This is a genomic window from Halorubrum sp. Eb13 (assembly GCF_002252895.1).
Taxonomy (GTDB): domain Archaea; phylum Halobacteriota; class Halobacteria; order Halobacteriales; family Haloferacaceae; genus Halorubrum.
On record NZ_NHPE01000085.1, the window covers coordinates 1 to 50495 of the forward strand.

The 50495-nt window shown below is 70.1% G+C and carries 55 protein-coding genes; 29 read left to right on the plus strand and 26 right to left on the minus strand.

Annotated features, from left to right (window positions below):
* Positions 1-129: 129 nt before the first annotated feature.
* Positions 130-474, minus strand: coding sequence for a hypothetical protein (locus tag DJ75_RS09485; protein ID WP_094524247.1), 345 nt, complete (start codon positions 472-474; stop codon positions 130-132).
* A gap of 128 nt (positions 475-602) precedes the next feature.
* Between DJ75_RS09485 and DJ75_RS09490 the strand changes: the two genes are divergently transcribed.
* Together DJ75_RS09490 and DJ75_RS09495 are read left to right on the plus strand one after the other, a co-directional pair.
* Positions 603-1082, plus strand: a complete 480-nt coding sequence (locus DJ75_RS09490; RefSeq protein WP_094524248.1) for a cation:proton antiporter regulatory subunit — start codon at positions 603-605, stop codon at positions 1080-1082.
* Between the two features lie 61 nt (positions 1083-1143).
* Complete coding sequence (locus DJ75_RS09495; protein WP_094524249.1) at positions 1144-2379, plus strand: cation:proton antiporter; 1236 nt, start codon at positions 1144-1146, stop codon at positions 2377-2379.
* A 388-nt stretch (positions 2380-2767) separates the two neighbouring features.
* On the opposite strand, the gene DJ75_RS09500 is transcribed toward DJ75_RS09495, so the two are convergent.
* From DJ75_RS09500 to DJ75_RS09510, 3 genes are all read right to left on the minus strand, one after another.
* A complete protein-coding gene (locus tag DJ75_RS09500; RefSeq protein ID WP_094524250.1) occupies positions 2768-3223 on the minus strand; it encodes a DUF302 domain-containing protein in 456 nt (151 codons plus the stop codon).
* Positions 3224-3282: 59 nt separating this feature from the next.
* Positions 3283-3570 (minus strand): DUF5789 family protein, encoded by a 288-nt coding sequence (locus DJ75_RS09505; protein ID WP_094524251.1) that lies wholly within the window; start codon positions 3568-3570, stop codon positions 3283-3285.
* Between the two features lie 411 nt (positions 3571-3981).
* Positions 3982-5142: a M24 family metallopeptidase gene (locus tag DJ75_RS09510; RefSeq protein ID WP_094524252.1), complete on the minus strand. Its 1161-nt coding sequence runs from the start codon at positions 5140-5142 to the stop codon at positions 3982-3984.
* A gap of 96 nt (positions 5143-5238) precedes the next feature.
* Here DJ75_RS09510 and DJ75_RS18630 point away from each other — a divergent pair, with 96 nt between their 5' ends.
* Together DJ75_RS18630 and DJ75_RS09515 are read left to right on the plus strand one after the other, a co-directional pair.
* Complete coding sequence (locus tag DJ75_RS18630) at positions 5239-5379, plus strand: hypothetical protein (RefSeq protein WP_170938333.1); 141 nt, start codon at positions 5239-5241, stop codon at positions 5377-5379.
* Between the two features lie 163 nt (positions 5380-5542).
* Positions 5543-5773, plus strand: coding sequence for a hypothetical protein (locus DJ75_RS09515; protein ID WP_094524253.1), 231 nt, complete (start codon positions 5543-5545; stop codon positions 5771-5773).
* 44 nt (positions 5774-5817) lie between these two features.
* Here DJ75_RS09515 and DJ75_RS09520 read toward each other — a convergent pair whose 3' ends face one another.
* Both DJ75_RS09520 and DJ75_RS09525 read right to left on the minus strand, forming a co-directional pair.
* Positions 5818-6204, minus strand: coding sequence for a glyoxalase (locus tag DJ75_RS09520; protein ID WP_094524254.1), 387 nt, complete (start codon positions 6202-6204; stop codon positions 5818-5820).
* 26 nt (positions 6205-6230) lie between these two features.
* Positions 6231-7661, minus strand: a complete 1431-nt coding sequence (locus DJ75_RS09525) for a tRNA(Ile)(2)-agmatinylcytidine synthase (protein ID WP_094524255.1) — start codon at positions 7659-7661, stop codon at positions 6231-6233.
* Positions 7662-7859: 198 nt separating this feature from the next.
* Between DJ75_RS09525 and DJ75_RS09530 the strand changes: the two genes are divergently transcribed.
* On the plus strand, positions 7860-8831 hold the full coding sequence (locus DJ75_RS09530) for a transcriptional regulator (protein WP_094524256.1): 972 nt from the start codon (positions 7860-7862) through the stop codon (positions 8829-8831).
* A gap of 24 nt (positions 8832-8855) precedes the next feature.
* Here the strand turns inward: DJ75_RS09530 and DJ75_RS09535 are convergent, their stop codons facing one another.
* Complete coding sequence (locus DJ75_RS09535; RefSeq protein WP_094524257.1) at positions 8856-10574, minus strand: P-loop NTPase; 1719 nt, start codon at positions 10572-10574, stop codon at positions 8856-8858.
* A gap of 156 nt (positions 10575-10730) precedes the next feature.
* Between DJ75_RS09535 and ahaH the strand changes: the two genes are divergently transcribed.
* The 10 genes from ahaH to DJ75_RS09585 all read left to right on the plus strand — a co-directional run bounded on the left by ahaH (position 10731) and on the right by DJ75_RS09585 (position 20268).
* The gene (gene ahaH / locus DJ75_RS09540; RefSeq protein ID WP_094524258.1) at positions 10731-11087 is read left to right on the plus strand and encodes an ATP synthase archaeal subunit H; all 357 of its coding nucleotides are present in this window, start codon (positions 10731-10733) and stop codon (positions 11085-11087) included.
* Positions 11088-11091: 4 nt separating this feature from the next.
* On the plus strand, positions 11092-13314 hold the full coding sequence (locus DJ75_RS09545; RefSeq protein ID WP_094524259.1) for a V-type ATP synthase subunit I: 2223 nt from the start codon (positions 11092-11094) through the stop codon (positions 13312-13314).
* Between the two features lie 234 nt (positions 13315-13548).
* Complete coding sequence (locus DJ75_RS09550) at positions 13549-13803, plus strand: hypothetical protein (protein WP_094524260.1); 255 nt, start codon at positions 13549-13551, stop codon at positions 13801-13803.
* A gap of 14 nt (positions 13804-13817) precedes the next feature.
* A complete protein-coding gene (locus tag DJ75_RS09555) occupies positions 13818-14396 on the plus strand; it encodes a V-type ATP synthase subunit E (protein ID WP_094524261.1) in 579 nt (192 codons plus the stop codon).
* Positions 14393-15439 (plus strand): V-type ATP synthase subunit C, encoded by a 1047-nt coding sequence (locus DJ75_RS09560; protein ID WP_094524262.1) that lies wholly within the window; start codon positions 14393-14395, stop codon positions 15437-15439. The genes DJ75_RS09555 and DJ75_RS09560 overlap by 4 nt, the downstream gene beginning before the upstream one ends.
* Entirely contained in the window at positions 15436-15765 is a 330-nt protein-coding gene (locus tag DJ75_RS09565; RefSeq protein WP_094524263.1) for a V-type ATP synthase subunit F, read from the plus strand. Before DJ75_RS09560 ends, DJ75_RS09565 begins: the two co-directional genes overlap by 4 nt.
* Before the next feature lies 1 nt (position 15766).
* Positions 15767-17545, plus strand: a complete 1779-nt coding sequence (locus DJ75_RS09570) for an ATP synthase subunit A (RefSeq protein WP_094524264.1) — start codon at positions 15767-15769, stop codon at positions 17543-17545.
* 2 nt (positions 17546-17547) lie between these two features.
* Positions 17548-18966: a V-type ATP synthase subunit B gene (locus DJ75_RS09575; protein ID WP_094524265.1), complete on the plus strand. Its 1419-nt coding sequence runs from the start codon at positions 17548-17550 to the stop codon at positions 18964-18966.
* Positions 18967-19086: 120 nt separating this feature from the next.
* A complete protein-coding gene (locus DJ75_RS09580; RefSeq protein ID WP_094524266.1) occupies positions 19087-19788 on the plus strand; it encodes a V-type ATP synthase subunit D in 702 nt (233 codons plus the stop codon).
* Between the two features lie 69 nt (positions 19789-19857).
* On the plus strand, positions 19858-20268 hold the full coding sequence (locus tag DJ75_RS09585; RefSeq protein WP_094524267.1) for a DUF6276 family protein: 411 nt from the start codon (positions 19858-19860) through the stop codon (positions 20266-20268).
* A 49-nt stretch (positions 20269-20317) separates the two neighbouring features.
* Here the strand turns inward: DJ75_RS09585 and DJ75_RS09590 are convergent, their stop codons facing one another.
* Complete coding sequence (locus DJ75_RS09590; protein WP_094524268.1) at positions 20318-20680, minus strand: hypothetical protein; 363 nt, start codon at positions 20678-20680, stop codon at positions 20318-20320.
* Positions 20681-20803: 123 nt separating this feature from the next.
* Between DJ75_RS09590 and DJ75_RS09595 the strand changes: the two genes are divergently transcribed.
* From DJ75_RS09595 to cysS, 3 genes are all read left to right on the plus strand, one after another.
* Positions 20804-22189, plus strand: a complete 1386-nt coding sequence (locus DJ75_RS09595; protein WP_094524269.1) for a deoxyribodipyrimidine photo-lyase — start codon at positions 20804-20806, stop codon at positions 22187-22189.
* Between the two features lie 118 nt (positions 22190-22307).
* Complete coding sequence (locus DJ75_RS18860; RefSeq protein ID WP_217900382.1) at positions 22308-22478, plus strand: hypothetical protein; 171 nt, start codon at positions 22308-22310, stop codon at positions 22476-22478.
* A gap of 86 nt (positions 22479-22564) precedes the next feature.
* Positions 22565-24073, plus strand: coding sequence for a cysteine--tRNA ligase (gene cysS, locus DJ75_RS09600; protein ID WP_094524270.1), 1509 nt, complete (start codon positions 22565-22567; stop codon positions 24071-24073).
* Positions 24074-24110: 37 nt separating this feature from the next.
* Here cysS and DJ75_RS09605 read toward each other — a convergent pair whose 3' ends face one another.
* From DJ75_RS09605 to DJ75_RS09630, 6 genes are all read right to left on the minus strand, one after another.
* Positions 24111-24392: a hypothetical protein gene (locus tag DJ75_RS09605; RefSeq protein ID WP_094524271.1), complete on the minus strand. Its 282-nt coding sequence runs from the start codon at positions 24390-24392 to the stop codon at positions 24111-24113.
* A gap of 55 nt (positions 24393-24447) precedes the next feature.
* The gene (locus tag DJ75_RS09610) at positions 24448-24723 is read right to left on the minus strand and encodes a winged helix-turn-helix domain-containing protein (RefSeq protein WP_094524272.1); all 276 of its coding nucleotides are present in this window, start codon (positions 24721-24723) and stop codon (positions 24448-24450) included.
* 104 nt (positions 24724-24827) lie between these two features.
* A complete protein-coding gene (locus DJ75_RS09615; protein WP_094524273.1) occupies positions 24828-25328 on the minus strand; it encodes a fasciclin domain-containing protein in 501 nt (166 codons plus the stop codon).
* Between the two features lie 170 nt (positions 25329-25498).
* Positions 25499-26305, minus strand: a complete 807-nt coding sequence (gene pheA / locus DJ75_RS09620) for a prephenate dehydratase (protein WP_094524274.1) — start codon at positions 26303-26305, stop codon at positions 25499-25501.
* A gap of 76 nt (positions 26306-26381) precedes the next feature.
* Entirely contained in the window at positions 26382-26726 is a 345-nt protein-coding gene (locus DJ75_RS09625; RefSeq protein WP_241881439.1) for a hypothetical protein, read from the minus strand.
* Between the two features lie 16 nt (positions 26727-26742).
* Positions 26743-27270: a hypothetical protein gene (locus tag DJ75_RS09630; protein WP_094524275.1), complete on the minus strand. Its 528-nt coding sequence runs from the start codon at positions 27268-27270 to the stop codon at positions 26743-26745.
* A gap of 139 nt (positions 27271-27409) precedes the next feature.
* On the opposite strand from DJ75_RS09630, the gene DJ75_RS09635 reads away from it, so the two are divergent.
* The 4 genes from DJ75_RS09635 (at position 27410) to DJ75_RS09650 (ending at position 33734) form a co-directional block, all read left to right on the plus strand.
* Positions 27410-28279, plus strand: coding sequence for a CbiX/SirB N-terminal domain-containing protein (locus DJ75_RS09635; protein WP_094524276.1), 870 nt, complete (start codon positions 27410-27412; stop codon positions 28277-28279).
* A gap of 2 nt (positions 28280-28281) precedes the next feature.
* Positions 28282-29475: a DR2241 family protein gene (locus DJ75_RS09640; protein WP_094524277.1), complete on the plus strand. Its 1194-nt coding sequence runs from the start codon at positions 28282-28284 to the stop codon at positions 29473-29475.
* A gap of 93 nt (positions 29476-29568) precedes the next feature.
* Positions 29569-32163 carry a DNA topoisomerase gene (locus DJ75_RS09645; RefSeq protein ID WP_094524278.1) on the plus strand — a complete coding sequence of 865 codons (2595 nt, stop codon included), beginning with the start codon at positions 29569-29571 and terminating at the stop codon, positions 32161-32163.
* A gap of 68 nt (positions 32164-32231) precedes the next feature.
* A complete protein-coding gene (locus tag DJ75_RS09650) occupies positions 32232-33734 on the plus strand; it encodes an ATP-binding protein (protein ID WP_094524279.1) in 1503 nt (500 codons plus the stop codon).
* A gap of 28 nt (positions 33735-33762) precedes the next feature.
* Here DJ75_RS09650 and DJ75_RS09655 read toward each other — a convergent pair whose 3' ends face one another.
* The 5 genes from DJ75_RS09655 to DJ75_RS09675 form a co-directional block, all read right to left on the minus strand.
* A complete protein-coding gene (locus DJ75_RS09655; RefSeq protein ID WP_094524280.1) occupies positions 33763-34164 on the minus strand; it encodes a DUF192 domain-containing protein in 402 nt (133 codons plus the stop codon).
* A 107-nt stretch (positions 34165-34271) separates the two neighbouring features.
* Positions 34272-34526 carry a glutathione S-transferase N-terminal domain-containing protein gene (locus DJ75_RS09660; RefSeq protein WP_094524281.1) on the minus strand — a complete coding sequence of 85 codons (255 nt, stop codon included), beginning with the start codon at positions 34524-34526 and terminating at the stop codon, positions 34272-34274.
* Between the two features lie 74 nt (positions 34527-34600).
* Positions 34601-35980 carry an NCS2 family permease gene (locus DJ75_RS09665; protein ID WP_094524282.1) on the minus strand — a complete coding sequence of 460 codons (1380 nt, stop codon included), beginning with the start codon at positions 35978-35980 and terminating at the stop codon, positions 34601-34603.
* Between the two features lie 225 nt (positions 35981-36205).
* Entirely contained in the window at positions 36206-36919 is a 714-nt protein-coding gene (locus tag DJ75_RS09670; protein WP_094524283.1) for a phosphoribosyltransferase family protein, read from the minus strand.
* Positions 36920-37069: 150 nt separating this feature from the next.
* A complete protein-coding gene (locus DJ75_RS09675; protein ID WP_094524284.1) occupies positions 37070-37528 on the minus strand; it encodes a hypothetical protein in 459 nt (152 codons plus the stop codon).
* A gap of 126 nt (positions 37529-37654) precedes the next feature.
* On the opposite strand from DJ75_RS09675, the gene DJ75_RS09680 reads away from it, so the two are divergent.
* Genes DJ75_RS09680 through DJ75_RS09700 form a run of 5 tightly spaced genes read left to right on the plus strand, consistent with a single transcriptional unit; the run spans position 37655 to position 43609 of the window.
* A complete protein-coding gene (locus DJ75_RS09680; RefSeq protein WP_094524285.1) occupies positions 37655-39289 on the plus strand; it encodes an ABC transporter substrate-binding protein in 1635 nt (544 codons plus the stop codon).
* A gap of 27 nt (positions 39290-39316) precedes the next feature.
* Positions 39317-40309, plus strand: a complete 993-nt coding sequence (locus tag DJ75_RS09685) for an ABC transporter permease (protein WP_094524286.1) — start codon at positions 39317-39319, stop codon at positions 40307-40309.
* On the plus strand, positions 40309-41328 hold the full coding sequence (locus tag DJ75_RS09690; protein ID WP_094524287.1) for an ABC transporter permease: 1020 nt from the start codon (positions 40309-40311) through the stop codon (positions 41326-41328). The genes DJ75_RS09685 and DJ75_RS09690 overlap by 1 nt, the downstream gene beginning before the upstream one ends.
* Positions 41325-42536, plus strand: a complete 1212-nt coding sequence (locus DJ75_RS09695) for an ABC transporter ATP-binding protein (protein ID WP_094524288.1) — start codon at positions 41325-41327, stop codon at positions 42534-42536. Before DJ75_RS09690 ends, DJ75_RS09695 begins: the two co-directional genes overlap by 4 nt.
* Positions 42533-43609 (plus strand): ABC transporter ATP-binding protein, encoded by a 1077-nt coding sequence (locus DJ75_RS09700; RefSeq protein WP_094524289.1) that lies wholly within the window; start codon positions 42533-42535, stop codon positions 43607-43609. Before DJ75_RS09695 ends, DJ75_RS09700 begins: the two co-directional genes overlap by 4 nt.
* A 140-nt stretch (positions 43610-43749) precedes the next feature.
* Here DJ75_RS09700 and DJ75_RS09705 read toward each other — a convergent pair whose 3' ends face one another.
* From DJ75_RS09705 to npdG, 3 genes are all read right to left on the minus strand, one after another.
* A complete protein-coding gene (locus DJ75_RS09705) occupies positions 43750-44106 on the minus strand; it encodes a YbjQ family protein (RefSeq protein WP_094524290.1) in 357 nt (118 codons plus the stop codon).
* Between the two features lie 72 nt (positions 44107-44178).
* On the minus strand, positions 44179-45021 hold the full coding sequence (locus DJ75_RS09710; protein ID WP_094524291.1) for a polyprenyl synthetase family protein: 843 nt from the start codon (positions 45019-45021) through the stop codon (positions 44179-44181).
* A gap of 57 nt (positions 45022-45078) precedes the next feature.
* A complete protein-coding gene (gene npdG, locus DJ75_RS09715; protein ID WP_094524292.1) occupies positions 45079-45747 on the minus strand; it encodes an NADPH-dependent F420 reductase in 669 nt (222 codons plus the stop codon).
* Between the two features lie 121 nt (positions 45748-45868).
* On the opposite strand from npdG, the gene DJ75_RS09720 reads away from it, so the two are divergent.
* Complete coding sequence (locus DJ75_RS09720) at positions 45869-46174, plus strand: MazG nucleotide pyrophosphohydrolase domain-containing protein (protein WP_094524293.1); 306 nt, start codon at positions 45869-45871, stop codon at positions 46172-46174.
* Between the two features lie 48 nt (positions 46175-46222).
* On the plus strand, positions 46223-46393 hold the full coding sequence (locus tag DJ75_RS18635) for a hypothetical protein (protein ID WP_158217282.1): 171 nt from the start codon (positions 46223-46225) through the stop codon (positions 46391-46393).
* A gap of 30 nt (positions 46394-46423) precedes the next feature.
* Here DJ75_RS18635 and DJ75_RS09725 read toward each other — a convergent pair whose 3' ends face one another.
* The 4 genes from DJ75_RS09725 to DJ75_RS09740 form a co-directional block, all read right to left on the minus strand.
* Positions 46424-48184, minus strand: coding sequence for a globin-coupled sensor protein (locus DJ75_RS09725; RefSeq protein ID WP_254921934.1), 1761 nt, complete (start codon positions 48182-48184; stop codon positions 46424-46426).
* Between the two features lie 188 nt (positions 48185-48372).
* Positions 48373-49170, minus strand: a complete 798-nt coding sequence (locus DJ75_RS09730; protein WP_094524294.1) for a DUF3179 domain-containing (seleno)protein — start codon at positions 49168-49170, stop codon at positions 48373-48375.
* Positions 49171-49239: 69 nt separating this feature from the next.
* Positions 49240-49944: a cytochrome c biogenesis CcdA family protein gene (locus tag DJ75_RS09735; RefSeq protein WP_094524295.1), complete on the minus strand. Its 705-nt coding sequence runs from the start codon at positions 49942-49944 to the stop codon at positions 49240-49242.
* Positions 49941-50429 (minus strand): TlpA disulfide reductase family protein, encoded by a 489-nt coding sequence (locus DJ75_RS09740; protein WP_094524296.1) that lies wholly within the window; start codon positions 50427-50429, stop codon positions 49941-49943. Before DJ75_RS09740 ends, DJ75_RS09735 begins: the two co-directional genes overlap by 4 nt.
* Positions 50430-50495 lie beyond the last annotated feature (66 nt).

Consider the following 50495-nt stretch of genomic DNA (forward strand, 5'->3'; position numbering starts at 1 on the left):
CTCGGGGCCTGGATCGGAATCGGGGGGACGGCGGGCGTCAGGTGGAGGGACATGCGTGCGTCCGGTTTCGAACGGCCCGAGGAAGGCGTGTCGGTCGGCGAGGCGAAGAGCGGTCCGGACCGAAGCGCGCTACCGGTCGCGGTCCGACGGTTCCCGGTCGCGATCGGATCGGCCGCGAGACTCGGCCGAGTCGGTGCCCTCGTCGGGCGCGACCGCGTCCGCGTACCGATCGAGGAACTCCTCGCGCGAGAGCCCGTCGGCCTCGATCGAACAGACGAGCGACTCCAGCCCGTCCCGGGGCTGGTGGCAGAGGTCGTCGTCGCAGTCTGTACAGAGGTACTCGAACTCCTTGTCGCGCCGGTTCCAGCGGTCCCCCTCCTTGTCGTACTCGCGCGCGTCCTCGCGCAGCAGCGAGTCGCCGCACGCGATGCAGGTCACCGTCCGCCGGTCCCGGCTCTTCCGGGATCCCCACATGTGCGCTACCTCGGTCCCACCCTACTTAGCGTTTGGTGCGGAGCGGTCAGACCCGCGTCGCACGGGCGTCGTTCGAGGCGGACGCCGGCGACGTGCACACCTATAACGCTGGCACCGCTCCCCCCGGTATGACGATCCGCGAATCCGACCTCCCCGGCGTCGGGAAGAAGTTCGAGATCGAACTCGACGACGGCGAGATGATCGTCGTCATCCACAACACGGGTAAACGCGAGCTGTTCCGCCGCCCCGACCCGGACGCCGACTCGGAGAAGGTGTTCGAGTTCGGCGACGACCTCGCCCGGACGATCGGGTCGATCGTCGAGGGCGCGTACTTCCAGCCGGTCGAGCCCGACACGCAGGAGACGACCCTGCCCGGCGGCATCCTCCTGGAGTGGTACGAGATCCAGCCGGGGTCGCCGCTGATCGGCGAGACGCTGGAGAGCGCGGACATCGGCGACCGAACCGGGCTCGCCGTCGTCGCGCTCCAGCGCGGCGACGGGGTCGTCGACAGCCCGAGCGCGGACACCACGCTCCGCGAAGGCGACACGGTCATCGGGGTCGGAACGCCCGAGGACTGCGCGGCGTTCGAGGAGCTCCTCACCGGATGAGCGGCCGCGACGACGCGGTCGGGGCGGCCCCTCGGGTCGCCCGTCTCGGGGGTAGCCGGTAGTGGCGCTGCTCGACGTCGGCGTCATGTTCGCCGCGGTCGCGGTCGCCGGGTGGGTCGCGAACCGCGCCGGTCAGTCCGTGATCCCCTTCTATATCGTCGCCGGGATGCTACTCGGGGAGTTCGTCCTCGGCCGGCTCTCCCTGCCGGCGGTCGGGACCGTCTACGTCCCCGAGACGGAGTTCATCGCGCTCGGCGCGGAGCTCGGGATCGTCTTCCTCCTGTTTTTCCTCGGGCTGGAGTTCAACCTCGACCGCCTGCTCGCGCGACGGCGCCAGATCGGGACCGCGGGGACGATCGACCTCGCGAACTTCGGGGCCGGGCTCGTCCTCGGGTGGCTCGTCTTCGGCGCGTTCCTCCCGGCGTTTCTGACCGCCGGGATCGTCTACATCTCCTCGTCGGCGGTGATCACGAAGTCGCTCATCGACCTCGGCTGGATCGCCAACGACGAGGCGGAGCCGCTGCTCGGGACCCTCGTCTACGAGGACCTGTTCATCGCCGTCTACCTCGCCGTGGCCTCGGCGCTCGTGCTCGGCGGCGGCGACGTGGGCGCGGCCGCGACGGACGTCGGGATCGCGATCGCGTTTATCCTCGTGCTGCTGGGGGCGGTCCAGTTCGGCACGCCCGCGTTCGACCGGCTGCTGGCGACCGACAACCCGGAGTTCGTCGCGCTCAGGTCGATCGCGACCGTGGTGCTCGTCGCCGGCGCGGCGCTCGCGCTCGGCGTCAGCGAGGCGGTCGCCGCCTTCTTCGTCGGGATGGCGTTCGCGTCGACGGAGTACGCCCACGGGGTCGAGACGCTGCTCGAACCCGTCCGCGACACGTTCGCGGCGGTGTTCTTCTTCTGGATCGGGCTCGTCACCGACCCGCTCCTCTTCGGCGGCGTGGCGGCGCTGATCGCGCTCGCGGTGCTCGTGACGACGCCGACGAAGCTCGTCACCGGCTTCTTCGCCGGGCGCGCCTTCGACCTCGACGCCAAGCGGTCGACCCGCGTCGCGCTCGGGATGACGACCCGCGGGGAGTTCTCGCTGATCATCGCGACGGTCGCCGTGACCGGGGCCGAGGCGGGGACGTTCGACCCGGCGGTCGCGCAGACGATCAACGCGTTCGCGGTCGGCTACGTCCTCGTGATGGCGATACTCGGCACGACGCTGATGCAGTACTCCGGGCCGTTCGAGTCGATCGCGGTCTCGTGGCTGGATCGCGGTGCCGGTGATGCGGATGGCGATCGTTTATAAATAGCCGACGATGGATCGACGGTAAACACCTCCAAAGCCCCAGCCGGGAGGCGGGCGCACGCTCGCTGCGGTCCTCGGTCGCTCACTCCGTTCGCTCCCTGTGGTCCTTACGTCGTCATCAGAACGCTCCGCGTTCTGATTGGCTCACGAGAGCGGAGCTCTCGTGAACGCCTGCGCCCGCCTCCCGGCTGCCCCTTTGAGTCCCACCCCGCACGGCACCGCAACCGCACCTCACGCCTCCCCAGCCTCGTCGCTGGCACCCTCCGCTTCGCTTCGGGAGCCAGCGACTCCCTCGCGCGGCGCTCTTCGCGGCCGCCATCGGCGGCCGCTCGGAGGCGCGCGCCACCGCACTATCGTTTATTTATAAATAGTCGCCGTCGGCGGTCGCTTAGGCCTCTTCGCTCGCCAGTTCTTCGAACACGGCATCGACCATCTCGCCGGTGTCCTCGACGATCGCGTCCATCTCGTCGTCGTCGACGGGCATGCCGAGGAGGCGCGCGATCTTCATGATCGAGACGTGGTAGACGACCTGCTCGCCGGGGGACTCCTCCCAGACGATCATGTTACACGGGAACAGCCCGCCGATGCGCTTGTCGGTCGCGTCGAGCGCGCGGTCCGCCATCGCGGGGTTGCAGGCGCCGAGCACGTAGTACGGGTCCCGGTCGGCGTCGACCTTCTCGTTCAGCATGTCGGACGGGGAGAACTCGACCGGGATGCCGAAGCCGGCGTCGAGGCACACCTCGCGGACGCGCTCGACCGCCGACTCGTGGTCGGTCGACAGCGTCGCTCGCTTCTCGCCGTACTCCTCGGGGTCGATTTCGTGCGGATCGAAGGGAATCGCCATGCGTCGACTCCGCCTCGCCGAGTTAAAAAGGGCGCGGCGGCCGGGAACGGCGGCGCGGGCTACTCGGTCGCGACCGGGCCGCGCCCGACGAGCTTCTCGACCTCGGCGACGAACTCGCTGCGGCTCTCGAACAGCGGTACCTCGGAGTCCGCGAGGACGTCGTCGAGGTCGCGGGGGCCGTCCGGGCTCCGGACCGCGGCGTCGCCCTCCTGCGCCGCGATGTCGCTGCGCGTCGCGGGCCACGTGAGCCGTGACGCGACGCGGGCGATCGGCTCGCCCGCCACGTCCGGTCCCTCGCCGAGCTCGACGGCCGGCTCGCTCTCCTCGGCCTCGTCGTTGTCGCTCATACCCCGCGGTTCCGCTCCGGCGACACTAATGGTTTCGATGCGAATCGGATCGTGCCCTCACGCGCCGCGCGGCCTCGGATTCGCCCGTTCGATCGATTTCCGTGACTCTCAACCGAGATCGGCCCACGATCTGGTCGGACATCGCCCGTCTGACGACCGACAAACAAACCCGAAATAATTCGGTATCACAACTATATCATTCGGCAATAAGTTCCGATTGCGGAGTAAGCACACGACTCCCGTATCTCGCGTCGGGTCCCTGCGCGCCGATCTTTCGGGTCTCACTGTCACACTCCCCCTTCGCGTCCCTTTCCTCGCCCGCTTCGTCTCTCCCACGCCCGCTTCGTCTCTCCCTCGCGCGCTCTTTCGCTTCGCGGACACGGACCTTTCCCCCGCGGCCGGACGGACCGGTCACCGCCAGCCGCGGTCGGTGTCGTTCAGTCGCTCGCAGCCGTCCGCCGTGACGACGACGAGGTCCTCGATCCGGCAGCCGAACCGTCCGTCGAGGTAGACCCCCGGCTCGACGGAGAACACCATCCCCGGCTCGAGCTCCCGGTCGTTGCCCGCGACGATGTACGGCTCCTCGTGGACGTCGAGCCCCACCCCGTGTCCGGTCCGGTGGACGAACGCGTCGCCGTACCCCGCCGACTCGATCACCTCCCGCGCCGCCCGGTCGACCGACGCGGCCGCGACGCCCGGCGCGACGGCGTCGACAGCGGCCGCCTGCGCCTCCCGAACCGCCTCGTGGACGCGCTCGTACTCCGCCGGGGGGTCGCCGTCGAAGGCGAGCGTGCGCGTCTGGTCGGAGGGGTAGCCGCCGACGCGCGTCCCGAAGTCGAGCACGACGGGCTCGCCGGCCCGGATCTCTCGGTCGCCGTGGCCGTGGTGCGGCTTCGCCCCGTTCGGGCCCGACCCTACGACCGTCTCGAACGAGACGCCGGTGCCGCCGTGCGCGGCCAGCCGGTCGGCGATCCACGCGGCGAGGTCGCGCTCGGTCATTCCGACCGCGTCGGCGCCCAGCTCGCGGAGGTCGCGCACGGTCGCGTCCGCGGCGGCGGCCGCCTCGCGCAGCGCCGCCACCTCGGCGTCGTCCTTACGGACCCGGAGGTCGGCGAGCGCCTCGCTCGCGAGCCCCCATGTCGCGTCCGGCGCCGCCGCGCGGAGGTCCTGCGTGAACGTCGCCCACATCGTGTCGTCGACGAGGAGGCGCCCCTCGCGGAGGCCGCGGTCGGCGAGCAGGTCGCGCGCGGCCGCCACCGGATCGTCGCCGTCGGCCCACGTCCGGACGTCGACGACGCTCGTCTCCTCGCGCACCTGCGTCTCGTACAGGTCCGGGACGAGGAGAGCGGGCGCGGTCCCGTCGCTCCGCGCGGCTCCGTCCCCGCTGTCGTGCCCGCCGCCGTCGCCCGCGGTCGGCACGGCGAGCAGGAAGTGCCGCTCGCTCGGCTCCTCCTCGAACCCGGTGAGGTACAGGAGGTTCCGGCTCGGGAAACAGACCAGTCCGTCGGCGTCGACCGCTCGCAGCCGCGCCGCGGCGCGTTCGCGGCGGTCCGCGTGGGTGTCGTCGGTCATAGACGACCTCGGCCCGGCGGTCGCATATAAGTAGGGTGTCGTTGACGCCGAGGCAAGCGGCTCGTAACCATGTGCCTGCCCGTGCAATATGTGAGCATGAGCATCGAGAACGCGTCGACGTTCGACTGCCCGGAGTGCGACGTGACCGCACCCTCCGCGTCCGTCCCGTACGACACCCTCGGATACGCGGTCTGTCCGGTCTGCTCGTACGCGACCGGCCCGGTCGACCGAGACTGACGGTCGACCGAGACTGACGGCCGCTCGACGGCCCCGCCGCGACGACTGCGCCTCGACGGCCCCGCCGCGACGACCGCGCCTCGACGACCGCGCCTCGACGGCCCCGCCGCGACGACCGCGCCCGAACCGGGCCGTTTTAGCCGCCGCGCCGGCCTTCTGGGGTATGAGCTGGTCTCTGGGACGCGAGGACGAGGCGATCACCGAGTGGGAGCGCTCCGACGGCTACGCGACGGTCCGCGTCCGCGAGCGCGCCGACGGCGGGTTCGTCGTCCGCCTCGACGTGATGGAGCAGGCCGTCGACGAGTCGGCCTACGAGCGCGAGCGCTTCGACGACCGCGAGGCCGCGCTCGACCGCGCCGCCGAGTGGCGCGAGGAGCGGACCATCGAGGACTGACCCGGTCGGTTCGGCCCCGCTCCCCCCGCCCGACCCTCACCGCCTCAGATCGGCCCCACGTCGTCGGCGAGGAACGCCTGACACTCGACGGTCCGCCCGTCGGGGTCCTCGGCGAAGAACTGGTAGATGTCGTACCGCTCGTTCTCCCTCGGTTCCTCGACCGCGCCGGGCGCGCTCGCGTCGTCCCGGCGGTCGCTCGCCTCTGCGAGGCGCTCCCGCACGTCGTCGACCGTTTCGCGGTCGGGGTAGACGAACGTGAACGTCCCGCACGTCTCGGTCTCGTCGCGGTCGCAGAAGCCGAACAGGAGGTTGTCGTGGCGGAGGATCGTGCAGTCGGGCTGTTCGAGCCACGTCTCGGCGCCCAGTTCCTCGCGGTAGAAGTCGACGACGCCGCCTCGGTTCTCCGTTCCGTGGAAGACGATCCCGGACATGCCCGAGGCGTCGCGTCCCGATCACTTCACCGCTCCGGGTGCACCGGCGCGTCGAACCCGCCCCTCACGAGCGGCTTCGCGACGTGCCGTCGGGCGCTCGGGGGGACCTCGTACCAGCCGGGCTCCAGCTCGCGGTCGATCTCGTGAGCGACCTTTCCGGGCGCGTCGGTGCCGCAGTCCCGGCAGCGGTACCCCTGTCCCCGGCCCGCCGAGGACATGGATCGACCGCAGTCCGGGCAGGTCGGCACCGCCGGCTCGGTCCGCACGAGGTCCCGGACGGCGAACTTCTCCAGCTTGAGCGTCGCGGTCGGTCCCTCCGCCTCACCCGCCGACCGTTCCCGTCGCTCGTGTTCGCCGCACAGGGTCACCCGGTCGCCGGGTCGGAGGGCGCGCACCCGGTCGCGGAAGCGGCCGGTCGGCGCGAAGGCGACGCAGCGGAGCCGGCCGCCGCCTCCCGCGGAGCGTTCCCCGGGCGCCGCGACGTCGACGTGGACGTGACCCCCCCGTTTCGTCTCCGGTTCGCCCGCGACCGCGCCGGCGACTCGGTAGCCCGCGCCGTCGCGGAGGTCGCCGATCCGCCCGGGCGCGAGGTGGGCGTCGGTCCCCTGATTGGTGAGGAAGGTCGCGGCGCGCTCGACCGGCTCGCTCTCGACGGCCTCGGCGACCTCCCGGCACGCCGCCGGGTCGTCGCCGCGGATGCCGTGGAGGATCGGACCGGGGGCGTTGGGGACGCAGACCGCCGCGCCCGTCTCGCGGTCGACGGTGTCCCAGACGGTCGGGTACCCCGCGTCGGCCGCGGCGAAGACGCTCTCGACGTCGACCTCGCGGGGCGTCCCGCAGCGGTCCAGCTCGCGGTACGAGATCCGCTCCGCCGTCCAGTCGTCGAACGCGGCCGGGGCGCCGACCGCCGCGAGCGCGCCGATCCGGCCGCGGCCGGCGACCGCCTCGTCCCCCGTCTCACCGCCGGTCCCGAACGCGGCGTGTCGGTAGCCGCGCGCGTCGGCGATCGACAGCGCCTCGTCGAGCGAGAGCCGGCGCCGGAGCGCGCGGCGGGCGAAGTCGGCGACGTCGTCCGGGATCCGCGACGTCGACGAGGCGGCGCCGGCGTCCTCCGGGGCCCCGGCGGCGGGGGCGACCGGCGCGAACGGGTCCCCCGCGACGTCGACGTCGGCGGCGACGACGCCCGGCGAGGTCCGGGGGTCGTCGGCCGCGGCGAACTCCCGGACCGCCTCCGCGGCGAGGTCGAACGCCGCCGCCGCGTCGATTCTCGAAACGTGGACCGCGACGGCGGCGTTCCCCCGCGTCTTGTGTTTCACGGCGGGGTTCAGCCGGACGAGGAGCCGGCGGCGGACCCGCCCGCCGGCCGCTTCGAGCCGCTCGGCGAGCCGCGCGCCGACGTACGTCGTGCACATCCCGCGCTCGCGGGAGTCGGTGTCGTCGACGGCGACGATGGGCATACGCGCCCTTCTCCGCTCCCGGACAAACCGGTTTCGGCCGGTCGCTCGGGCCCCTCCCGAGCGATTAGCCGCCGATCGGCGCCGACGCGGTATTTAACGGCTCCGGTGGGTGAGACGGAGAAAACGCAAGCGGGCGGCGGTTTCGAGCGGCCGCAAGTGACACAACGCATATATACGGCGAGCCGCCTATTTCAGGGTATGTCCCGGACTGCGCTGATAGAAAACGTCACCGCGATGCTGGAGGACGCGGGCTTCCTCGTCAGCGATCGGTGTGCGGTCCGGCCCAAGAGCTTCGACGTGGCGGCCCGGCGCGGCGACGACCTGCTCCTCCTGAAGATCCTCGGCAACGTCGACGCCCTGGACGCGGAGACCGGCGCTGAGATGCGCCGGCTCGGCGAGTACCTGCGGGCGACGCCGATGGTGATCGGGGTCCGGACCCGCGACGAGGAGCTGAAGCCCGGCGTCGTTTACTTCCGGCACGGCGTCCCGGTGATCAACCCCGACACGGGGTACGACCTATTCGTCGAGGGGATGCCGCCGCTCATCTACGCGGCCCCCGGCGGGCTCTACGTCAGCCTCGACGGCGACCTCCTCGCCGACGAGCGCGAGGAGCGCGGCTGGTCGCTCGGCCAGCTCGCGACCGAACTCGGCGTCTCCCGGCGCACCGTCTCGAAGTACGAGGACGGGATGAACGCCTCCATCGAGGTCGCGATCCAGTTAGAAGAGCTGTTCGACGAGCCGTTCTCCAGCCCGGTCGACGTGCTGGACGGCGCCGACGAGGTGCGCGACGCCGACCCGACCCCCTCGGCGCCCGAGACCGACCCCGACGACGAGCACGTCCTCCACGTGCTCACCAACGCCGGCTTCACGGTCCACCCGACCGCCCGGGCGCCGTTCAAGGCCGTCTCGGAGGACGATCAGCGCGCCGAGACCCGCGTCCTCACCGGTCACTCGGCGTTCACCCCCGCGGCGGAGAAGCGCGCGCGGATCATGTCTTCGATCGGCGAAGTCGCCCGCACGCGCTCGGTGTACTTCACCGAGGAGGACGAGAAGCGCGAGTCGATCGAGGGCACCGCGCTGGTCTCCTGCGACGAGCTCGCCGGTATCACCGACCCCGAGGAGATCCGCGAGCTCATCCGCGACCGGGCGGAAGCGCCCTCCGAGGCCTGAGACCGCGAGCGCGTTCCGGCCCACTTATCGCCCGAACAAGCGACTGAAGAAGCCGCCGCTCTCCTCCTCGTCGTCCGCCTCGGCTCCGTCCGACGCCGTCTTCCCGCTCTGTTCCCCCGCGTCTCCGTCGCCGTCGGTGCCCCCCGAGAGCACGGTGTTCCTGCCGCCGGTGTCGTCGTCGCGGAACGGGACGCTCCCCGCGAGCTCGTCTTCCGGACCGGTCGCTTCCGCCTCGCCGATCTCCGGCTCGTCGACCTCCGCCTCGTCGTCCGGACCGGCCCCTTCCGCCTCGTCGATCTCTGGCTCGTCGATCTCTGGCTCGTCGATCTCTGGCTCGTCGATCTCTGGCTCGTCGATCTCTGGCTCGTCGATCTCTGGCTCGTCGACTTCCCTATCGTCGCTCCCCGTATCGTCGGTCGCTTCTCCGTCGTCTGCGGCCCCTTCTCCGTCGTCTGCGGCCCCTTCTCCGTCGTCTGCGGCCGCTTCCTCGGTGTCCTCCGGCGTCGCTTCGTCGCCGTCGTCCGCTGCGACCTCGTCTTCGTCCGCCGCGGTCTCGTCCTCGAACGCTTCGGCCTCCGCCGCGTCCTCCTCGATCATCGCCTCGAGGTCGTCGCCGTCGACGTGCTCCTCGCCGACGGTCTCCGTCTCGCCGGTCGCGGCCCGATCCGCGGCCGCGGCGTCAGCGGTCGCTTCGGCGTCGACCTCGTCGTCGTCGGCCGGCGCTTCCGTGCCTTCCCCCGGAACGGGGTCCTCGTCGGCGACGATGATCTCCTCCTCGTCGCCCGGGTCGCTCAGTCCCCCCGGCTCGGCGTCGGCGACGATGATCTCGTCGTCGTCCGCGTCGGTGCCGTCCGCGTCGGTATCGTCCGCGTCGGTATCGTCCGCGTCGGTGTCGTCGGCCTCCCCTTTGACCTCCTCGGCCTCCGCGGACTCGTCCGCGTGGTCGGCTTCCTCCGCGTGGTCGGCTTCCTCCGGCTCCGAGTCGTCGGTCGCGTCGGACTCGCCGATCCCGGCTCCCTCGACGGCCGCGCCCGTCAGGGCCCGAGCGAGGTCCCGGTAGGCCCGAGTGGCGGGCGCCTCCGGCGCGAACGTCGGGAGCGGTCGGTTCGCGGTCGCCGCCCGGACCACCGCGTCGTCCTCCGGGATCCGACCGAGGACCGGCGCGTCGAGCACGTCGCCGACGTCGTCGAGCCTCTCGGCGCCGGCGACGCCCGGGTCGGCGTCGGGGTCGACGCGGGTGATCGCGGCGCCGGCGACCGCGCCGCCGAGCCGCTCGGCGAGCTGTCGCGTCTTCTCGGTGTCGCCGAGGGCGCTCCGCTCGGCGGTCGAGACGAGGAGCGTCTCGTCGGCGATCGCGAGCGGGAGGCTCGAATCGTGCGAGAGCCCCGCGCCGGCGTCGACGAACACGTAGTCGGCGCCCTCGAAGGCGGCGACCGCGTCGCTGAGCCCGGCGGGGTCGGCCGACGCGTAGGCGTCGAGGTCGTCCGCGCCGGGGACGACCCGGAGCCCCTCGGGCCCCTCGTGGACCGCGTCGAGCGGGTCGGCCCGCCCCGCGAGCACGTCGTGGAGCGTCGTCTCGCCGGGCGTCACGCCCAGCGCGCCCGCGAGGTTCGCCATGCCGATGTCGGCGTCGACCGCGACGACGTCGGCGCCGGAGCCGGCCAGGATCGTCGCGATCGCCGCGGTCGTGGTGGTCTTCCCGACCCCACCTTTCGCCGACGCGACCGCATACACCGTTGCCATACGGTGACGGTCCGGCGACTGGTACTTAAATGTAGGCGGCGGCCGCCGGCCGGAGACGTGCGGGCGCCGCGGATTCCCGCCGATATCGGGGGCAACGCCCGCGTACTTTCGCAAACACCTTATACGTCGCTTGTAGAGTTTCAGGCGATTAGTAGCATGGCGAGACCAGAGGTGCTCGACCGGATCAAGGAGGCTGAACGGGAGGCGGACGAGATCATCGCGGAGGCGGAATCGGACGCCGACGAGCGCCTCGCCGAGGCTCGAGAGCGCGCGGAGGCGATCCGCGCCGAGGCCGAGGAGGAGGCGGAGTCCGAGGCCGCGGAACGGCTCGAGGCCGCCCGCGAGGAGATCGAGGAACGCCGCGAGGAGATCCTCGAGTCGGGCCGGTCCGACCGCGACGAGCTCGAACGCGAGGCCCGCGAGCGCGTGGACTCGGCCGTCGACTACGCAGTCGAACGGTTCGAGGAAGCGGTGAACCAACAGGCCGAGGAGGCGGTGGATGCTCAGGCCTGAGCGGATGAGCAAGGTGTCGGTGACGGGCTCGAAGCGCGTCATCGACGACGTCATCGAGGCGGCGTACGCCCACCACTCGCTGCACGTCACGGACTACGACGAGCGCTACGAGGGGTTCGCGCCCGGCGAGTCGCTCGAGGGCGCCCAGACGGTGAACGAGCGGCTCGTCACCGTCCGCTCGCTGGAGAGCGTCCTCGACGTCGAGGGCGACGAGGTCGACGCGGCCCGCGCCATCGACGACGAGGAGCTCGAACGCGAGCTCGCCGACGTCCGCGAGCGCGTCAACGCCCTCAACGACCGGCGTGACGAGCTCCAGACCGAGATCCGCGACCGGGAGGAGGAGATCGACCGCATGGAGCCGTTCGCCGACCTCGGCATCGAGCTCGACCTGCTCCGCGGCTACGACTCGCTGGAGGTCGTCGTCGGCGAGGCCAAGCCCGACGCCGTCGAGGCGACGCTCGCCGACGCCGACGGGATCGACGCCTACGAGGTGTTCGCCGGGAGCGACGTCGTGGCGATCTTCGCGAAGCCCGCCGACGGGGCCGAGGAGGGGGTCCTGCAGGACTCGCTCGTCGGCGTCGACATCGCGCTGCTGGAGGTCCCCGAGGCCGAGGCCGGCCCCGCGGAGTACGTCGCGGAGCTGGAGCGCGAGCGCGAGGATCTGCGGACCGACCTCGAGGCGATCGAGGCCGACCTCGCAGCCATGAAGGAGGAGGCGGCCGCCTTCCTGCTCCGCGCCGAGGAGCAGCTCACCATCGAGGCCGAGAAGAAGGAGGCGCCGCTCTCCTTCGCGACCACCGAGAACGCGTTCGTCGCGGAGGGGTGGATCCCCACGGACACCTACCCCGAATTCGAGGCGACCGTCGCCGACGCCGTCGGCGACCACGCCGAGGTCGAGGAGCTCGAACGCGCTTCGTTCACGCCCGACGGTGACCACCACACCGAGGCGGTGGACGGCGACGAGGGCGATTCCGCGAGCGCGGTCGACGCCGACGCCGGCGCCGCGGACGCGACGGCCGAGAAGGCGGCCGCCACCGACGGCGGCCACGCGATGCACGGCGACGACGACCCGCCGGTCGTCCAAGACAACGGGAACGCGGCGGGGCCGTTCGAGCTGCTCGTGCAGGGCTTCGGCCGACCGAAGTACTCTGAGTTCGACCCGACGCTCCTCGTCTTCCTCACGTTCCCGCTCATGTTCGGGTTCATGATCGGCGACGTCGGGTACGGCGTCCTCTACGCCGCGATCGGCTACTTCCTGTACAGCCGATTCGACGGGACGTTCCGGGAGCTCGGCGCCGTCGCGATGTGGGCCGGCGGCTTCACGATCCTGTTCGGGATCTACTTCGGGATCGACCTGTTCGGCTACCACGCGTACCAGCTGCTGCCGGGTGACATCCACTGGCCCGTCGACGGGAAGGGGCTCTCGCCGGCGGACCTCGACTGGGCGCTGTCGTTCCTCGTCGCCAGCGTGCTGTTCGGTCTCGTCCACCTGAACGCGGGGCACATCCTCTCGTTCGTGAGCAACTACCAGCAGCACGACCTCAAACACGCACTGTACGAGGGCGGGTCGTGGCTGCTGATCCTCAACGGCGCGTGGGTCTGGATCTTCAGCCAGCACGTGCTCGGTCCGAAGCCGGCGTTCCTCTTCGACTCGTTCTCGATACTCACCTTCGGGGCGGTGTCGTTCGCCGGCTTCCCGGTCGCGGTCGGGTACGTCGCCATCGCGGCCATCGCTCTCGGCGTCGTCCTGCTCGCGATCGGCGAGCCGCCGGAGCTCGCCGAGGTGCTCTCGCCGATCGTCAACGTCATCTCGTACGCCCGGATCATGGCGGTGCTGCTCGCGAAGGGCGGGATGGCGCTAGCGGTGAACCTGCTCGCGTTCGGCGCGTACATCGACGAGGGCGGCGCGGGGAGCTTCCACTTCATTTTCTCCGCCGACTACCTCGAGTACGTGCGGAGCCACCCGGAGGACTACGAGCTCGTCTTCGCGGGGATCACGACCGCCTTCGACCCCGCCTCGATCGGCCTCGTCGGGGTCGTCGCGCTCGTCGGCGGGGTCGTCGTGGCCGTCGTCGGCCACGTCGTCGTCCTCCTGCTCGGCGTCACCTCCGCCGGCATTCAGGCGGTGCGTCTCGAGTACGTGGAGTTCTTCGGGAACTTCTACGAAGGCGGCGGCGACAGCTACCTGCCGTTCGGCTACGACCGAGAGTACACCACCGAGGAGTAGGGCGTCCGGCGGCCGCGTCCCGCCCTGTCGCCTCCGCCCCTCGCAGTCACTCACTGCCGCTCTCGCCGGCTCGGACACGCCCGTCACGCGTCGCGGCGAGTCGCGTTCGAGTCGCGTTTAGCCCCGCCTCCATCCCCGACTGCGGCCGGTCTATTCGGTCGTTTTGGGAAGCTTTATGACTACTGTGGCGGCAACTAGCAACTGTTCGGAGACGAGCAACCGGAACTACTACCAATGCTTGAAGCTACCAACGCACTCGGGAACGCCGTACTGTCCACCGGAGGAACACTTACTGACCCCAACGCCGCGGCAGCGCTCGCCGTCGGCCTCGCGGCGCTCGGTGCGGGCTACGCGGAGCGCGGTATCGGCTCGGCCGCCGTCGGCGCGATGGCCGAGGACGAGGACCTCTTCGTCAACGGGCTCATCCTGACGGTGCTTCCCGAGACGATCGTCATCCTCGCGCTCGTCGTCGTGTTCATCGTCGGGTAACCCTTTTTCAACCAATGAGTTTGGACACTGTCGTTGAGGACGTTCGAGACGAAGCCCGCGCGCGTGCAGAGGAGATCCGCGAAGCGGCGGAGTCCGAGGCGGACGAGATCGTCGCCGAGGCGGAGGCCGACGCCGAGCGCATCCGCGAGGAGCGGCTCGCAGAGGTCGACCGACAGATCGACCAAGAGCGCGAGCAGACGCTCTCGTCGGCCAAACTCGAGGCGAAGCAGGAGCGGCTCGGAGCCCGCCGCGACGTCCTCGAAGACGTCCACGACGACGTCGAGGCGGCGATCGCCGGTCTCGACGACGACCGCCGTCGCGAGCTGACCGAGACGCTGCTCGACGCGAGCCTCGCGGAGTTCGACGGCGACGCCGACGTCGCCGTCTACACTCGCGCCGAGGACGTCGAGCTCCTCGAGGAGCTCGTCGCCGACCGCAACGCGGAAGTCGACGGCGAAGTCGACTGTCTCGGCGGCGTGGTCGCCGAGAGCGACACCTCTCGCGTTCGCGTGAACAACACGTTCGACTCGGTCCTGGAGTCCGTCTGGGACGACGAGTTGAAGAACATCTCGGAGCGGCTGTTCGACCAATGAGCGCCGTCGGGAGCTCGAACCCGGAGTACGTCGTCGCGCGGGTTCGCGCCCGCCGCGGCAGCCTCTACGGGGACGAGGAGTACCGCAAGCTGACCCGGATGGGCCCGGCGGAGATCGCCCGGTTCATGGAGGAATCGAGCTACGGGCGGGAGATCAACGCCCTCGGGAGCCGCCACGGCGGCGTGGACCTCATCGAGTACGCGCTGAACCGGAACCTCGCCCAGCAGTTCGAGGGGATCTTAGAGTGGAGCGAGGGAAGGCTGTACGACCAGATCGCCCGCTACCTCCGCAAGTTCGACGCGTGGAACGTGAAGACGGTCATCCGCGGCGTCTACACCGACGCGGACCAGTCCGACGTCGAAGTCGACCTGATCCGCGCCGGCGAGTTCGACGACCGTTTGATCCGACGCCTGCTGGAGGCCGACTCGATCGACGGCGTCGTCGAGGTGCTGGAAGACACGATCTACGGCCCGCCGCTCCGCGAGGCGTACGCCGAGTACGAGGAGACGGACGTGCTGGTTCCCCTCGAGAACGCCGTCGACCGCGCGTTCTACGAGCGGCTCCTCTCCGGGCTCGGTAACGACGAACCGACCCGGCAGTACGAGGCGTTCCTCAAGGCGGAGGTCGACTTCCGGAACGCGACGAACGCCCTCCGGCTCGCCCGGTCGGGCGCGGACATCGACCCCGCCGCGTACTTCATCGAGGGCGGCGAGCTGTTCACCCGCGGGTCGCTCGCGCGGCTCGCGCGGAACCTCGACGAGCTCGTGGAATACATCGCGGACAGCCAGTACGCCGAGCAGCTCGGCCCGGCGCTGCGCGAACTCGAGGAGGCGGACAGCCTCATCGCGTTCGAGCACGCGACCGACGCCGCGCTGCTCGCGTACGGCGACCGGCTCGGCACGATCCACCCGGTGTCGGTCACCCCGGTCATCTCCTACATCCTCGCGAAGGAGCGAGAGGTGGAGAACATCCGGGCGATCGCCCGCGGCAAGGAGGCCGGCCTGTCGGCCGACGAGATCGAATCGGAGCTGGTGATAACATGAGCCAGGAGATCGCCGTCGTCGGCAGCCCCGAGTTCACTACGGGGTTCCGGCTCGCCGGCGTGCGGAAGTTCGAGAACGTACCAGACGACGAGAAGGACGAGCGGCTCGACGACGCCGTCGAACGGACCCTCGACGACGAGGGCACCGGCATCATCGTGATGCACAACGACGACCTCGACCACCTCTCGCGGGGGACCCGCGAGTCGGTGGAGGGGAGCATCGAGCCCGTGCTCGTCACGCTCGGCGGCGCCGGCGCCGGCAGCGGCGGGCTGCGCGACCAGATCAAACGAGCCATCGGGATCGACCTGATGGAGGAGGACGATTAACATGAGCAAAGCAGAATCCACGGAGACCACCCCTACCGAAGACGGTGTTATCCAAAGCGTGAGCGGTCCGGTCGTGAGCGCCCGCGACCTCGACGCCCGCATGAACGACGTCGTCTACGTCGGCGACGAAGGCCTCATGGGGGAAGTGATCGAGATCGAAGGCGACATCACGACCATTCAGGTGTACGAGGAGACCTCCGGGGTCGCCCCCGGCGAACCCGTCGAGAACACGGGCGAGCCGCTGTCGGTCGACCTTGGTCCGGGCATGCTGGACGCCATCTACGACGGCGTCCAGCGACCCCTGGACGTGCTGGAGGGCAAGATGGGCAGTCCCTACCTCGACCGCGGGGTCGACGCGCCCGGCATCGACCTCGAGGAGGAGTGGGAGTTCGAGCCGATCGTCGAGGTCGGCGACGAGGTCGGCCGCGGCGACGTGGTCGGCGTCGTCGAGGAGACGGTCACCATCGACCACAAGGTGATGGTGCCGCCGGACGCCCTCGAGGAGGGCGAGACCACCGAGGTCACCGCGATCGAGTCGGGCTCGTTCGACGTCACCGAGACGGTGGCCGAGCTCGCGAACGGGACCGACGTCTCGATGCACCAGGAGTGGCCCGTCCGCGAGGCGCGCCCCTCCGAGAACAAGAAGACGCCCCGGACGCCGCTGGTGTCCGGACAGCGCATCCTCGACGGCCTGTTCCCCATCGCGAAGGGCGGGACGGCCGCGATCCCGGGCCCGTTCGGCTCCGGGAAGACCGTCACGCAGCACCAGCTCGCGAAGTACGCCGACGCCGACATTATCGTCTACGTCGGCTGCGGCGAGCGCGGAAACGAGATGACCGAGGTCATCGAGGACTTCCCCGAGCTGGAGGACCCGGCCAACGGCAACCCGCTGATGGCCCGCACCTCGCTCATCGCGAACACCTCGAACATGCCCGTCGCGGCGCGTGAGTCCTGTATCTACACGGGGATCACGATCGCCGAGTACTACCGCGACATGGGGTACGACGTCGCGCTGATGGCCGACTCCACCTCGCGGTGGGCGGAGGCGATGCGCGAGATCTCCTCCCGGCTGGAGGAGATGCCCGGCGAGGAGGGGTACCCCGCGTACCTCGCCGCCCGGCTCGCGCAGTTCTACGAGCGCGCCGGCTACTTCGAGAACGTCAACGGGACGGAGGGGTCCGTCTCGGCGATCGGCGCGGTGTCGCCGCCCGGCGGTGACTTCTCCGAGCCGGTCACCCAGAACACGCTGCGCATCGTGAAGACGTTCTGGGCGCTCGACGCGGACCTGGCGGAGCGCCGCCACTTCCCGTCGATCAACTGGAACGAGTCGTACTCGCTGTACAAAGACCAGCTCGACCCGTGGTTCGAGAACGAGGTCGCCGACGACTGGGCGGAGAAGCGCCAGTGGGCGGTCGACGTGCTCGACGAGGAGACCGAGCTGCAGGAGATCGTCCAGCTCGTCGGGAAGGACGCCCTGCCCGACGACCAGCAGCTCACCCTGGAGGTCGCCCGCTACCTGCGCGAGGCGTACCTCCAGCAGAACGCGTTCCACCCGGTGGACACGTACTGTCCGCCCGAGAAGACGTACCTCATGCTGACGACGATCGAGGCGTTCAACGACGAGGCGTTCAGGGCGCTCGAAGCGGGCGTCCCCGTCGAGGAGATCGTCGACACCGAGGCCGCCCCCCGAATTAACCGGATCGGCGTCCAAGAGGACTACGAGGAGTACGTCGAGGAGCTCAAAGCGGAGATCGCCGACGAGCTCCGGAGCCTCTACTGACCATGAAAGAGTATCAGACCATCACCGAGATCAGCGGCCCCCTCGTGTACGCCGAGGTCGACGAGGCGATCGGCTACGACGAGATCGTCGAGATCGAGACGGCACAGGGAGAGACGCTGCGCGGACAGGTGCTCGAATCCTCGGAGGGCGTCGTCGCCATCCAGGTGTTCGAGGGCACCTCCGGTATCGACCAGAACGCGTCCGTCCGCTTCCTGGGCGAGACGATGAAGATGCCCGTCACCGAGGACCTCCTCGGACGGGTCCTCGACGGCTCCGGCCGCCCGATCGACGACGGTCCGGAGATCGTCCCCGAGGAGCGGCAGGACATCGTCGGCGCGGCGATCAACCCCTACTCCCGGGAGTACCCCGAGGAGTTCATCGAGACGGGCGTCTCAGCGATCGACGGGATGAACACCCTCGTTCGCGGCCAGAAGCTCCCGATCTTCTCCAGCTCCGGGCAGCCGCACAGCGAGCTGGCGATGCAGATCGCCCGGCAGGCGAGCGTGCCGGAAGAGGAGGAGGCCGGGGAGGAGAGCTCCGAGTTCGCCGTCATCTTCGGCGCGATGGGGATCACCCAGGAGGAGGCGAACGAGTTCATGCAGGACTTCGAGCGCACCGGTGCGCTGGAGCGCTCCGTCGTCTTCATGAACCTCGCGGACGACCCCGCCGTCGAGCGGACGGTCACCCCGCGCATGGTGCTCACCACGGCCGAGTACCTCGCCTTCGAGAAGGACTACCACGTCCTCGTCATCCTGACGGACATGACCAACTACTGCGAGGCGCTCCGCGAGATCGGGGCGGCCCGCGAGGAGGTCCCGGGCCGACGTGGCTACCCCGGGTACATGTACACCGACCTGGCGCAGCTGTACGAGCGCGCCGGGCGCATCCAGGGCCGTGACGGGTCGGTGACGCAGATCCCGATCCTCACGATGCCGGGCGACGACGACACCCACCCGATCCCGGATCTGACCGGGTACATCACGGAGGGGCAGATCTACGTCGACCCCGACCTGAACAGTCAGGGGCTGCAGCCCCCGATCAACGTCCTCCCCAGCCTGTCGCGGCTGATGGACGACGGGATCGGCGAGGGGCTCACCCGCGAGGACCACGCCGACGTGAAAGACCAGATGTTCGCGGCGTACGCGGAGGGCGAGGACCTGCGCGACCTCGTGAACATCGTCGGGCGCGAGGCGCTCTCGGAGCTCGACAACAAGTACCTCGACTTCGCGGACGCGTTCGAGTCGGAGTTCGTCGACCAGGGCTTCGACACGAACCGCGACATCGAGGAGACGCTGGAGATCGGCTGGGACCTGCTCTCGATGCTTCCGAAGGACGCCCTCAACCGGATCGACGAGGAGTTTATCGAGGAGTACTACCGCGAGGAGGACTCCGAGCGCGAAGTCGTCGAAGCGGCCGACTGACGCGGCTTTCTTCCACTTTTCGCCCTCAGTTAGCGGCGGCGCCGGCCGGGGCCGATCGCGCGCGACACGTCACGACTGAAAAGAATTATCCGCCTCGGAGCGGAAGACTCCACCAATAAGATGGCCAAGGACGTCAAACCGACGCGGAAGAACCTGATGGCGATCGAGGACCGCATCGAGCTCTCGGAGCGCGGTCACGACACGCTCGAACAGAAGCGTGACGGCCTCATCATGGAGTTCATGGACATCCTCGATCAGGCGCAGGACGTCCGCTCGGACGTCTCCGAGAGGTACGAGACGGCCCAGCGCAAGATCGACATGGCCCGGGCGATGGAGGGCGACGTCGCCGTCCGCGGCGCGGCCGCCGCGCTGAAAGAGCACCCGGAGATCACCACCCAGTCGAAGAACATCATGGGCGTGGTCGTCCCGCAGATCGAGTCCTCGAAGGTGAAGAAGAGCCTCGACGAGCGCGGCTACGGGCTGCTCGGCTCCTCCGCCCGCATCGACGAGGCGGCCGACGCCTACGAGGAACTGTTAGAGAAGATCATCCTCGCGGCCGAGGTAGAGACGGCCATGAAGAAGATGCTCACGGAGATCGAGACCACCAAGCGCCGCGTGAACGCCTTGGAGTTCACGCTCCTCCCGACCCTCTACGAGAACCAGGAGTACATCGAGCAGAAGCTGGAGGAACAGGAGCGCGAGGAGATCTTCCGCATGAAGAAGATCAAGGCCAAAAAGGAGGAAGAAGAGAAGGAGGAGGCCGAAGAGGCCGCCGCCGAGGCCGCGGCGGCCCGGGCCGAGGAGCCGGAGCCCGCGGACTGACCGGTTCCGTCGACTCGCGCCGTCCCGCGTCTACCGACCGAACCCGCCGTCTCATCCATCTCGTTTCTCATGTCCTGTCCCCGTTGTGACGCCGACCTCGTCGCGTTCGTCGTCCCGCCCGCGATCCGCGAGCACGCGCCGGCCGCGACGACGGCGATCTGCACCCGCTGTCTGCGGACGTTCGCCGCCGACGGGAGCGACGGGGGCGTCGAGGTCGACGGGTCCGACTCCGCGTCCCCCGCCGACCCCGATTTCTCCGCGGTCGACTCCGCGTTCCCCGACGGCGAGGCGGGCGCGGCGCTCGCGCTCGTCTGCGGCAAGCTGGAGTCGTTCGCGCTCAACCGCGCCTCGATCGAGGCGCTCGTCGACCACGCGGAGCGGTCCGGCGCCGACGTCTTCGCCTTCTTGCAGCGCCTCGACGCCGCGGACGCCGCCTTCGACCTCGACCGGCGGCGGGCGGCGCTGCTGGACGTGCTGTGAGGGCTCGCCGGCGCGTGGCGATCGCCGAGCCGATACCGACGCTCGGGAGTCAGTCCTCGTCGAGGTCGACGCCCGGGGGGTCGTCCCACTCGTCCTCGTCGTCCGACTCGTCGTCGGCCTCGGTCCCCGCCGGGCCGAGCGCCTTCTCGCCGCGCCGCCGCTCGTGGACCGCGAGGCCGGCCTTGCGCGCGTCGCTCCCGCCCGCGTACGGGTCTTCGGACGGGTCGTACGACTGTTCGTCCCGCTCGAAGAGGTACGCGAAGAGGCCGAACAGCGGGACGACGAAGGCGATGAGCGCCCACTTCCTCCGGTCCATCCCGTGTTTCGGGGCGTCGACGTAGGCGAACGCCGCGAAGCCGACGAGCCAGGCGAGCGGGACGCCGACGAGGATGGCGACGACGAACGGCTCCATACCCACGCTTCGGGCTCGTCGGCTTAAGCACACGGGTGGATTTCGGGTGGAGAGAAGTCGCGTCCGTCCCGGTACGCCGGTCCCGGCCGAAGGACACTATCCGGTGGAGCCCGTACCGATCTCATGCAGCTGTTCTGGCACCGACGCGACCCGCGGACCAGGGACAACGCCGGGCTCGCGGCGGCCGCGCGGGCGGGGACCGTCGTCCCCGTCTTCGTCTACGACGCCGACCTGTTCGAGACGGTGGGAGCGCGCCAGCGCGCCTTCCTCCTCCGCCACGTGAAGCGGTTGGAGGCTCGTTACCGCGAGCTCGGGAGCGACCTCGTCGTCCGGGCGGGCGACCCCGAAGAGGTCCTCGTCGAGCTCGCCGACGAGCACGGCGCCGAGGCGGTGTTCTACAACGAGTACTACCGCCCCGCTCGGCGCAACCGGCAGCGCGCGGTCGAGGACGCCCTCGCGGGCGCCGGAGTCGAGACCGACGCGCGGACCGACGCCGTCCTGGTCGACCCCGCCCGGCTCGAGGAGCGCTACGCGAACCACGGCCGGTTCCACGACGACTGGGCGGCGGTGCCCAAGCCCGGACCGTATCCGGAGCCAGAGTCGGAGTCGTTGGCGGCCGTGCGCGACGGGAAGACGGTCCCCGAACCGGACGCCGACATCGACCTCCCCGAGGCGGGGTACGAGGCCGCCCGCGAGCGGTTCGACGACTTCCTCGACTACGGGATCACGTCGTACAACGACACCCGCGACGACCTCCGGCGCGCCGCGGAGGAGCCCACGCACGCGGTCTCGCGGCTGTCGCCGTACCTCGCGACCGGCGCGATCGGGATCCGCGAGGTGTGGGCGGGCGCGAGCGACGTCTACGAGGCAGTCACCGGCGGCGAGCGCCGCAACGTGGACAAGTACCGCTACGAGCTGTCGTGGCGCGAGCAGATGTACCACCTGCTCTACTACAACCCCGACCTGGCGGTGTCGAACTACAAGTCGTTCCCGAACGAGATCGCGTGGCGCGACGACGACGCCGACTTCGAGGCGTGGGCGCGCGGCGAGACCGGCTACCCGCTCGTCGACGCCGGGATGCGACAGCTGAACGCGGAGGGGTACATCCACAATCGCCCGCGGCAGGTGGTCGCGAGCTTCCTGACGAAACACCTCCTGATCGACTGGCGGCGCGGAGCGCGCTACTTCACCAAACAGCTGATCGACCACGACTACGCCTCGAACCACGGGGCGTGGCAGTGGACCGCGTCGACGGGCACCGACTCCGTCGACGTCCGCATCTTCGACCCGGTGAGTCAGATGAGCAAGTACGACGACGGCGCCCACTTCGTGAAGGCGTACGTCCCCGAGCTCCGCGACGTGCCCGCCGGGAAGGTCGTCGACTGGCCGACGCTCTCGCACGGCGAACGCGAGGAGTTCGCGCCCGACTACCCGCACCCGATCGTCGACCGGAACGAGGGGTACGAGCGCGCCCAGCGCGTCTTCGAGGAGGCGCTTGGAAAGCGGTGAGCGGCGGTCGGTCATAAATGGCCGCGGCGGCGCACATCTGCGAGCGACCGCCCCCGACCGCGGTCGACGACCGCTCCGGGCCGACGATCTTATGGCGTCTCCGCCGCGACCGAGGGACGTGCATCGGTTCGTTCGGGGCCTCCCGTCCCTCCTACTTGGACTGTTCGTCGGGAGCTCCGTCGCGTTCGTCGGTAGCCCGGACCCGACCGGCGTTTTCACGCTCGTCGCCGGCCTCGCTCTGACCGTCGCGTCAGCGGCGGGGATCTACGTCGGTATCGGCCGTTTATAAGTGAACAGGCGGGGTGCGGAGCGCTTCCGTCCCCGCTCCCGTCCGATCCGACGATTTAAAACGATCTCCGCGGGAACGACGCGGTAATGAGTCTCGTCGTTACCGACACCCTGGCAGACGAGCGCGTCGAGTTCACGGCCGACGGCGACGTCACGCTCTACGTCTGCGGGCTGACGGTGTCGGACGACCCCCACCTTGGACACGCCCGCCTGTGGTTCCACGCCGACGTTCTCCACCGGTGGCTCGATTACCTCGGCTACGACGTGCGTCACGTCGAGAACGTCACCGACGTCAACGAGAAGATCACGGCCCGCGTCGGCGAGCGCGACGAGTGGGCCGCCGAGCGCGACGTGGCCGAGGCGTTCACCGCGACCACCTTCGACGCGATGCGCGGGCTGAACCTCCTGCGCGCGGAGGTGTACCCCCGCGTCACCGAGCACGTCCCGGAGATCCGCGGGCTGGTGGAGACCCTCGTCGGGAAGGGGTACGCCTACGAGTCGAACGGCTCCGTCTACTTCGACGTCACGACGTTCGAGGAGTACGGGAAGCTGTCGAACCAGGACGTCGAGGAACTGGAGGCGCAGGGCGAGCCGGACGAGCGGTCGGAGAAGCGCAACCCCTCGGACTTCGCGCTGTGGAAGGCCGGCGGCGTGAGCGAGACCGCCGCGCGCGAGCACGCGAAACACGCCCACGGCGACGTCGTCCCCGAGGGCGAGACGTGGGACTCCCCGTGGGGCGAGGGGCGGCCGGGATGGCACGTCGAGTGCTCGGCGATGTCGACGACGCACCTCGGCGACACCCTCGACGTCCACATGGGCGGGCGCGACCTCGTCTTCCCCCATCACGAGAACGAGATCGCGCAGTCCGAGGCGGCGACCGGCGAGACGTTCGCCCGCCACTGGCTCCACGTCGGTCTCCTCGAGATGGAGGGCGAGAAGATGTCCTCCTCGATCGGTAACTTCTGGACCGTCCCGGACGCCTTAGACGAGCTCGGCGTCAACGTGATCCGGACCTTCTACGCCGGCGCCGCCTACCGCTCCGAGCAGGCGCTCACCGAGGAGACGATCGCGGAGGCCGAGGAGCGCTGGGAGCGCCTTTCCCGGACGTACGACCGCGCCGTCGACGCGCTCGACTCGACCGAGGCCCGCGCGACGGCCGAAGACGGCGACCTCCGCGAGGCGGTCGACACGGCCCGCGACGAGTTCGCCGCGGCGATGAACGACGACCTGAACCTCCGCGAGGCGACCGCCGCCCTCCTAGAGCTGACGGACGCCGTGAACCGCCACGTGGACGGAGCGGGCGACAGCGGGACCGACGGAGGCGGCTCGGGAGCGGCCTACGACTACCGCGGGCTCCGCGGGGCGGTCGAGGCGTTCGAGGACCTCGCCGGCGACGTGTTGGGGCTTCAGTTCGAGGCGGAGAGCGACGGCGACGTGGAGCTGGCCGGCGAGCTCGTCGAACTGGTGCTGGACGTGCGCGAGGCCGAGCGGGCGGCCGGCAACTACGAGCGCGCGGACGAGCTCCGGGACGCGCTGCGCGACGTGGGAATCGAGATCGAGGACGGGCCGGACGGGGCGACGTACCGGTTCGAGTAGGGCGGCGGGAACGAGGGCGGAGCGGCCGCCGCCGACGTCAGTCCCAAGTCACGTAGACGAGGAACGCGATCCCGACGAACTCGAGGATCTGGAGGTACATCATCGCCCGGACCGCCGGCGCCGACATCTGCGGCGGGTTGAGGTAGTAGAACAGCGCCAGCACGTTCTCGGCCAGGAGGAAGAGCGCGAACACCGCCGACCCGAGCGTGTGCTTCGAGCGGATCTCGAGGTAGTTGCGTCCCCAGATGCCGATGAGGACGAGCAACAGCAGTACGTTGACCGCGGCGGCGACTCGCGCCACGTCGAGCACCAGGGTCATTCCGCGTCCCCTCCGATTCCTCCGTCGATCGCTTCGTTCCAGATTCGAGTCATACTCACTCCACCTGATCGATGATGTCCTCGACGGTCTCCCAGTGGTTCCGAGTGCGTTCCGTCGGCAGATACACGGCGCCGTAGTCCTGTTCGGTGCTCTCGACCACGTCGTTCTCCTCCAACACTCCGAGGTGGTGCCTGACGGTCTTGTATGCGAGGTCGAGGTCCTCGGCGAGCTGGTTGGCGTTCCGCGGTCGTTCGTCGAGCGCCCGGAGCAATCGCGCGCGGTTGGGCCCCCCCCGCGTTCCTGCCAGCACCTGCCAGAGCACCGGCTCCATCGAACATACTCATCGGAAGTCGGATATATAAACACACGGATAGCCGTACGAGGTGACGGAAGGGCACGTGACGCCGGCGGGGACCATCGAGCCTCGCGGCCGCGCTACGGCAGCAGCACTCCGTCGATCACGTGGACGAAGCCGTTCGACGCCTCGATGTCCGTGATGACGATGTCGGCCTGATCGCCGTTGAGGTCGGTGCCGTCGACGTCGACTTTCGCGCCGTTCAGGGTCGGCACTTCGTCCGCGTTGACGATCGAGTTCGCCTTCCGACGGCCGGGCACGACGTGGTAGGTGAGGATGTTGGCTAGCGTCTCGTCGTCGACCTCAGCAAGACTGTCGGCGCCAAGGCTCTCGAGGGCGTCATCGAACGCCGCGTCGGTCGGAGCGAACACGGTCAACTGGCGGTTTCCTCTCAGCGCGCCGGCGAGACCCGCCTTCTTGACCGCGGCGACGAGGACGTCGAAGCCGTCGGCGTCGTCGGCCACGTCGACGATCGTCTTGCCCTCGCTCGGCGGCTTGGCCGCGGCGGTGCCGACGCCGCCGAGCAGTGCCGCTGTTCCCGCGCCGACGCCCCTGAGTACCGTCCGTCTGTTAGCGTTCATGGGATATACCCGTCAGAGAGATCGTTTTAGTGTGCAATCAACTATTTGGTGAAAGTAACCGCAATCCCACATCAAAGAGACCCAAATCTCCGTCAGTGTTGCCGGTTTCGGTCGGACGCCGGCCGAGAGCTACGGGCGCGGAACGGGCTTCGCGATCGGACGCTGAGCCGCTACTCCAGCACGTGTTCGGTGTCGTACGATCCCAGCACGCGCACCCACCCGTTGTCGGCGATGGCCTCGACGTCCTCGACGGCGGCCGCCATGTGGTCCTCGTAGAGCCCGGCGTCGACGTCGAAGTGGAACAGGTAGTCGCCGAGGCGCTCACCGCTCGGGCGCGACTCGATCCGAGAGAGGTTGAGGTTGCGGTCGGCGAACGCCTCCAAAAGCTCCAGCAGGAGCCCCGGGTAGTTCGCGTTCGGATAGACGATCAGGGTCGTCTTTCCGCCCGCGTCGGAGCGGGCGGACGCGGGCGCGACGACGAGGAACCGGGTCGCGTTGGAGGTGCGGTCTTGGATGTCCTCCGCGAGGATTTCGAGGTCGTCGCCGGCGTTGTCCGGGTGGCCGATCCCGGCGATGCGGGCGTCCTCGCGGGCGCGCTCGACCCCGCGGGCGGTGGAGGCGACCGCTTCGAGCCCGGCGTCCGGATAGTGCTCTTCCAGCCAGTTGCGGCACTGCGCGAGCGCCTGGGAGTGGCTGGCGACGACCCCGAACTCGGGCTCCTGCGCGAGGAGCGCGTGTCGGATCGGGGTGACGACCTCGCGGGTGACCGCGACGTCGTAGTCGGCCAGCGCGTCGAGGCTCTCCGTGACGGACCCCTCGATGCTGTTCTCGATGGGGACGACTCCGCGCTCGAACTCGCCGGAGGCGACGGCGTCGACGATGGCGGTGACCGACTCGCGGAACGACACCTCGGCGGCGACGGCCCGCGCCGCACGGTGTGAGTACGTGCCGGCGGGACCGAGCGTGACGGCGTTCATCGCCCGTACCTATCAGAGCGCGTTAGAAAAGCGTGCGGGTCGCGCGAACGCCGTCGCACGGCGGTCGGCGGTCCCCCTACGGCAGTCGGAGCCGCCCGGCGTACCGGTGCCAGCCGTCGACCGTCCCGACGTACTCGTACGCGTCGGGGGGCTCGATCCCCCAGGCGCGGAGCCGGTCGTCGACGCCGTCCGCGTACGTCGCGAGGAACGACCCCCGGTCCCGGAGCGTCGGCGGCGTCCGCGTGTGCTCGGTCTCGAACCGGCAGCGCGCCGTCCGCCCGTCGTCGAGCGTCGTGATCCGGAGCCGGAGGTCCGAGCGGAGCCGCTCGCTGACCGGCGCGGGGTCGCCGCGGAGGTGTCCCTCGCCGAACGCGTCGAGGGCCGCGAGCGCCTCGTCCGGGACGTGGTTCACGGTCGACATCGCGGCCGCAGGCACCTCACTCGTTCGGCACCGCCGAGAGCGCCGCCTCGACCACCCGGACCGCGGTCGCGCCGTCGCGCCGTCCCACGACGACGGCGAGCGCGCCCCCGGCGACCCCCGCGGCCGCGACGTCGACGTCGACGGCGTCGAGGCGGCGGACGGCGGTCGCGAGCGCTCGGGCGTCGACGTCCCCGGTCGCGAGGATGGCCGTGTCGCGCCCCTCGGGGACGACCGCCGCACCGCCGACACTGAGGAGGGGATCGGTGCCGGCGTCGGCGTCTCGCTCCCCCTCGACCACTCCGACCCCGCTCCGCATCGACACGCTCGCCGAGCGCTCGGCGGTCGCGTACGCCGGGAGGTCCTCCCGGAATCGGCGGAGCGCGGTCGCGATCGCGTCGGTGTCGGCGTCGCCGTCGCCGCCGAGGTCGGCCTCGTCGGCGAGCCACGCGGCGGCGGCGCTGTGGTTCAACACGCCGGCGCGGAGCGCGTCGAGGACGAACGGGCGGGCCCGGGCCGCTTCGCGGGTGTCGGCTGCCAGCGACATGGTCGGGAGTGCGGCGCGGGCCGGCATGGCGATTTCGGTCGGGCTCGGGGAGCGCCCCTCGGCTGAACGCGGCGCCGTCGCGTTCCCGTTGCGCCGCACGTGCCGAAGTCCCTAAGAGCGGCGCGCCCTCAGCGTGTGTATGCAGTCGCTCGTCATCGTCGCACACGGCTCGCACCTCAATCCGGAGTCGAGCGCGCCGACGTACGACCACGCGGACACCATCCGCGCCACCGGCGCGTTCGACGAGGTGAAGACCGGCTTCTGGAAGGAGGAACCGCACTTCCGGGAGGTGCTCCGCACCGTCGAAGGCGACGAGATCTACGTCGTCCCGCTGTTCGTCTCGGAGGGGTACTTCACCGAGCAGGTGATCCCGCGCGAGCTCCGGCTCGACGGCTGGGACGTCGCCGAGTGGGACTCGGACGGCCTCTCGGCCGATCAGGCCACGCTCGTCGCCGAGGACATCGACCGGGAGGTCCACTACTGCGGCCCGGTGGGGACGCACCGCGCGATGACCGACGTGATCGTCCGGCGCGCGGAGTCGGTCACCGGCGATCCCGACGTGGGCGACGACTTCGGGCTCGCCGTCGTCGGCCACGGCACCGAGCGCAACGAGAACTCGGCGAAGGCGATCGAGTACCACGCCGACCGGATCGCCGAGCGCGACCGCTTCGACGAGGTGCGCGCGCTGTACATGGACGAGGACCCCGAGGTCGACGACCTCCCCGAGTTCTTCGAGAGCGACGACGTCGTCCTCGTCCCGCTGTTCATCGCCGACGGCTACCACACCCAGGAGGACATCCCGGAGGATGTCGGGCTCTGCGAGGACTACACGGAGGGGTACGACGTGCCGACCGAGGTGGACGGCACCCGGATCTGGTACGCCGGCGCCGTCGGCACCGAGCCCCTGATGGCCGACGTCGTCTTGGAGCGCGCGGCCGACGCGGGCGCCGACCTCGGTGCCGCGCTCGACGACGTGCGCGAGACCACCCGCGTCGCCACGGGGGACTGACGATGTCCGAACCCGCCGAGGAGTCGGCGGACTCCGGGGCCGCTCCCGAGCCCCCCGACATCGACCTCCCGAGCGACGCCTTCGACGCGGTGCTCGACGCGCTCAGCGACCACACCCCGGGCGACCCGCTCCGGTTCGAGGGGTTCAGCGTCGCGCCCGACCTGCGCGGCGACATCGACGAGGACCGGTACGTCCTCGCCGACGGCGACCGCCGCACCGGGCTGACGGAGGGCGAACTCCACGAGGCGCTCGCCGAGCGCGCCCCGGCGGTCACGGACTGGTACGCCTTCGAGCGCGTCGTCGGCGAGTTCGGCCCCCGTCGGGCGTTCCTGCGCTGGCTGGAGGACGCCGACGGCGCGACGGTGGCGACCCGGTACGCCGCGCTCGCGGAGGGGATCGAGCGCGCGTGGGGGGAGCTGCGGATTACGGCCACTCTCACCGACCGCGGCGAGCGCCGGTACGACGTGCGCCACGCCGACGACGCCGGCGTCTCGGTCGACGAGCTCGACGCCCACGAGGACCCGCTCGACGCCCGCGACCTCGTCAGGTACGACGAGAAGGGGCGCTACCGTCCCCTCAAGACCGCGCCGTCGCTCGCGGGCGGGTGGGTCTTCCCCGAGCTCGGTCCGCGGGACGCCTACGAGGCGGTCGAGACGATCTACCCCGCGACGGTCGCCAACTGGCACCGCGAGCGCGAGGGCGAGCTCGACGTGAACCACTGGCGCGAGACGATGGCGCGGCAGTCCGGCATCTACGGCGTCGTGAAGACGTGGGACCGCGGCGAGGGGTACGAGCACGTCAACTGGGTCGCGGAGGCGTGCTGCGACGACTCGCAGTGCCTGAAGCGCCGGGAGTGGGAGTACGACGACGAGACCGACCTCGACGTCGACGGCGGCGACGGTGCCTTCCCCTGCCGCGAGCCCTGCTCGGTCGTCGTCTCGGCCGCGCGTAAGTGGACGCGGCTGGAGAGCGAGCAGCCCCGGACCTACGAGTTCGAGCTGACGCCGAGCGAGAAGGAGCAGGTGGAGGAGATCATCGACGCTGTCGCCGACGGCCGGATCGACGAGATCCGGGAGGCCGATACGAAGGAGGGCGCGAACCGCTACCGGACGCGCTTCCTCCGCGCCAAGCTGTTCGACGGGGACGGGAACCTCGCCGGCGTGCCGACCGAGCCGGACGAGAACGACGAGGAGTAGAACGCCCGGTCGCCGCGCGCGCAGTCGCGCGTGCGGGCGGTCTTAGGCTGTATCACGAAACCTTTAGACGGGAGAGCGGCGTATCCCGGTGCAATGAGTCGCGGCCCCGAGCTGATAATTACGGAGAAGGACAACGCGGCGCGCCGCATCGCCGACATCCTGAGCGGCGAGTCCGCGACGACGGAGCGGAAGAACGACGTCAACGTGTACAAGTGGGGCGGCAAGCGCTGTATCGGCCTCTCGGGCCACGTCGTCGGGGTCGACTTCCCGGCCGAGTACAACGACTGGCGCGACGTCGAGCCGGTCGAGCTCATCGACGCGCCGGTCACCAAGGAGCCGACCCAAGAGGGGATCGTCGCCGCGCTCCGTACGCTGGCGCGGAACGCCTCTCGTGTCGTCATCGCGACCGACTACGACCGAGAGGGCGAGCTGATAGGAAAGGAGGCGTACGAGCTGGTGCGCGAGGTCAACGAGGACGCCCCTATCGATCGGGTCCGATTCTCCTCGATCACCGACAACGAGGTCACCGAGGCGTTCGCGAACCCCGACGAGCTCGACTTCGACCTCGCCGCCGCCGGCGAGGCCCGCCAGGTGATCGACCTCACGTGGGGCGCGGCGCTCACCCGCTTCCTCTCGCTGTCCGCCCGCCAGCTCGGCGACGACTTCATCTCGGTCGGCCGGGTGCAGGGGCCGACCCTCAAGCTCATCGTCGACCGCGAGCGCGAGATCCAGGCGTTCGATCCCGAGTCGTACTGGGAGCTGTACGGGAAGCTCACGAAGTCGGGCGGCGACCCCTTCGAGGCGCGCTACTTCTACCTGAACGACGAGGGCAACGAGGCCCAGCGCGTCTGGGACGGCGACGTCGCGGAGGTGCTCACCGAGGCCCTGGCGGCGGCCGACGAGGCCGTCGTCGACGACGTGCGCCGCCGGACTCGGACCGACGAGCCGCCAACCCCGTTCAACACCACGGCGTTCATTCGGGCGGCGGGCTCGCTCGGCCACTCCGCCCAGCGCGCCATGTCGCTCGCGGAGGACCTGTACACCGCCGGCTACGTCACCTACCCGCGGACGGACAACACGGTGTACCCCGAGGACCTGGAGCCCCGCGAGCTGATCGAGGAGCTCTCGGCCGCCTCGACGTTCGGGAAAGACGCGAAGTCCCTCCTCGACCAGGAGGAGATCGAGCCCACCGAGGGAGACGAGGAGACGACCGACCACCCGCCGATCCACCCGACCGGCGAGCTCCCGTCGGCGTCGGACCTCTCGGAGGACGAGTGGGAGGTGTACGAGCTTATCGTCCGCCGCTTCCTCGCGACCTGCGCCGAGCCCGCGACGTGGGAGCGGCTCCGCGTCGTCGCGCTCGCGAACGGCGAGGCGACCGCGGTCGCCGAGGGCGCTGACGGGCGGGCCGCCCTCCGGAACCCGGCGGACGCCGACGGTCCCGCCGACCTCGCCGCCGACGGCGGGCTCCGGCTCAAGGCGAACGGGAAGCGCCTGCTGGAAGCGGGGTACCACGAGGTCTACCCGTACCGCTCCAGCGACGAGCGAATCGTCCCCGACGTCGAGGTCGGCGAGAGGCTCGCGCTCGACGGCCGCCGCACGGACGCGAAGGAGACCCAGCCGCCCCGCCGGTACGGCCAGTCGCGGCTCATCGAGGAGATGGAGAAGCGCGGCGTCGGCACGAAGGCGACCCGCCACCGCACCCTCGAGAAGCTGTACGACCGCAACTACATCGAGAGCGACCCGCCGCGGCCGACCCGGCTCGCGGAGGCGGTCGTCGAGGCGGCCGAGGAGTTCGCGGAGCACATCGTCAGCGAGGAGATGACCGCCCAACTGGAGCGGGACATGCAGGCGATCGCGGCCGGCGAGAAGGGGTACGACGAGGTGACCGAGGCGTCCCGCGAGCTGCTCGACCGCGTGTTCGACGACCTCACCGAGTCCCGCGACGCGGTCGGCGACCACCTGCAGAAGTCGCTGAAGGCGGACAAGACGCTCGGCCCCTGTCCCGAGTGCGGCGCGGACCTCCTCGTCCGGAAGTCCCGACAGGGCTCGTACTTCGTGGGCTGTGACGGCTACCCCGACTGCGAGCACACCCTCCCGCTCCCCTCCACCGGGAAGCCGCTCATCCTCGACGAGACCTGCGAGGCGCACGACCTCCGGCACGTGAAGATGCTCGCGGGCCGGAAGACGTTCGTCCACGGTTGCCCGCAGTGTAAGGCCGACGAGGCCGACGATCAAGAGGACGAGGTGATCGGTGCGTGTCCGGAGTGCGGTGAGACGAACGGGGGAGAGTTGGCCATCAAACGCCTCCGCTCCGGCTCCCGGCTCGTCGGCTGCACGCGCTACCCCGACTGCGACTACTCGCTGCCGCTCCCCCGCCGCGGCGAGATCGAGGTCACCGACGAGCGCTGCGAGGAACACGACCTCCCGCACCTCCGGGTCCACTCCGGCGACGAGCCGTGGGAGCTCGGCTGTCCGATCTGTAACTACCGCGAGTTCACCGCCCGCCAGGAGGGCTCGGAGCTCCAGACGGTCGAGGGGATCGGCGAGAAGACGGCCGAGAAGCTGCAGAACGTCGGCGTCGACGGCGTCGACGATCTCAAATCCGCCGACCCGGACGATCTCGCCGCCGACGTCGACGGCGTCGGCGCCGACACCGTTCGGGACTGGCAGGCGAAGGCGGACTGACGCTCCCGGCGTCTCCGACTTTCCGACCCACAGACACATAAGCGCGGGACGCGTCAGTCGCGCTACGTATGGGTCGCGACAGCGACGCTGACGGGGACGCGGACGGCGGCCTCTCGGCCGGCGAGAGAGACCGCGCCGCCGATGAGGGGTCGCTGAGCGCGCCCGGCGGCGAGGCGGTCCCGCGCGTCCTCCGCTCGTTCGTCGACGCGATCCCGACGCCGGCGCTCGCGTGCGATCCGGGGAGCCTCGCGATCCGCGCGGCGAACCCGCCGGCGGCCGATCTGCTCGACCGCGACCGCGGCACGCTGACGCTGATGGGGCTCGACGACCTCGGCGAAGCGGCGGCGACCGTCGCCGGCGACCCGATCGGCGCGGCCGTCCGCGCCTCGCCCGACGGCGACGGCGTCACCCGCTTCGAGTGGACCGTCGCGAGCGCGCCGATGCGGCGCCTCGAACTGGCCGTCCGCGCCGCCACGGTCGCCGACCGCGAGTGGTTGATCGTCGGTCTGACCGACGTCACCGACCGGGTCACCGCCGAGGAACGCCTCCGGTCGCAGCTCCGAGTCACCGACGCGGTCGCCGCGACGGTTCCGGTCGCCCTGTTCCAGTGCACCGAGCGCGGCACCCTCTCGCGGTGGAACGACCGGCTCGCCGCGGACGCCGGCTACGAGGACGAGCGGCTCTCCGGGACCGCGTTGACGTCGCTGTTCGACGACGAGAGCCACGACGCCGTCGCCGCTGCGCTCCAGTCCGTCTACCGCGAGGCCGAGAACGCCGAGTGCGAGGCGACGCTCGTCACCCGTTCGGGCGAGCGCGTCCCGTACCGGCTCTCGCTCGGCCCGGTCACCGACGGCGACGAGGTCGTCGGCGCGGTCGGGGTCGGCGAGGACGTCACCGAGGCGTCCCTCCGAGAGGAGCGGCTCGCCGTGTTGACTCGGGTGCTCCGCCACAACTTCCGGAACGACCTCAACGTCGTCACGGGGTTCACGCAGCGGGCGATCGGCGAGGTCGAGGACCCGACGCTCGCCGCGGAGCTCGAGCGCGTCGTCGACACCGCGGAGCGGCTGCTGCGCGTCGGCGAGACCTCGCGGCGGGTCGAGCGGCTGCTCGCCGACCGGCCCACTCCCCGGCCGACGGACCTCGCGGACGAGGTCGAGGAGGCGCTGGTGACGGTTCCGTCGGAGCTCCGCGACCGCGCCGACATCGAGGTGGACGTCCCGGAGGGGATCACGGTGTCGGCGGTCGGCTACCTCGCCGAGGCGATCGCGGAGCTCGTCGACAACGCGATCCGACACGGCGACGCGGACCGCCCCTCGGTGACCGTTACTGCCGCCGAGCTCCCCAGCGAGTCGTGGACGTCGCTGGTCGTCGCCGACGACGGTCCGGGGATCCCGCCCGTCGAGCGCGCGGTGCTCACCGGCGAGGAGACGCCGCTGGAGCACGCCAGCGGGCTCGGACTCTGGTACGTGAACTGGATCGTTAGCGCCGGCGGCGGGGGCTTCGACATCGGCGAGAGCAAGGCCGGCGGCACGCGGATCGAGATGGAGCTCCGCACGGTCGACGGGGAGTGAGTCGGACGCGCCCGAGCCGTCGCTCCGGTCACTCGACGAGCCGGACCTCGTCGCCGACGGCGACGTCGACGGCGGCGCCCGCGGGGAGCTCGGCGACCGTGTCGGCCCGCCCCCGGCCCAGTCCGACGAACGGGGCGAGCCGCTTCCGCTTTCGCACCTCGCCGTCGACGAGCCACAGCGCGTCGATCGCGAACGGGACGAACAGCATGTGGAGCCACTGCGCGTCGGCCTCCTCGAAGGGGAAGACGAGCGCGTAGCCGTCGGGGACGGCGCGCCTGAACATCAGTCCGCGGCCCTGTTCGAGCGTCGACCGGGCGACGTCGACGTCGTCGGCGAGGACGGTCGACTTCCGGTCGTCGGCGTCGGGCCCCGCGTCGGCGTCGGGCCCCGCGTCGGCGTCGGGCCCCGCGCTGCGGTGGACGAGTCGCACGCTCCGGACGTGGCGACCGTCGGATAAATAGCCTCGCGATCGCGACCGCGAACCGCCGGCGCGACCGTCGATCGCCGCCGCTGACGGTCAGGAACTGCTCCGCCGGATCAGCTCGCGCTTCCGTACGTCTCCTCGAGGTACTCGACGATGTCGTCGCTCTCGGACATGCCCTCGATCCCGTTCGCCTCGTCGACGAGGACGGGCACGCCGGTCTGCCCGCTCAGCTCCTCGACCTCCGTGCGCTCGGAGTGCGAGCGCGGCACCATCACCGACTCGTACTCCACGTCCAGCTCGGCGAGCTTCGTCTTCACCTTCGCGCAGTAGGGACATCCCTCCAGTTCGTAGAGCGTCAGATTTGCCATCACCATCGGTAGGGCGTAGACGCGTAAAGAAGTACGGTGGGCGGTGCGCGCCGCGCGCACGGGCGGCGGTCGGGCTACAGGACGACGCCGCGCGTCTGCAGGACGTAGTAGACGACGAGCAGCGCCGCGATGACGTACTGGCCGAGCGCGACCTCGTCGTACTCGCCGACGGCGACCTTGATAAGCGGGTAGGCGACGATACCGGCTGCCAGCCCGTCGGCGATCGAGTAGGCGAACGGCATCACGGTGACCGTGAGCCCCGCGGAGACGGCCCACGCCGGGTCCGACCAGTCCACCTCGACGAGCCCCTGCAGCATCATCACGCCGACGACGATGAGCGCGATGAAGGAGGCGTACTCCGGGATGGCCGCGACGACGGGGATCACCGCGAGCGAGGCGACGAACAGCAGCGCGATTACCAGCGCCGTCAGGCCGGTGCGACCGCCCTCCTCGACGCCGGTCGACGACTCGATGTACGTCGTCACCGTGGAGGTGCCGAGCACCGCGCCGGCGGTCGTCCCCACCGCGTCGGCCATCAGCGGCTTGTCCATGTCGGGGAGGTCGCCGTCTTCGTCGAGGAAGTCGCCGAACTGCGAGACGCCGATGAGCGTCCCGGCGGTGTCGAAGAAGTCGACGAAGAAGAACGTGAACACGACGAGACCGAACGTGAGCGGGTCGACCCCGGAGAGCCCGTCGACGAACGCCCCCGCGAGCGGCGAGATGTCGTACTGTGCGCTCGGGAGCGTCTCCGGCGTGATCGTGCCGCGGTCGAAGAACCCGGCGAGCGTGAGCCCCCAGCCGACGACGGAGGTCGTCAGGATGCCGATCACGATCGAGCCCGTGACGCCGCGCGCCCAGAGGCCGAAGGTGAACACGAGCCCGAGGATCCCCAAGATCGCCCACGGGTTGCCGAAGATGCCGCCGAGCGTGACGAGCGTCGCGTCGTCGGGGACGACGATCTGGAGCTCCTGGAAGCCGATGAACAGGAGGAAGAGGCCGATACCGGCGCCGACCGAGCGCTTCACCGGCTCGGGGAACAGCCGGATGACGTACTCGCGCGCGCCGACCGCGGTGAGCAGCATGAAGAGGATCCCTTCGACGAACACCGCGGCGAGGGCCGTCTGCCACGGGATCCCCAAGCCGAGCACGACGGTGAACGCGAAGAAGGCGTTGAGTCCCAACCCCGGCGCGAGCCCGAACGGACGGTTGGCGTACAGCGCCATCACCAGCGTCGCGAGCGCGGACGAGAGGATCGTCGCGATGGCGATCATCTGGACCACCTCGAAGAACTCGTAGCCGGGGATCTGGATCGCCTCGGCGAGGATGAACGGGTTCACGACGATGATGTACGACATCGCGAGGAAGGTGGTGAGCCCCGCGACCAGCTCCGTACGGACGTCGGAGTCGTGCGCCTCCACGTCGAACCGCGCAGCCAGCGTATCTGTAAGCCCCATTGAACGGATGTGTCTACTTTCGTATCGGATGATAAGCCTTGCTGAACGAGCGCGGAGAATACACATACACGTGTATTAATACGCCGCTTTAGGCGTCAATAATCTAAAGAAAATGCGCGAACGTGTTTACTCCCCTTCTCTGAGCGCGACCGCCGACCCGCGCGAGCGACTCCCCGCGGGTCGCGAACGCGCCGACCGGCGCGTCACCCGACGGCCGCCGGCGGGTTACTCGAACGTCGTCAGCGCGCCGACCGGCGCGTCCGTGATCGCTCGCGCGCGCTCCATCCCCTCGTCGCCGACGGCGATGAGGGTGAAGACGCCGGTGACGTCGGCGTCGGCCTGGAGGGCGATGTCGAGGAGGAGCTCCTGGGTCTCTCCCGACCGGATCAGGTCGTCGACGACGAGCACGGTGTCGCCGGCGTCGACCGCGCTCGCGGGGAGGTAGTATGTGAGCTCGATGCCGGAGGCGAGCCGCTGGCGCGACTCGATGAACTCCTCGACGGCGGTCTCCTTCGACTTCTTGGCGTACGCGAGGCGGGCGTCGAAGAAGGAGGCCATCGCCGCGCCGAGGGTGATCCCGTCGGTGGCGGCGGTGAGGACGACGTCCGGCGACTCGAACGCGAACGTCTCCGCGGCGACGGGCGCGACCAGGTCGAGGAACGACTGGTCGAAGACGACGCCGGAGTTGTCGACGTACCCCTCGTCGTCGAACTCGACGCGGGCGATCAGCTCGTCGGCGAGCGCGTCGCGGCCCACCGCCTCGACGACCTCGCTCGCTCGGTCGGCGCCGGGCAACACGTGGCCGTTCACGTACCGGTTCAGGTCGCCGGAGGGGAGCCCGGTCACCTCGGAGAGCTCCTCGTACGTTCGCGTCTCCTTCAACATCCGCAACACGGCGACCGCCTGCAGCTGGAGGGCCGCCTTCTCTGCTCGGTTCATGCAGATGATCGTGATCGCACAAGTATGAATACGTCGAAGTGTTCTCCGGAGGAGATACACATGTGTGTGCGTGACATGGGGTCGGCTCACGGATCCGTCGCCGGGAAGTCTCGGCTCACGGATCCGCCGTCGCATCGAGAGAGTCTCGGCTCAGGCGTCGGCCGTCGCGTCGAAGAAGACGGCCGGATCGCTCACGTCGATCTCGACCACGTCCCGGTCGTCGAGGGGGCGGAGCCGGACCGTGAGCGCGCCGGCCGCGTCGGCGCCCGCCCTGAGCGACTCCAGCTCGTCGGCGCCGAGGTACGTCGGCACGCAGACGGCGACCTCGGCGTCGCCGTCCTCCGCGACGACGAGGCGGTACTCGACGCCCCCGGCCGCGGCGGCGTACACCCGAACCGAGTCGACGTCGGCGTCGCCCACGACCGCGCTCGTCTCCTCGAACTCCGAGCCGGGGAGCAGCACGTCGATCCGCGCCGCGTCCGCGACCGGGTTCACGTCGCCGGGGTGGGCGGCGACCGCCGTCCAGCCCCGGTCGCGGTACTCCGTCGCCGTCGCGTCGCTGTCGGCGACCACGTCTCCCCAGCGCTCGCCCGGATCCGTCCGTCGCATGTCCTCGTGGACCCGCCGGGATCGTAAATAGTTGTCCAGTCGCCGTGACAGAAACCGCGCGACGTGACGGCTGACGGGTGCGTTCGCGTCGTTAGGTTCATAACGTTGCCTCGTATGTGGTATGCTATGCGTTCTGACAACGACGATCGGATCAACAGGCGGACGATGCTCACGTACGCCGGCACCGCGGCCGCGGTCGGCCTCGCCGGCTGCTCCGGGAACGGCGGCGACGGCTCGGACGGTTCGGACGGGTCCGACGGCGACGATGGCACGGACGGCTCGGACGGTTCGGACGGGTCCGACGGCGACGACGGCGGCGACGAGGCCTTCGAACTCGGCGTCACCATGGGCCAGATGGACTCCGGGCTCGACCCGCAGGACCACGCGGAGACGAACACGGAGATCATCGTCGGGCAGGTGTACGAGGGCCTGCTCGACCGCGACAAGGAGGGCGGGATCATCGAAGGACTCGCCACCGACTGGGAGCGCACCGAGGACGGCAGCGTCCGGTTCGTGCTCCGCGACACCTCCTTCCACAACGGCGACCCGGTCACCTCCGAGGACGTCAGGTTCAGCATCCGGCGGATCGTCGACGACGACGTCGGTATCGCCAGCCCGCAGAAGAACGACCTCGGTTCGGTCAGCGAGGTCGTCGCCGGCGACGGCGAGGTGACCGTGAGCTTCGAGGGCTTCAACCCGATCGCCTTCCAGCTGTTCGCGACGAACGGCGAGATCGTGCAGCAGTCGTGGATCGAGGAGAACGACGGCAACTTCATCAACCGGAACACGAACGGCACCGGCCCGTTCGTCGTCACGGAGTACGACTCCGGCAACGAGGTCGCCTACGAGCCGAACGACGACTACTGGGGCGGCGACGTCCCGGTCGACGCGCTCACGATGAGCGCCTCCAGCGAGTCGAGCACGCGCGTGAACCGCCTCCTCGCGGAGGAGACGGACATCGTGACGAACGTGCCGCCGCAGGAGGTCTCGCGCGTCGAGAGCTCCGACGTCGCCGGGATCAACTCCGTGCCGAGCGCCCGGATCATCTTCCTGCAGATGCGCTACGACGTCGAGCCGTTCTCCAGCCAGCAGTTCCGGCAGGCGATGAACCACGCGGTCGACGTCGAGAGCATCATCGAGAACGTCCTCAACGGCTTCGGGAACATCACCGGCCAGCCCACCCTCGAGGGCCACGTCGGTCACAACCCCGACATCGAGCCGTACCCGTACGACCCCGAGGAGGCGGAGCGGCTGGTCGACGAGTCCGGCCACGCCGGCGTCGAGATCACGCTGCAGACGCCCATCGGGCGCTACCTCGGCGACGTCGAGATCGCCCAGGCCGCGGCGAACCAGATCGACTCGCTGTCGAACGTCTCCTGTAGCCTCGAACAGCGCGAGTTCTCCTCGCTCGTCCAGGACATCACGACGGGGAACATCGAGGACAAGCCGCACTTCAACCTTCTCGGCTGGGGGAACGGCGAGTTCGACGGGAGCCAGACCATCACGCCGCTCATGACCACGGAGGGCGCGCTCACGATCCTCGAAAACGAGGAGCTCGACCAGCTCATGGTCGACGCGGAGAGCACCGAGGACCCCGACGAGCGCGTCGAGATCCTCCAGGAGGCGAACCAGCTCGCCCACGACCTCGCCCCGTGGGTGTTCCTCCACCAGCAGTTCAGCGTCTACGGCGTCTCCAGCGACATCTCGTGGGAGCCGCGGGCCGACGAGTTCATCGACCCCGACACGGCCACCCAACAGTAACGCCAGACGACCGCCCCGAACTCATCAATGTCATTTGGGAGATTCGTACTCAAAAGAAGCCTCCAGGGACTCGGCGTCGTCTGGGGGGTCGTCACCGTCGTGTTCGCGCTCCGCTTCGTCACCCCCGGGAGCGCGATCAACGCCGTCGCACCGCTCGACGCGAGCCAGGAGACGCGACAGGCGATCGCCGCCGAGCTCGGCTTAGACCAGCCGCTCTACGTCCAGTACGGACAGTACATCTTCGACCTCCTCCGCGGCGACATGGGGTTCTCGTACATCCGCGGGCAGGAGGTCGTCGGGCTCGTGTTCGCGCGGCTGCCGGCGACGGTCGAGCTCGCGCTCGCCGCGAGCGTCGTCGCCATCGCCCTGTCGATCCCGCTCGGCGTGCTCAGCGCGACCCGGCGCAACCAGCCGGTCGACTACGGCGCGACGCTGTTCTCGCTCGGCGGGATCAGCACGCCGAACTTCTGGCTGGGAATCATGCTCATCTTGGTCTTCGCGGTGGAGTTCGACGTGTTCAACACCAGCGGTCGCGGCGTCGACGTCGGCGACGTGGCGGTGTCGATCGTCGGATCGGACCCGTTCGTCGGGACGCTGCTCGCGTGGCTCGCGTACATCACTCTCCCCGCGATCGCCTTAGGGACGTACTTCATGGCGCTGATCACGCGGCTCACCCGCTCCGGAATGTTAGACGAGCTCGGTAAGGGGTACGTGCAGGCCGCGCGGGCGAAGGGACTCCCGAACACGCTGGTCCGCTACAAACACGCGCTCCGGAACACGCTCATCCCGGTGATCACGGTGCTCGGCCTCCAGCTCGGCACGCTGATCGGCGGCGCGGTCATCACCGAGGCGGTGTTCTCGTGGCCGGGGCTCGGCACCCTCGTCATCGACAGCATCAACCGCCGCGACTGGCCGGTGTTACAGGGGAGTCTCATCGTCATCGGCACCAGCTTCGTCCTCGTGAACGTCCTCGTCGACGCCGTCTACGCGTATCTCGACCCCCAAGTGGTGAACGACTGATGGTTTCCGCACGTGTCATCCGAAATCTCAAGAAGGAGTTCAGGAACAGCGCGCTCGCGAAGATCGGCCTGCTGCTCGTGGTCGGTATCCTGTTTACCGCCGCGTTCGCGCCCTTCATCGCGCCGCACGACCCGACCGAACAGCAGCTCGACCAGAGCGAGCTCCCGCCGCTCGGCTTCAGCGAGACCACCGAGCGGACGACCTCGCAGATGGTCGAGGGGGAGATCCAGACCGTGACCGAGACCGTCGAGATCACCCCCGACGCGGCGCACCCGCTCGGCACCGACAGCCTCGGGCGAGACATGCTCTCGCGGATCATCTACGGCGCCCGGACGTCGCTGGTCGTCGGCGTGCTCGGGACGCTTCTGGCGGCGTTCGTCGGCGTCCCGGTGGGGCTGTTCGCGGGCTATCACCGCGGGAACGTCGACGACGTCCTGATGCGGATCGCCGACGTCAGCCTCGCGTTCCCGTCGCTCGTGTTGGCCGTCGCGCTCATCGGGCTGTGGGGGCGGGCGGCGGTCAACATCCCCGACCCGTTCGTCGTCGCCGGCCTCGCGCCGGAGATGCCGGAGAGCTTCGTGCTCCCGATAACCGTGGTTATCGTCGTTGGGCTCGTCAACTGGGTGTGGTTCGCCCGCGTCGCCCGCGGGGAGGCGCTCTCCCTGCGGAGTCAGGAGTACGTCAAGGCGTCCCGGGCGCTCGGAGCCGACGACACCTCGATCATCTGGAACCACGTCCTCCCGAACGCGATCACGCCGATCATCGTCCTCGCGACGGTGCAGGTGGCGGCGATCATCCTCCTGGAGAGCTCCCTGTCGTTCCTCGGCTTCTCGGGGACGACGCTCTCGTGGGGCTTCGACATCGCGCAGGGGCGCGACTATATCTCGTCGGGCCAGTGGTGGATCGCGTCGCTGCCCGGGCTCGCGATCATGTTCTCCGTGATCGGCATCAACCTCCTCGGCGACTGGCTCCGCGACTCGCTCGACCCGGGCATCGAGGGCGAAGGGGGTGCCGCATGAGCCAGGGCGTGCGGCCAGACCCCGCGCTGCGGAGCGACGACGTGCTCTCGGTGTCGGACCTCTCGACCCGCTTCTTCACCGAGGAGGGGCAGATCAACGCGGTCGAGTCGGTTTCGTTCGATCTCCGCGACAACGAGATCCTCGGGATCGTCGGCGAGTCGGGCTCCGGGAAGTCGGTGACCGCGCTGTCGCTCATCGACCTCGTCGAGTCGCCCGGTCGGATCACCGATGGAGAGGTGTGGTACCGGAACCCCGACCTCGCGGAGGAGTTCCGGGCGAGCGACGCGGTCGGCGTCGACGGCGACCACGTCGACCTCCGGACCGTCCCGCCGCGCGTCCGGCGGTCGCTCCGCGGCCCGTCGTTCAGCACCATCTTCCAGGACCCGATGAGCAGCTTCAACCCCTCGATCACCGTCGGCGAGCAGATCGCCGAGGCGGTGGAGGTACAGCGGCGCGCGAAGGCGAACCCGCGATCGACCCGCTCGCGGACCCAGGGGTACGGGCTCGGCCAGTACCTCCTCGACGGTATCGTCCCCGGCCGCGGCTACACCAGCGACGAGAGCGTCGACCGGGCGATCGAGCTGCTCGAACAGGTCGGGATCCCCGACCCGGCGGAACGCGTCGACGAGTACCCCGGCGAGTTCTCCGGCGGGATGCTCCAGCGCGCGATGATCGCGCAGGCGCTGGCCGGCGAGCCCGACGTGCTCATCGCCGACGAGCCGACGACCGCGCTCGATGTCACGATCCAGGCGCAGATCCTCAACCTCCTGCGGGAGGTCCAGGCGGACCGCGGGATGAGCATCGTGCTCATCACGCACGACCTCGGCGTCATCGCGGAGATGTGCGACCGGGTCTGCGTGATGTACGCTGGCGAGGTGGTGGAGCGCGGGACGCTCGACGCGGTGTTCGACGACTCGGTCCACCCGTACACCGAGGGGCTGCTCGGATCGATCCCGGACCTTGAGGACCCGCGCCCGCGGCTCCAACCGATCGAGGGGAACGTCCCCGGACTGGTCGATTCCGAGATGGACGACCGGTGTTACTTCGCCGACCGCTGTCCGAAGGCGATGGAGTCCTGTCTGGAGAAGCCCGCGGAGCGCGTGGTCGACGCCGAGGCCGAACACGGGGCGAAGTGCGTCCTCGCGGACCGCCCGTACGACCCGAGCGAGGCGCTTCCGGAGGACCACTTCGGGGGTGACGCGGAATGAGCGACGCCGAGGGGCCCGCCGACGCCGCCGACCCCCTCCTCTCCGTCGAGGGGCTCCGGAAGTACTACGCGGACGAGCAGTCGCTCCTCGACCGGCTGCTCGGCGCCGACGAGGAGAGCGTGAAGGCCGTCGACGGCGTCTCCTTCGAGGTCGCCGAGGGCGAGACGCTCGGGCTCGTCGGCGAGTCCGGCTGCGGCAAGTCGACGACGGGCGAGACCGTGCTTCGCCTGCGCGAGGCCACCGACGGCCGGATCTCGTTCGACGGGGCGGACCTGCTGGAGATGACCGACGCGGAGCTGACGGCGTTCCGCAGGCGCGCGCAGATCGTCTTCCAGGACCCGTTCTCCAGCCTCGACCCGCGCATGACCGCTGGCGACATCGTCACCGAGGGGCTCCGGATCCACGGGATCGCCGATCAGGGGGAGCGGCGCGAGACCGCCCGCGACCTGCTCGAACGCGTCGGCCTGTCGGCCGACCAGATCGACCGCTACCCGCACGAGTTCTCGGGCGGCCAGCGCCAGCGGATCGGGATCGCACGGGCGCTCGCGGTCGACCCGGAGTTCATCGTGCTCGACGAGCCCGTCTCGGCGCTCGACGTCTCGGTGCAGGCGCAGATCCTCAACCTCCTCGACGACCTCCAGGACGACTTCGGTCTCACCTACCTCTTCATCGCGCACAACCTCAGCGTGGTCCGGCACATCTGCGACCGCGTCGCCGTGATGTACCTCGGCGAGATCGTCGAGACCGGGCCGGTCGACGAGATCTTCGCGGACCCGGCGCACCCGTACACGGAGGCGCTGCTGTCCAGCGTCCCCCGGGTGACGACCGACGAGCGGGACGGCGACTTCGAGACGCTCCACGGCGACGTGCCGTCGCCGCGGAACCCGCCCGCGGGCTGTCATTTCCACACCCGCTGTCCAGAGGCGCGGGCGGCCTGCCGCGAGTCGTCGCCGCCGGCGTACGACGTCGGCGCTCGGCGCTCGGCGACGTGCTTCCGCGCCGACGAGGACCACTCCTACTGGGAGAGCGAGCCGATCGAGGAGAACGCCCGGACCGCGGGCGACGACGACTGAGCGGACCCGACCCGGCCGCGGGGCTCGGCGGTCGCGTCGCGACACAGGGAGGCTCGCCGGGGACCGCCCACGTCGAACGAAGTTCGATTCAGACCGAAACCCGACTTCGGAGCGCAGTCGCTCGTTCGACGAACGACCGCTCAGGCGAGCCTGACGGCCGTCCCGTACGCGATCACTTCCGAGGCGCCCTGCGTCACCTCCGACGTCTCCATCCGGACGTTCACGACGGCGTCGGCGCCCATCTCGATCGCGTCCGCCTCCATCCGCTCGATCGCTTGATCCCGGGCGTCCGCGAGCAGCGTCGAGTAGGCCTTGAGCTCACCGCCGGCGAGGTTCCGGATCCCCTGCGTGATGTCTCGGCCCACGTTCCGCGCTCGCACGGTGTTGCCGCGGGCGATACCCAGCACCTCCGCGATCTCGCGGCCGGCGACGGTTTCGGTGGTGACGGTCGCGACGAGCGACTGCTCCGGGTCGGACGAGACTACTGTCGAAGACATAATCGCCCCGTATACGTCGTCTGAGGAAATAAACCGACGGTGACGCGTGCGGCCTCGTCGCGTGGTCGCCGTCTACCGCTCCCGCACGACGACGAACTCCGCGAGGTCGCGGAGGTACTCGATCGCCTCCGTCTCGGGCGGGTCGGCGTCGTCGAGCGCGGCCAGGGCGAGCTCCGACTGCTCGCGGGCCCGCTCGTCGATCTCCTCGGGGGACAGCGAGGTGACCTGCACCACCGAGGGCCGGTCCATCTCCGCGTCCTGTCCCGTCGGCTTGCCGAGCTCGTCGGCGTCGGCGGTCGCGTCGAGCACGTCGTCGCGCATCTGGAACGCGATGCCGACGCGCTCGGCGTACTCGCCGAACGAGTCGATCGCGTGGGGGTCGGCGCCGCCGGCGACCGCGCCGAGCTCGGCGGCGGCCCGGAACAGCGCGCCGGTCTTCCGACGGGCGAGCTCCATGTACTCCGCCTCCGTCGTCGGGCGGTCGGCGAGCTCGGTCGCCTCGCCCTCGCCGAGCTCGACCATCGCCTCGGCGACGGTCCGCATCGCGCGCGGCTCCGCGGAGAACAGCCCGAACGCCTCGCCCAGCAGGCCGTCGCTGGCGACGATCGCCGGGCCGTATCCGAACTCCGCCCACGCGGAGGGGGTGCCGCGTCGGACCTCCGAGCGGTCGATGATGTCGTCGATCACGAGCGACGCGTTGTGGACGAACTCGATTCCGGCCGCGAAGTCGACGGCGTCCTCGGGGTCCCCGTCGAACGCCTCGCAGGCGAGGATCGTCACCGCCGGGCGGACCCGCTTGCCGCCGGCGAGGACGACGTGGCCGACCTCGTCGGACAGCTCGTCGGGCTCGACCTCGTCGATGACGGCCTCCAGCCGGTCCTCGACCAGCGCGACCCGGCGCTCCAGGTACTCCATCTATTGTCCGGACGGGCCGGCCGCGCAAAGGCCTAACGGAACGGCGGCCGCGGGCGACTACGTGAATCGAACGCCGAGGTCGTGGAGCCCGTCGTTGTTGCTCGCGACGTTGATAAGCAACGGGGTGAGCCCCTCGATCTCGGGCGCGTTGGCGATCCCGCCGGCGTCGAGCGCGCGGAGTCCCTCGATTCCCTCCGCGACGTCCGCGACCGTTCGCTTCGCGTCCTCGTCGTCGCCGATCACGAGCGTGTCGATCCCGAGGTCGGCGTCGAGGTTCGCGAGCCGGGCGGCCGCGAGGTTGTGGAACGCGCCGACGACGGCGACGCCCTCCGGCGCGGCGTCCGCCGCGATCCGCGCCACCGAGCCCGCGCCGGGCTTGTGGTAGTGGAACCCCTCGTCGTCGCGTTTCATCCCCGTCGCCGGCGAGACGAGGACGTCGCCGTCGTCCAACTCGTCCGCGACGGCCTCGACCGTGTCGCCGATGTGGTACGGCGGCACGGCGAGGACGACGATCGCGGCCGCGGCGGCGGCCGCCGCGTTCTCGGCGCCCTCGACCGCCGCGTCGAGGCCGCGGCTCTCCAGTTCGGTGGTGTACTCCTCGGCCTTGGTCTCCGCCTTCTCCGCCTCCCGCGAGCCGATCGAGACGCGGTGAGGGGTGTCGGCCGCCAGCCGGAGCGCGAGCCCCTCGCCGATGTCGCCGGTACCGCCGAGTATCGCGATCTTCATACGGTCTGTGGGGCCGCTCGCGTCTTATGGGTTCCGTGACCGGCCGTCCTCGCCACCGTTCGGATCGGGGACCGCCGTTCGGATCGGGAGCTTCTTTTCCGGCCGCGCAGAGGCGACGCTCATGGACGAGCAGGACCGCGTCGCCGCGTTCGTCGCCGAGCACGGGCTGGAGACCGACCTCGCGTACCGCGTCCTCGACTTGGAGAGCGAGGTCGGCGAGGTCGCGAAGGAGGTCGCGACCTCGACCGACTACGGGAGCGACCCGGACGCCGCCGCGATCGCGAGCGACGAGCTCGGCGACGCGCTGTTCGCGCTGCTGGCGCTCGCCGAGACCGCCGACGTCGACGCCGGCGACGCGCTCGCCGAGTCGCTGGCGAAGTACGAGCGACGGCTCGACGCGTCCGCCGACGCGGGGTCCGGTCGGTAGGGGCGGACTCGGGCGTCGGTTCAAGTGGGCCGGCCCCCTACCACCGTCATGGCCGACACTCCGTCGCTCGCGCTCCGCTACGTCGCCTGCGACGCCTGCGAGACGGTGTTCGCGCTGCCCGACGACCCCGAAGAGCCGGACGCCTGCGGGCGGTGCGGCGCCTCACCGCTCCGCGAGCTTCGGGGCGTCCGGGGGCCGGACGCCTACTTCGCGCCTTGATCCCGGCTCACATCGGGTCGCGTCAGCGGCTCACAGCAGGTCGTCTACGTCTGCTTCGCCGTCCGCGATCGCCCGCAGTTCCTCGTCGGAGAGCCGCTCGATCACGAAGTCGGGCATTCCCTCGGGGAGCCCCGCCGGGGCCGACCGCCCGCCGTCGGTCCCCATCGCGACCGCCCCGTCGCCCCCGTCGTCGTCGGCGCTCCCGACTCCCCCGACGTCGTCGCCCGTACCCAACCGGCGCACGGCGCGTTCCACCTCCTCGACCGTCTCGGCCTGACGCTCGCTCTCGGCCGCCAGCTCCCGCATCTCGTCGGAGACGCGGTTCGACTGCCGGACCACCTCGTCGACCGTGGCGGCGATTTCCTCGGCGGCGGCGGCCTGCTCGTCGGTCACGTCCGAGACCTCGTCGATGCCGTCCGCCGTCTCCGTCACCGCCTCGGCGATGGCGGCGAGGCTCTCCGTCGCGTCGCCGACTCGCTCGCTCCCGTCGTCGACCCGCTCGGTCGTCTCCGAGAGGCTCCCGACGGTGTCCTCGGTGTCGGTCCGGATCCCGTCGACCATCGATTCGATGTCGCTCGCGTGTCGCTGCGACTCCTCCGCGAGCGACTTGATCTCGTCGGCGACGACACCGAAGCCGGCGCCGGCGTCGCCCGCGCGGGCCGCCTCGATCGAGGCGTTCAACGCGAGCAGGTTGGTCTGGTCGGCGATCCCGTTGATCGCGTCGACGAACTCGTCGATCTCCTCGACGCGGTCTTGGAGCGATTCGACGTCGTCGGCCACCTCGTCGACGGCGGCGCCGATGTCGTCCATGGCCGCCGCGGCGTCGTCGGCCGCCGCGCGCCCGTCGTCCGCCAGCGACTCCGCTCGGCCGCTCGCCCGTTCGACCTCGTCGGCGGTCGATGCCACCTCCTCGACCGTCGCCGAGAGGTTCGACACCTCCGAGGAGATCTCCGCCACCCGCTGCGACTGCTCTTCGGAGGCGTCGTTGACCGCGGCGGCGCTGTCGGCGGCGTCCGACGCCGACTCCCGGAGGTCGCCCAGCGGCTCCCGGACCTCGTCTTCCACCTCGGCCATCAGGCGCTTGTTCCGCTCGATCTCCTTCGAGAGCCTCTCGTTGTACGAGTGGATGTACGTGTCCGTGACGACCTGCATGTCGAGGTTGACGATCCGGAGGACGGAGAGGAGGTCCTCGATCGCGTCGTCGACTTCCGCTTCTATCGCCGCCTCGGTCTCGGCGTCGACGGCCCCGCCGTCAGCGTCGTCCGGCGCGCTCTGCGTCACCCCGTCCGCCCCGCCCGACAGCCGGTCCGTGAGCGAGTCGACGAGCCGGTCGCCGATGAGCGGGAGAATGAGGTCGTAGTACACGCCGTACTGGCCGAGGTAGTGTTTCATCGGCATCTCCAGCACGTCGTGGATCTTCCCGATCCGCGCCCGGTCCTCGAAGTACTCCTCACCGTAGTCGCCGCCCGCGAGCGTCACGAGGTACGCCGACTGCGTCCGCTTGAGCTGGTCGATCCCCTTATCCGAGCGGCCGATGACGTCGACGGTCTGCTCGTGACCGGTGAGATTCTCGTAGAAGTCTTCCGCGATCCGATCGGCGTTCTCCGCGAACGCCTCCTCGTACCGGCTCAGCCGGCGTTTGTCGTCCTCGTCGAAGCCGACGAACTCCTTGCGCCACCGGATCTCCTCGGCGTCGAGCCCGATGTCGTCCACCAGCGCCGCGGCGTCCACACCGGCGCTCAGTTCGCCCCGTCCGAAGTCTCCGCTCCCGTACTCGCCGGACTTACTCATACCGTCGCCCGCACGTCGGTGGAATATAACGTTGTGCGTCCGTTTTTCAGGACTGATACGTTTCGAGGGCAACGACCGGACCGCGGAGAGAGGAAGGCGATAATAAACAATCTCGCCCCGGATTCTCGCGGTCTGAGACCGCCTCGGTTCGCCCCGGCAGACGTCGACGTGGCCCCGGACGCGGCGACTCAGCTATCGACGGTCTCCGAGTGCGGCGGCGGCAGGAGAACGTCGGTCCCCGGGTGCTCGCTCCGCCACTCGCCCCAAGTGGTCACCGTCGACGGAACGATCGGCAGCCGGTCGCCCGCCTCGGGACCGCAGATGGCCTCCCCGAGGATCTGGCTCCAGTAGCTCAGCGTCGCCTCGTCGTACATCACGAGGTTGCCACCTCGGGCTAGGTCGGTCTCCCCGCCCGTCCGTCCGGCACCGAACGTCCGGTTGTCCCGTTCGCTCGCGGCCTGCCGGATGGACTCGGGCTGCCAGAGCAGGCCGGAAACCAGGAACGTGGTCGGCTCGCCGTCGAGTCGCCGGTCGGCGACGAGGCCGCTGCGGCAGATCGGACAGTACGTGACGATCACCGGTCGACGCTCACCGCTATCGGTCCGCCCGAACGCGTCGTTGACGATCTCGTGAATGTAGAGGACCGCCAACGGGTACGCCCGCGTTCCGTCGGGGCCCTCCAGCCCGATGACCGTCTGTTCGGCGCTGAGCGTCGTCGCATCGTCGAAGCGATACTCGGGGGCCGGGGTTATCTCGTCCCAGTCGGGACCGAAGGCCGGGTCGGTGATGGCGGCGATACCGGGATCGGCTCTGATCTCCTCCTCGCAGATCGTAGACGGAATGCCGTATTCGGCCATCGCACTCGCGTTTCGGTCGGGGCCATCGTCGGTCGGCGTCTCGGACTGTTCGCTATCGACGGCACCGCCGCACCCGGCGAAGCCACTCATCCCCAGCCCGAGCGCCGAGAGGAGCGAACGGCGGTCCATGGCGGCCTCAGGAACCGCGTGCGCAAAACTCATACGCCGACGTGTTCCGCCGCCGCACCACCGCCGCGCTCAGCCGAGACCGAGCAGCGACAGCCCGCCGTACCGGAAAAAGAAGAGGTAGAGCTGGGCCAGTCCGGCGAGTGCCAGCAACGCCCCGGTGAGCCGTTCGAACCGGTTGCCACTGTCGGCGAGCCGCGTGACGAGCCGGTCGTAGCCGAGCGCGGTCGCTCCCGTGACGGCGACCATCAGGAGGACCATTCCGGTCGCGTAGGCGGCGAAGACGGTGATCGCGCCCACGGGACCGGCACTGAACGCGACGCCGGCGAGGCCGACGAACACGGGCGCGGTACACCCCGCGGCCGCCGCCGCGTAGACGACGCCGAACAGCAGGAAGCCGCTCTTGGACCGACGACGGGCCGGCAGTCGGATATGCACCGCGGAGACGCCGTACCGGCCGGTCGAGACGGCGCCTCCGAGGGCGACCAGTCCGGCGCCCACCACCAGCTCTAGGGCGGCGAGGTTCGACAGCGGTTCCGTCCCGATAACGGCCACGAGGAGGGCCAATGCGGCGTAGACGACGAGCATGCCGCTGCTGGTGAGGGCGGCCACGAGCCCCGCCCGTCGGAGCTGAACCCCCGCCGGTGCGTCGCCCGCCGCGTCGCCGAGGTAGAACGCGATGTAGCCGGGCAACAGCGGGTAGGCACACGGGGCGAAAAACGTCGCCACACCGGCCGAAAACGCGAACCCCAGACGAAGCGGCGCCAACTGACTCATGCGCCGGCGTCGTCAAGGGCGTCGGCGATGGTGTCAGCGGCTGCCAACCCGCTGTGGCGCCAGACCTCCGCGTTCTCGGTATCGAGCGCGATCAACGTCGGGATCCGTGTCACGTCGTATCGCTCGGACACGCGCAGGTCCGGATCCGTCGCGACCGGCCAGGTCCCCTCGTTGTCGCGCCAGAACCGCTCTACGGCCGCCTCGTCCGCCTCGTTCGTTATCGAGAGCATGTGGACCGCGGGATACTCCCGCTCGATGCGACGGAGTTCGGTCATCTGCGGCTCGCAGGGCGCACACCACGTCGCCCAGAAGTCGAGCAATACCACGTCGTCGACCGGGGCGACCCGAACCGAGCCGCCCGGCGAACCCGCGACGGCCAAGGTGTCGAGCGCTGAGGTCTCGTCCGCGGACGTACCGATGCATCCGGCTATCCCCGTCGCGGCAGCAGCGAGTCCCCCGGCGAGGAATCTGCGACGGGACGGCATACCGACCAGCACGATATCGCGCTAATTAGTTTTTCGCCGGTCGTGGCGGTCGCGTAAAGTTAGAGG

What these genes read in the sequence shown, in the direction of transcription:
- DJ75_RS09485 (WP_094524247.1), bottom strand. Translation starts at nt 474, where the DNA reads ATGTGGGGATCCCGGAAGAGCCGGGACCGGCGGACGGTGACCTGCATC.
- DJ75_RS09490 (WP_094524248.1), top strand. Translation starts at nt 603, where the DNA reads ATGACGATCCGCGAATCCGACCTCCCCGGCGTCGGGAAGAAGTTCGAG.
- DJ75_RS09500 (WP_094524250.1), bottom strand. Translation starts at nt 3,223, where the DNA reads ATGGCGATTCCCTTCGATCCGCACGAAATCGACCCCGAGGAGTACGGC.
- DJ75_RS09505 (WP_094524251.1), bottom strand. Translation starts at nt 3,570, where the DNA reads ATGAGCGACAACGACGAGGCCGAGGAGAGCGAGCCGGCCGTCGAGCTC.
- DJ75_RS09510 (WP_094524252.1), bottom strand. Translation starts at nt 5,142, where the DNA reads ATGACCGACGACACCCACGCGGACCGCCGCGAACGCGCCGCGGCGCGG.
- DJ75_RS18630 (WP_170938333.1), top strand. Translation starts at nt 5,239, where the DNA reads ATGAGCATCGAGAACGCGTCGACGTTCGACTGCCCGGAGTGCGACGTG.
- DJ75_RS09515 (WP_094524253.1), top strand. Translation starts at nt 5,543, where the DNA reads ATGAGCTGGTCTCTGGGACGCGAGGACGAGGCGATCACCGAGTGGGAG.
- DJ75_RS09520 (WP_094524254.1), bottom strand. Translation starts at nt 6,204, where the DNA reads ATGTCCGGGATCGTCTTCCACGGAACGGAGAACCGAGGCGGCGTCGTC.
- DJ75_RS09525 (WP_094524255.1), bottom strand. Translation starts at nt 7,661, where the DNA reads ATGCCCATCGTCGCCGTCGACGACACCGACTCCCGCGAGCGCGGGATG.
- DJ75_RS09530 (WP_094524256.1), top strand. Translation starts at nt 7,860, where the DNA reads ATGTCCCGGACTGCGCTGATAGAAAACGTCACCGCGATGCTGGAGGAC.
- DJ75_RS09535 (WP_094524257.1), bottom strand. Translation starts at nt 10,574, where the DNA reads ATGGCAACGGTGTATGCGGTCGCGTCGGCGAAAGGTGGGGTCGGGAAG.
- ahaH (WP_094524258.1), top strand. Translation starts at nt 10,731, where the DNA reads ATGGCGAGACCAGAGGTGCTCGACCGGATCAAGGAGGCTGAACGGGAG.
- DJ75_RS09545 (WP_094524259.1), top strand. Translation starts at nt 11,092, where the DNA reads ATGAGCAAGGTGTCGGTGACGGGCTCGAAGCGCGTCATCGACGACGTC.
- DJ75_RS09550 (WP_094524260.1), top strand. Translation starts at nt 13,549, where the DNA reads ATGCTTGAAGCTACCAACGCACTCGGGAACGCCGTACTGTCCACCGGA.
- DJ75_RS09555 (WP_094524261.1), top strand. Translation starts at nt 13,818, where the DNA reads ATGAGTTTGGACACTGTCGTTGAGGACGTTCGAGACGAAGCCCGCGCG.
- DJ75_RS09560 (WP_094524262.1), top strand. Translation starts at nt 14,393, where the DNA reads ATGAGCGCCGTCGGGAGCTCGAACCCGGAGTACGTCGTCGCGCGGGTT.
- DJ75_RS09565 (WP_094524263.1), top strand. Translation starts at nt 15,436, where the DNA reads ATGAGCCAGGAGATCGCCGTCGTCGGCAGCCCCGAGTTCACTACGGGG.
- DJ75_RS09570 (WP_094524264.1), top strand. Translation starts at nt 15,767, where the DNA reads ATGAGCAAAGCAGAATCCACGGAGACCACCCCTACCGAAGACGGTGTT.
- DJ75_RS09575 (WP_094524265.1), top strand. Translation starts at nt 17,548, where the DNA reads ATGAAAGAGTATCAGACCATCACCGAGATCAGCGGCCCCCTCGTGTAC.
- DJ75_RS09580 (WP_094524266.1), top strand. Translation starts at nt 19,087, where the DNA reads ATGGCCAAGGACGTCAAACCGACGCGGAAGAACCTGATGGCGATCGAG.
- DJ75_RS09585 (WP_094524267.1), top strand. Translation starts at nt 19,858, where the DNA reads ATGTCCTGTCCCCGTTGTGACGCCGACCTCGTCGCGTTCGTCGTCCCG.
- DJ75_RS09590 (WP_094524268.1), bottom strand. Translation starts at nt 20,680, where the DNA reads ATGGAGCCGTTCGTCGTCGCCATCCTCGTCGGCGTCCCGCTCGCCTGG.
- DJ75_RS09595 (WP_094524269.1), top strand. Translation starts at nt 20,804, where the DNA reads ATGCAGCTGTTCTGGCACCGACGCGACCCGCGGACCAGGGACAACGCC.
- cysS (WP_094524270.1), top strand. Translation starts at nt 22,565, where the DNA reads ATGAGTCTCGTCGTTACCGACACCCTGGCAGACGAGCGCGTCGAGTTC.
- DJ75_RS09605 (WP_094524271.1), bottom strand. Translation starts at nt 24,392, where the DNA reads ATGACCCTGGTGCTCGACGTGGCGCGAGTCGCCGCCGCGGTCAACGTA.
- DJ75_RS09610 (WP_094524272.1), bottom strand. Translation starts at nt 24,723, where the DNA reads ATGGAGCCGGTGCTCTGGCAGGTGCTGGCAGGAACGCGGGGGGGGCCC.
- DJ75_RS09615 (WP_094524273.1), bottom strand. Translation starts at nt 25,328, where the DNA reads ATGAACGCTAACAGACGGACGGTACTCAGGGGCGTCGGCGCGGGAACA.
- pheA (WP_094524274.1), bottom strand. Translation starts at nt 26,305, where the DNA reads ATGAACGCCGTCACGCTCGGTCCCGCCGGCACGTACTCACACCGTGCG.
- DJ75_RS09625 (WP_241881439.1), bottom strand. Translation starts at nt 26,726, where the DNA reads ATGTCGACCGTGAACCACGTCCCGGACGAGGCGCTCGCGGCCCTCGAC.
- DJ75_RS09630 (WP_094524275.1), bottom strand. Translation starts at nt 27,270, where the DNA reads ATGTCGCTGGCAGCCGACACCCGCGAAGCGGCCCGGGCCCGCCCGTTC.
- DJ75_RS09635 (WP_094524276.1), top strand. Translation starts at nt 27,410, where the DNA reads ATGCAGTCGCTCGTCATCGTCGCACACGGCTCGCACCTCAATCCGGAG.
- DJ75_RS09640 (WP_094524277.1), top strand. Translation starts at nt 28,282, where the DNA reads ATGTCCGAACCCGCCGAGGAGTCGGCGGACTCCGGGGCCGCTCCCGAG.
- DJ75_RS09645 (WP_094524278.1), top strand. Translation starts at nt 29,569, where the DNA reads ATGAGTCGCGGCCCCGAGCTGATAATTACGGAGAAGGACAACGCGGCG.
- DJ75_RS09650 (WP_094524279.1), top strand. Translation starts at nt 32,232, where the DNA reads ATGGGTCGCGACAGCGACGCTGACGGGGACGCGGACGGCGGCCTCTCG.
- DJ75_RS09660 (WP_094524281.1), bottom strand. Translation starts at nt 34,526, where the DNA reads ATGGCAAATCTGACGCTCTACGAACTGGAGGGATGTCCCTACTGCGCG.
- DJ75_RS09665 (WP_094524282.1), bottom strand. Translation starts at nt 35,980, where the DNA reads ATGGGGCTTACAGATACGCTGGCTGCGCGGTTCGACGTGGAGGCGCAC.
- DJ75_RS09670 (WP_094524283.1), bottom strand. Translation starts at nt 36,919, where the DNA reads ATGAACCGAGCAGAGAAGGCGGCCCTCCAGCTGCAGGCGGTCGCCGTG.
- DJ75_RS09675 (WP_094524284.1), bottom strand. Translation starts at nt 37,528, where the DNA reads ATGCGACGGACGGATCCGGGCGAGCGCTGGGGAGACGTGGTCGCCGAC.
- DJ75_RS09680 (WP_094524285.1), top strand. Translation starts at nt 37,655, where the DNA reads ATGCGTTCTGACAACGACGATCGGATCAACAGGCGGACGATGCTCACG.
- DJ75_RS09685 (WP_094524286.1), top strand. Translation starts at nt 39,317, where the DNA reads ATGTCATTTGGGAGATTCGTACTCAAAAGAAGCCTCCAGGGACTCGGC.
- DJ75_RS09690 (WP_094524287.1), top strand. Translation starts at nt 40,309, where the DNA reads ATGGTTTCCGCACGTGTCATCCGAAATCTCAAGAAGGAGTTCAGGAAC.
- DJ75_RS09695 (WP_094524288.1), top strand. Translation starts at nt 41,325, where the DNA reads ATGAGCCAGGGCGTGCGGCCAGACCCCGCGCTGCGGAGCGACGACGTG.
- DJ75_RS09700 (WP_094524289.1), top strand. Translation starts at nt 42,533, where the DNA reads ATGAGCGACGCCGAGGGGCCCGCCGACGCCGCCGACCCCCTCCTCTCC.
- DJ75_RS09705 (WP_094524290.1), bottom strand. Translation starts at nt 44,106, where the DNA reads ATGTCTTCGACAGTAGTCTCGTCCGACCCGGAGCAGTCGCTCGTCGCG.
- DJ75_RS09710 (WP_094524291.1), bottom strand. Translation starts at nt 45,021, where the DNA reads ATGGAGTACCTGGAGCGCCGGGTCGCGCTGGTCGAGGACCGGCTGGAG.
- npdG (WP_094524292.1), bottom strand. Translation starts at nt 45,747, where the DNA reads ATGAAGATCGCGATACTCGGCGGTACCGGCGACATCGGCGAGGGGCTC.
- DJ75_RS09720 (WP_094524293.1), top strand. Translation starts at nt 45,869, where the DNA reads ATGGACGAGCAGGACCGCGTCGCCGCGTTCGTCGCCGAGCACGGGCTG.
- DJ75_RS18635 (WP_158217282.1), top strand. Translation starts at nt 46,223, where the DNA reads ATGGCCGACACTCCGTCGCTCGCGCTCCGCTACGTCGCCTGCGACGCC.
- DJ75_RS09725 (WP_254921934.1), bottom strand. Translation starts at nt 48,184, where the DNA reads ATGAGTAAGTCCGGCGAGTACGGGAGCGGAGACTTCGGACGGGGCGAA.
- DJ75_RS09730 (WP_094524294.1), bottom strand. Translation starts at nt 49,170, where the DNA reads ATGGACCGCCGTTCGCTCCTCTCGGCGCTCGGGCTGGGGATGAGTGGC.
- DJ75_RS09735 (WP_094524295.1), bottom strand. Translation starts at nt 49,944, where the DNA reads ATGAGTCAGTTGGCGCCGCTTCGTCTGGGGTTCGCGTTTTCGGCCGGT.
- DJ75_RS09740 (WP_094524296.1), bottom strand. Translation starts at nt 50,429, where the DNA reads ATGCCGTCCCGTCGCAGATTCCTCGCCGGGGGACTCGCTGCTGCCGCG.